Raw genomic sequence first — 57671 nt, 5'->3', positions numbered from 1 at the left:
CGTGGCGAGCTGCGCGGCGACCAACAGGTCGTCGGCCTCGAAGGCGACGCGCTCCGGGCCGCGCAGGAACAGGGCGGCGCCGATCACCCGGCGCCGGCCGCGCAGCGGCGCGAGGATCGCCCGCCGGCCGTCGGGCACGGCGAACTCGCCTCCGTCGCCGAGCAGTTCCGGCAGCGCGGCGCGGGCGGCCGGGGTGTCCGTGAAGACCGGGCGGACCCCGCGCAGCACCTCGGCGAGCGCGCTGCCCGGCCGCACCTCGCACAGCTCGGAGCCGACCGCCTCCAGCTCGGAGGGTTCCGGCTGGGCGGCCGGGATGAAGCCGCCCTCGGTGTCCCGCTCGGCCGGTATCCGGTCGGTGCGCCGCAGCCGCAGCACCAGCGGGCCGGTGGGGCGCTCGTCGCCGACCGGCAGCGGCTCGCGCAGGTAGACGAGGATCGCGTCGGCGAACGTCGGCACGGTGGCCCGGCACAGGCCCATCACGATCTCGTCCAGGTCCATGCCCCGGGCGATCCGCCGGGTCGCGGCTCCCACGAACCGCAGCCGGTCCCCGTCCCGCCGCATCGGCGTGGGCTGCCCGGGCGCGGTGGGCTGCCCGGTCCGCCGCTCCGGCTCCGGCGCGGCCCGGCGGTCCGTACCGGGCGGCGCCGCGGGCGTGGACGGCATGCCGCCCGGCTGCACCGGGACGCCCTCGGCCGCGGGCCGCGGGCGGTGCGTGTCGGGCTCGGCGGCCTGCTCGGCGCCCGGCTGGGCGTGCTCGTAGGCGCCGGGGGAGTCGGTGCCCGCGGTGGGCGGCGTCTCTCCCGCGCGTCCCTGTGCCGGTAACGCGGACCCGGAGGCGCGCGGCTCCACGGGGGTACGCATGAGCGCCCCGCGGGGGTCCGTGGGGTCGGCGCCCGTCATCGGGCGGTCGAAGGAGGTCGGGTGCTCCGTCACGCGTGTCGAATCCATCCGTCCGGGACTGCGCGCGGCGCGTGCAGTTCGTCCCGCAGAAATCCCGATACCCGGAATACGTGCCCGAGGAACGGGGTTCCCGCGTGGTCAGAGGCTGTTGCTGTGTCACCGGCGGGCCGTCGGCGGCCCGTCTCCGTGTTGCCCTCGTACCCCTCGCTCACGTCCTGCCGCCCCTCGGTGACGATCGGTCAAGCACAGCGCACGCTCCGCCGGTTGCCGTTGCCGCGCTCCCTTGCGGAGGACGATCCTACGTTTCTTGCCCGGGGGCACTTCAAGGGTCTCATGAGGACGCGTGCGCGGGCGTGCGATCCCAGTCCCCCGGCAGCGACGGTACCGCCCACGCCGGATCGGGGCGCCAGTCCTCCCAGCCGTCGGCGAACGGCGAGCCCCAGGCGCGGATCTCCGCGACCGCGGCCCGGCCCGCCGCCCGTACCCGCTCGGCCTGCCCGGCGTCCATCAGCCGGTCCCGCAGGGCCTGCGCGAACTCGTCCTCGTCCCGCCAGTACCAGGTGCGGTCCGGGTGGACGGAGATGTCCAGGAAGTGGTCCTCGGAGTCGACACCGCCCTCCCAACGGGTCAGTGGCTCCTCCAGGTTCACGTACCAGTTCTTGAACCGCCAGCCCGGATCCCAGAACAGCCACACCGACCAGGGCTCGCCGGGCCGCGCCAGCTTGAGCACGCCGGTGCCGAACCACCGGTCGCGCTGCACGGCGCGCGGCTTGGTGTAGCGCGAGGCCAGCGGCTCCAGGTGCACGGGCGTACCGTCGGCGAGCACCGGCTTCACGCACTCGGTGCCGGGCGCCAGCCACACCGCGAGCAGGTCGGCGTCGTCCCGTACGACGGTGACGGGGCGCGCGATGTGGAAGCGCGGGCCGCCGTTCTCCCGGTACCGCCACAGGATGTGACTCCCGGGCTCCCAGAACTCCGGGGCCGCCGCACCGCCCGCCTCCGTGGCCTCGCTCACCGCTTCACCGTCTGCCATGCACAGATATTAGGTGCCGTGGCCATCCGGCGCGCCGAAGATCGCGAGAGCGTCCGCCTGCCCGACGGCGGCCGGGCCACGGACGGGCCGTCAGGGCGCGCAGGTCACGGACGGGTCATCCGCAGCACGTCCAGCGCCTCGTCCAGCTGCTCGCCGGTGAGGTCGCCGCGCTCGACGTACCCGCCCTCCAGGACGACCTGGCGGATCGTCTTCCGCTCGGCCAGCGCCTTCTTCGCGACCTTCGCCGCCTCCTCGTACCCGATGTACTTGTTGAGCGGCGTGACCACGGAGGGCGAGGACTCCGCGTACTCGCGCGCCCGGTCCCGGTGGGCGGTGACGCCGTCCACGGTCCGGTCGGCGAGCAGCCGCGAGACGTTGGCGAGCAGCCGCACCGACTCCAGTACGTTCTTGGCGATGACCGGCAGCATGACGTTCAGCTCGAAGTTGCCGGCCGCGCCCGCCGCCGCGACGGTCGCGTCGTTGCCGGTGACCTGGGCGGCGACCATCAGGACGGCCTCGGGGATCACCGGGTTGACCTTGCCGGGCATGATGGACGACCCGGGCTGGAGGTCGGGCAGCGAGATCTCGGCGAGCCCCGTCCGCGGGCCGGACGCCATCCACCGCAGGTCGTTCGCGATCTTCGTCAGCCCGACGCCGATGGTCCGCAGCTGCCCGCTTGTCTCGACGATGCCGTCCCGGGCGCCCTGCGCCTCGAAGTGGTCGCGCGCCTCTGTCAGCGGCAGCCCGGTCGCGCGGGCCACCTCCTCGATGACGGCGGCGGAGAAGCCGGGCGGGGTGTTGATGCCGGTGCCGACGGCGGTGCCGCCCAGCGGCAGCTCGGCGAGGCGGGGGAGCGAGGCGTTGAGCCGCTCGACGCCGTACCGCACCTGCGCCGCGTACCCCCCGAACTCCTGGCCCAGGGTGACCGGCGTCGCGTCCATCAGGTGCGTACGCCCGGACTTCACCACGTCGGCGAATTCCTCCGCCTTGCGCTCCAGGGCGTCCGCGAGGTGGTCGAGGGCCGGGATCAGGTCGCGGGTGACGGCGGCGGTGGCGGCGATGTGGATCGAGGACGGGAAGACGTCGTTGGACGACTGGGAGGCGTTGACGTGGTCGTTGGGGTGCACGTCGCGGCCGAGGCGCTCGGTGGCCAGGGTGGCGAGGACCTCGTTGGTGTTCATGTTGGACGAGGTTCCGGAGCCCGTCTGGAACACGTCGACCGGGAAGTGCTCGTCCCACCTGCCCTCGGCGACCTCGCCGGCCGCCTCCTGGATCGCGGCGGCGACGTCCTTGTCCAGGACCCCCAGTTCGGCGTTGACCTTCGCCGCCGCGCCCTTGATCCGGGCCAGCGCCTCGATGTGGGCGCGCTCGATCCGCTGACCGGAGACCGGGAAGTTCTCGACGGCGCGCTGCGTCTGCGCCCGCCACTTGGCGTCGGCGGGGACGCGGACCTCGCCCATGGAGTCGTGCTCGATGCGGTAGTCGCTCATACCGGGTACAGCGTGCGGGGCGGTGCGGATGTTCCGGCACCGCCCCCCGTTCGTGAGCGCCTAGGCGAGGCCGGGACCCCGCACCGGAATGCTCGTGAACGTCGGCGCGGGCGCCGGGTCCTGGAAGAAGTCGTTGCCCTTGTCGTCCACGACGACGAACGCCGGGAAGTCCTCCACTTCGATCTTCCAGACGGCCTCCATGCCGAGTTCCTCGTACTCGACGACCTCGACCTTCTTGATGCAGTCCTGCGCGAGCCGCGCGGCCGGCCCGCCGATGGAGCCGAGGTAGAAGCCGCCGTGCGCGTCGCACGCGTCGGTGACCTGCTTGCTCCGGTTGCCCTTGGCGAGCATCACCTTGGAGCCGCCCGCCGCCTGGAACTGCTCGACGTAGGAGTCCATCCGCCCGGCGGTGGTCGGACCGAAGGAGCCGGAGGCGTAGCCCTCGGGGGTCTTCGCCGGACCCGCGTAGTACACCGGGTGGTCCTTCAGGTACTGCGGCATCTCCTCGCCCGCGTCCAGCCGCTCCTTGATCTTGGCGTGCGCGATGTCGCGGGCCACGACCAGGGGACCGGTCAGGGAGAGCCGGGTCCTGACCGGGTGCCTGGTCAGCTCGGCGAGGATGTCGTCCATGGGCCGGTTGAGGTCGATCTTGACGACGTCACCGGCCTCGTCGAGGTGCTCGTCCGTCGTCTCCGGCAGGAACCGCGCGGGGTCGGTCTCCAGCTGCTCCAGGAAGACACCCTCGGCGGTGATCTTCGCGACCGCCTGCCGGTCCGCCGAGCACGACACGGCGATGGCGACCGGGCAGGAGGCCCCGTGCCGCGGCAGCCGCACCACGCGCACGTCGTGGCAGAAGTACTTGCCGCCGAACTGCGCGCCGATGCCGATCTTCTGCGTCAGCTCGAAGACCTTCTCCTCCAGGTCCTTGTCCCGGAAGCCGTGCCCGAGCGCCGAACCCTCGGCGGGGATCTCGTCCAGGTAGTGCGCGGAGGCGTACTTCGCGGTCTTCAGCGCGTACTCGGCCGACGTGCCGCCGACGACGATCGCCAGGTGGTACGGCGGGCAGGCGGCCGTACCGAGCGAGCGGATCTTCTCCTCCAGGAACTTCATCATGGAGGACTCGTTGAGGACGGCCTTCGTCTCCTGGTAGAGGAACGACTTGTTGGCCGAGCCGCCGCCCTTCGCCATGAACAGGAACTTGTAGGCGCCGCCGTCGGTGGCGTACAGCTCGATCTGGGCGGGGAGGTTGGAGCCGGTGTTCTTCTCCTCCCACATGGTGAGCGGGGCCATCTGCGAGTAGCGCAGGTTCAGGTTCTTGTAGGCGTCGTAGATGCCGCGGCTCAGGGCGGCCTCGTCGCCGCCCTCGGTGAGCACGTTCTGGCCGCGCTTGCCCATGACGATGGCCGTGCCGGTGTCCTGGCACATGGGCAGCACGCCCGCCGCCGCGATGTTCGCGTTCTTCAGGAGGTCCAGCGCGACGAACTTGTCGTTGCCCGACGCCTCGGGGTCGTCCACGATGCGGCGCAGCTGCGCGAGGTGGGCGGGGCGCAGGTAGTGCTGGATGTCGTGGATGGCCTCCCCGGCCAGCTTGCGCAGCGCCTCCGGCTCCACCTTGAGGAAGGTCCGCCCGTCGGCCTCGAAGGTGGACACGCCCTCGGCGGTCACCAGCCGGTACGGAGTGGTGTCCTCGCCCTGGGGGAGCAGGTCGGTGTACGCGAACTCAGGCATCTCGCCCATTCCTCACTAGACATCGCGCGCGGCTGGATTTCGCTGGATCTCTCAGCAACGACGGCTGGCCTCCATCGGCAGCGCCAACCAGCGTAGAACCTGCGCGCGGCGCCGGGCTTGTGAGGTAAGGCTCAGTAAGGTGCGACAAGGTTGTCCACAGGTCTGGTCGCGATCTATCGCGTTTCGGTACGCTGCTGCCGTGGACCTTCAGAAGCACGCCCAGCCCGCACCGCGCACCTCCGAGCTGCGCGCCTCGGACGCCGACCGCGACCGCGTCGCCGACATGCTCCGCGATGCCCTCGCGGAGGGACGGCTCACCGCCGACGAGCACGCCGAGCGGGTCGAGGGCGTGCTGGCCGCCAAGACCGTCGGCGAGCTGGACGTCTTCGTGCGCGACCTGCCCGCCGCGCACCACGGCGGGCCGTCCGCCGCTCCGGCCCCCAACCGGCCCACGGCCGGCGCCATCCCCCCGGACCCCGACGAGAACGTGGTGGCGGTGTTCAGCAGCGCCGTCCGCAAGGGCCGCTGGCGGGCGAGCCGCCGCATCCACGCGTACGCGGTCTTCGGCAGCGTCGAGATCGACCTGAGCGAGGCCGTCTTCGAGTACCAGCAGGTCGTGATCAAGGCCTTCTCCGTCTTCGGCAGCGTCGAGGTCCGCGTCCCGGAGAACGTGTCGCTGCGCGGCACCGGCGGCGGCGTGCTCGGCAATTTCGAGGTGCACACCCTCGACTCCGACGAGCCCGACGCCCCCGTCGTCTACGTGGACGGCTGGGCGGTCCTGGGCAACGTGGAGGCGCGCCCCAAGCGCGGCAAGGTCGTCGCGGACCTGCTGGACCGGGTGCACCGCCGGGTCGAGAAGGGTTTGCGCAAGCACCTCTAGCGCACTGTCCCCAGCCGTTGGGAACCCAGTGCATAGGCACGCGCACAACGGGTAAGCCTTGACGCATCGTCTCTCGCTCGCGAAGCCGTCGTCAGGAGTAGACCGTGCTGCAACCGCCGCATTCGTCCCTGCAGGTAGCTGCCGTTCCGGCCCAGCGGGGGCCGGTGCGGGACAGGGACCAAGACGCTCCGTGGCACACCGAGGCGGTGTGCCGGCGCGACGAGGCCGGACTGTTCTTCGCCCCCTCCAAGGAACCGACCGCCGCCCGGCTCTCCCGCGAGGAGGCCGCCAAGCGCGTCTGCGCCCGCTGTCCCGTCATGGTCGAGTGCCGAGAGCACGCCCTCCTCCAGCCCGAGCCCTACGGCGTCTGGGGCGGCCTCACCGCCGCCGAACGCCGCGTGGTCCTGGCCAGGCGCCGCCGCCGCGAGGCCGAACTGAAGAAGCCCCCACGCACGTCGGCGGCCCCCATAGCCGCGGCGGGCTAGCAGACACCGACGCGATGAAGGGCGCCCCCTCCGCACAGGGGGCGCCCTTCGTCATGCCGTCGGGGCTGTTGGCTCAGGGGCGCGGGGAACTGCGCGACCAGCCACAGACGACCCGCACTCGCCAGGCGACGGAGAGCCCCACTTCAGAAGGCGCCCCCCGAAGCCGACGGAGTCACTTCGCCCGGTCGAAATCCACCGCGCTGTACGCCCGCAGCTTGCTCAGCCGGTGCTCGGAGTCGATCCTCCGCACCGTCCCGGACTTGGACCGCATCACGATCGAGTCGGTCGTGGCCGTCTCGGACCGGTACCGGACCCCGCGCAGCAGCTCGCCGTCGGTGATGCCGGTCGCGACGAAGAAGACGTTGTCCCCGGAGACCAGGTCGTCCGTGGTCAGGACGCGGTCCAGGTCGTGCCCGGCGTTGATCGCCCGCTGCCGCTCCTCGTCGTCCTTCGGCCACAGCTTGCCCTGGATGGTGCCGCCCAGGCACTTCACCGCGCAGGCCGAGATGATGCCCTCGGGGGTGCCGCCGACGCCGAGGAGCAGGTCGATGCCGGTGCCCTCGCGCAGCGCCAGGATGGAGCCGGCCACGTCGCCGTCGGAGATCAGCTTGATGCGGGCGCCGGTCTCCCGGACCGCCTTGATCAGGCCCTGGTGTCGAGGGCGGTCGAGGATGACGACGGTGACGTCCTCGGGGGTGCGCCGCTTGGCCTTGGCGATCCGGCGGATGTTCACGGACACCGGCGCGTTGATGTCGACGAAGTCCGCGGCCTCCGGGCCGGTGACCAGCTTGTCCATGTAGAAGACGGCGGAGGGGTCGAACATGGAGCCGCGCTCGGCGGCGGCCAGCACCGCGATGGCGTTGGTCATGCCGTTGGCGGTCAGCGTGGTGCCGTCGATCGGGTCGACGGCGATGTCGACCTCGGCGCCGGTCCCGTCGCCGACCCGCTCCCCGTTGAAGAGCATCGGGGCCTCGTCCTTCTCGCCCTCACCGATGACGACGACGCCGTTCATCGAGACGGTGTGGACGAGGGTCCGCATGGCGCGCACGGCGGCACCGTCGGCGCCGTTCTTGTCACCGCGCCCGACCCAGCGGCCGGCGGCCATGGCCGCGGCCTCGGTGACCCGCACCAGTTCCATGGCGAGGTTGCGGTCGGGGGCCTCTGAGGGGACGTCCAGCTCGGACGGCAGATGATGCTCGGTCATCGGAGCGCACCTTTCTGATACGACGACGGCCGGATGAGGGTATGGCCATGACTCTATCGTCAGTCCGACAAAATGAGCAGGGGACCCCACGTTTGAGCGGATCAGGCACCTGCGACGATAGGGGGCGTGGCAGGTATGAAAGGCAAGCAGAAGTCGGCCCGGGACATGATCCTCTCCCTCGGGCTCATCGTCCTCGCGGCGGGCGTGATCTGGATCTTCATCCCGCACGACGACGGCGAACCGGACGTCAAGCGGGTCGACTACCGGGTGGAGCTGCTGACCGCGCAGCGCGCGGCGTCGTACCCGGTGGCGGCGCCCGAGGGTCTGTCCCAGGACTGGAAGCCGACCTCGGTCCGCTTCCAGGGCGACGACTTCGACGCCTGGCACCTGGGTTTCCACGCCCCGGACGGCGAGTACGTGGCGGTCGAGCAGTCCACGCAGAAGCCCGCCTCCTTCATCGAGGACGCCAGCCAGGGCTCGCGGGTCACCGAGCGCACCGAGGAGATCGGCGGCCGCACGTGGACCCGGTACACGGGTGGCCGGTACGACGCGCTGGTGCTGGAGGGCGACTCCGCCATGAAGGGTGCGACGACGGTCGTGGCCGGCACGGGGTCGTTCGAGCAGCTGGGGAAGATGGCGGCGGCGCTGAAGCTGGCGTGAGTCCCCGCACGGACGCATGACGAAGCCCCCGACCCATCGGCCGGGGGCTTCGTCATGCGTCCGTGCGGACCGTGCCGGGGTCAGACCGTCGTGACGACCTGGTCGTAGGTCAGGCGCGGGGAGCGCGGGAACCAGGCGTCCGGGCCCGGACGGCCGATGTTGACGACCATCAGCGGGGTGTGGTCGTCGTCCAGGAACTCCTTGCGGACGCCCTCGAAGTCGAGGCCGGTCATCGGGCCGGCGGCCAGGCCGGCGGCGCGGACGCCGACGATGAAGTACGCGGCCTGGAGCGCGGAGTTCAGCAGGGCGGCGCCCTCGCGCGCCGGGCGCTCGCTGAAGAAGGCGTCCTTGGCCTGCGGGAAGTGCGGGAAGAGCTGAGGCAGCTCGTCGTGGAACTCGTTGTCCGCCGAGAGGATCGCGACCAGCGGGGCGGCGGCGGTCTTGGGCCGGTTGCCCTCGGCCATGTGCTGCACGAGGCGCTCGCGGGCCTCGGGGGAGCGGACCAGCGTGATGCGCAGGGGGGACTGGTTGAAGGCGGTCGGGCCGTACTTGACCAGGTCGTAGATCGCCTGCACCTGCTCGTCGGTCACCGGCTCGTCGGTGAAGGTGTTCGCGGTGCGGGCCTCGCGGAACAGCAGGTCCTGGGCGGCGGGGTCAAGAACGAGAGACATAGGTGATCTTCCTCGGTGGTGCGTCGGCTCCACGCCGGTGGGGCGCCGGGAGCCGTTGACGGGACCGACGGTACGGGAAAGAAGTTCAAGTTTCAACCAAAAAGGGAGTGCGGTGATCCGCTTCACACCACCGCCCGGGTGAAGGGGGTCTGGCGTATTCGGGGGCGGGTGTGTCGGGGGGAAGGTGTTCGCGCCCGGTACGCCTATATGACCGTGTGAAATTTATGTCAAATGGTGATGTAACCGGACTCGCCGTCGCGGTCGTCGGACTCGGCTACGTCGGACTGCCCACCGCGCTCGCCCTCTCGGACGCCGGCGCCACGGTCATCGGCATCGACAGCAGCCCCGCCCGGCTGCGCGCGATCGCCCGCGGCGCCGTGGACCTGCTCCCGCTGCACCACGCGCAACTCGCCTGCGCCTCGGCCGGCGACCGCTTCCGGCTCACCCCGGACGCCACCGCCGTACGCACCGCCGACGCGGTGGTCATCTGCGTCCCCACCCCCGTCGACGCCCGCCGCGAACCCGACCTCACCGCGCTGGCCGCCGCCTGCGCCTCGGTGGTGGAGCACGCCGTCCCCGGCCAGCTGATCGTGCTCACCTCGACCAGTTACGTGGGGACCACCCGGGACCTCCTCGTCGAACCGCTGCGCGCCCGCGGGCTCACCGTCGACGAGGACGTCTACGTGGCCTTCGCCCCCGAGCGGATCGACCCCGGCAACGAGCACCACACCCCCGAACGCACCCCCCGCCTGGTCGGCGGAGCCGGACCGCACAGCACCCGCGCCGCGGCCGCCCTGCTGGCACCGACCGCCTCCCTGGTCCGCACCGTCGCCGACCCCGAGACCGCCGAGATGGCCAAGCTCTGGGAGAACACCTACCGCGCCGTCAACATCGCCCTGGCCAACGAACTGGCCGACGCCTGCCACTCCCTCGGCCTGGCACCGGTCCCGGTGATCGAGGCGGCGGCGACCAAGCCGTACGGCTTCATGCCCTTCTACCCCGGCCCCGGCGTCGGCGGGCACTGCATCCCCTGCGACCCCCACTACCTGCTCTGGCAGCTGGGCAAGGTGCGGCAGCCGGCGCCCTTGGTGGCCACCGCGCTCGCGGCCAACAGCGGCCGGCCCGCGCGGATCACCGAACGCGCCCTGGACCTGCTCGCGGAGCACGCAGTCACCGCCCGGGGGGCCCGGGTGCTCTTGATCGGCGTCGCCTACAAGGAGGGCGTCGCGGACGTCCGGGAGAGCCCCGCGCTGGAGATCCTCGCCGGCCTCGCCGCGGCCGGCGCCGACGTCGCCTACTGCGACCCCCTGGTCCCCTCGCTCCGCACCGGCGCGGGCCCGCTGAACCACGTGCCCGACCCGCACGCCCGCGCCTGGGACCTGGTCGTCCTGAACACCGTGCACGCCGTGCACGACCTGACCTGGCTGCGTGCGCCCGACGCCCCGCCCGTCCTGGACACCCGACAGCGCGGACCCGTCGCGCCCCGTCCCGCCCCCGCCGCCGAGGTCACGGCATGACCGTCCTGCGCACCTCCCGAGTGCGGGCCGCCCCGGCCCGCGGCAGCCTCCGCCACCGCCTCCGCACCCACCTCGACGCCCTCGACCCCGGCGTCCGCCGCGACGTCGTGCGGCTCCTCAGCCTCCTCGCGCTGCTCCCCCTCCTGCTGCTCCTGGCCCGCGCCGCGGTCCGCCTCCCGCACGCCTTCGACCTGCTCACCCTCTACGGCCTCACCGTCCTCGCCGGCACCGTCTGCCTCCTCCACCTCGCCTACAGCCGCTACGACGACCCGGCCGTACGCCCCCTGCGCGCCCGCCCCCGCGACGCCGACGCATTCCCGGCGCTGCCCGCGCGGCCCCGCGTGAGCTTCCTGCTGGCCGTGCGCAACGAGCGCGCCCACATCGAGGACTGCGTACGCTCCATGGCCGCCGTCGACTACCCGGACCTCCAGATCGTCGTGGTCGACGACGCCTCCGACGACGGCACGCCCGAGGTACTGGAACGCCTCGCCGGGGAACTGCCCTTCACGCTGGTGCGGCTGACCGAGAACCTCGGCAAGAAGGGCGCGCTGGTCCGCGCCTGCGCCCTCGCCGACGGGGACGTCCTGCTGTTCACCGACTCGGACTGCGTCGTCGCACCGGACGCCGTACGGACCTGCGTCGACGCGCTGGTCCGCCACCCGGAACTCGGTGCCGTCAGCGGGCACTGCCGCGCGCTCAACACCGACGCCGGGCTGCTGGCCCGGGTCCAGGACATCTGGTACGAGGGCCAGTTCCGCATCAGCAAGGCCGCCGAGGCGTCCTTCGGCTCGGTGTCCTGCGTCTCCGGACCGCTCGCCGCCTTCCGCCGCGAAGCGATCTACAACTACCTGCCCGCCTGGGCCGAGGACCGCTTCCTCGGCGCCCCCTTCCGCTTCGCCACCGACCGCCAGCTCACCGGCTACGTCCTCGGCCAGGCCTGGCGGGGCCGCGCGCTCAAGGAACGGCACGCCGACTCGCCGTTCGTCCGCGACCACGACTACCCCGAGCTGCGCTGGCGGGTGGGCTACACCCGCTCCGCGCGCGTGTGGACCCGGGTGCCGTCCCGGCCGGCCGCCTTCCTGCGCCAGCAGATCCGCTGGAAGAAGAGCTTCATCAGGAACCTCTTCTTCACCGGCGCCTTCATGTGGCGCCGCGGCCCGGCCGCCGCCGCCCTGTACTACGGACACGCCCTCTGGGTGATCGCCGCACCGGTCCTGGTCGTACGCCACCTGGTGTGGGCCCCGCTGCACCTGGCCGGCCTGCTGACCCTGCTGTACCTGGGCGGGGTCGTCCTCAAGGGCTGCGTGTGGGGGATGGCCTACCGGTTCGACCACCCCGGCGACCGCGCCTGGCGCTGCCGCCCCCTGATGAGCCTGCTCTCCTGCTGCGTACTGGCCTGGCTGCTGCCGTACGCGCTGCTCACCCTGCGCCGCAACGTCTGGTCGAGGAGTGCCGCATGAGGAACGCCCTGCACGGCCTGGGCCGTGCGCTCGCCGTCGGCTCGACGGTCGCCGTCATCGCACTGGTGTACCTGTTCGTCATCACCCGCGGACGCCCGCTGTGAAGCGCGCCGAGCCCGGCACCGGACGTCGGCGGCCCCTGCTGCGCGCAGCCCTCGCCGTGCTCACGGTGACCGTGGTGGCGCTGCCGTTCGCCGCCGCCCGGCAGTACGACGCGTTCCGCCGGACGGTCGCCCAGCAGGCCGCGCCGCCCGTGAGCGGGGCCGCCGGGCCGGACGCCGAAGCCGCCCCCGCCCGCGGCGCGCCCGTCGTCCTCGCCTACCACGACGTGGCCCCGGACAGCCGCAGCCGGTACACCGTCTCGCCGGAGGACTTCGACGCCCAGCTCCGCGCCCTGCGCGAGGCCGGTTACCGCACCCTGTCCACCCGGGAGTTCACCGCCTTCCTGCGCACCGGCCGCACCCCCGCGCCGCGCACCGTCTACCTCACCTTCGACGACGGCACGCACGGGCTGTGGGTGCACGCCGACCCGCTCCTGGCCCGGTACGGGATGAAGGCGGCGGCCTACCTGATCACCGGCCAGGTGGGCACCCACCGGCCCTACTACCTCTCGTGGGCCGAGGCCGAGCGGATGGCGGACTCCGGGCGCTGGGACTTCCAGGCGCACACCCACCTCAGCCACGAGCGCGCTCCGGTCGACGCCGCCGGGCACGACCGGTCCGCGTTCACCAACCGGCTGTGGCGGCCCGACGAGGGGCGTGTGGAGACAGGCGAGGAGTACCGCCGCCGGATCGCCGCGGACCTCGACCGCTCGGCCGGCGACCTGACCGGGCACGGCCTGCCCCGGCCCGAGCTGTTCGCCTACCCGTTCTCGGAGCGGCTGGAGGAGTCCAACCTGGGCCGGGACGGTGCCGCCGCCCTGCGGTCGATGCTCCGGGCGCGCTTCACCGCGACCCTCACCAACAACTCCGCGCGCCCCCTTCCCCCGGGGCGGCGTGCGGCCGCCGCCGGGCAGGTGCAGCGCCTGGAGGTCACCCGGGACACCACTCCGGCCGGACTGCTGCGCGCCATGGCCCGCTGGGCGCCGGTGGCACCGTCCGACGCCGGCCGGCCGCTGTCCCACCCCGGGCACTGGCGGATGACCGGTGACCCGGACGGGGCCGGACCCGGCACGCTCACCGGAGCCGCCCGGCCGGCGCCCGGCACGGAGTACGTCTCGGCCGCCTACCGGCCCCTGGCCACCGCCGACTGGACCGCTTACCGGCTGCGGGCCTCCGTGGCCGGGCTGCGCGGCACCTCCAACGGCGCCGGTATCACCCTGCGCGAGGGCAGCGGGCACCCGGTGGCGCTCTCCGTCGGCCGCAACACGGCGAGCCTGACCGGGAGCGGACCGCGGGGCACCCGCGACTCCTGCCGGCCGGCCCCCGCCGCCCGGCACACGGTCACCGTGTCGGTGACGTCCGAGCGGGTGCGGCTGACCGTGGACGGCGACGCCTGCGCGACGGTCCGCGCGGCGGCACGGCCGGCACCGGAGCTTGCCGGTGGCTTCTCCCTCAGCCTGCGCAACGGTGGGCCGCAGCGGCAGTGGCCCCGCTTCACCTCGCTGAAGGTCGAGTGACGCGCGTCACGTGCGTCCGCCGATCACTTTCGCCGCCGGGCGCGGTCATGGAGGGCACACGTCGACACCCGTGGACGTGAGCCTCGTACACAGGGAGCGCATCGACATGACCGCCACCGCGAACGGCCCCGCCTCCTACTTCCCCTCCATCGAGAAGAAGTACGGCCGTCCGGTCGCCGAGTGGAAGGAGCTCATCCGCTCCTCGCCGCTCACCAAGCACATGGAGCTGGTCGCCTGGCTCAAGACCGAGCACGGCCTGGGCCACGGGCACGCCAACGCGCTGGTCGCGCACACGCTCGCGGAGGGCACGGCGAAGGAGGGCTAGAGGGACTCGTCCCCCTCGTCCTCCGTGCCCGCCTCCTCGGCCAGCGCCGCGTCCAGGCGGGCCCGGGCGCCGTCGAGGCGGCGGCGGCACACCTTCGCCAGTTCCTCGCCCCGCTCCCACAGGGCGAGGGACTCCTCCAGCGTCGTACCGCCGGCCTCCAGGCGACGGACGACCTCAATCAGCTCGTCCCGCGCCTGCTCGTACCCGAGCGCCTCGGACATGGCCGTCGGCTGCTCCACCTCGCTGGTCATCCACCCACCCTATGCGTCGACTCGTACGGAGAAATCGCCCTCGGCGACACGCGCCCGCAGCGCCTCGCCCGGCTCCACCTCGCCGGGGTCCCGGACGGCGTGCCCGTCCGCGCGCTGGAGCACGGCGTACCCCCGCTTGAGGGTCGCGGCGGGGGAGAGGGCCACCACGCGCGCGTGCGTGTGCGTCAGCTCGGAGTCGGCCCGGTCGAGGTGGTGCCGCAGCGAACGGCGGCCCCGGTCCAGCAGGGCCGTCACCTGCTCGGCCCGCTCCTCGATCATCCGGTGCGGATCCTGTATCGACGGCCGGGCCAGCGCGTGCGCCAGCCCCCGCTCCTCCCGGTCCACGTAGGCCGCGACGCACCGCCGCGCGCGGTCCCGCAGCTGCCGCACCCGCTCGTACTCCTCGCCGACGTCCGGCACGACCTTCTTCGCCGCGTCGGTCGGGGTGGAGGCGCGCAGGTCGGCGACGTGGTCGAGGAGCGGGTTGTCCGGTTCGTGCCCGATCGCCGAGACGACCGGCGTACGGCACGCGGCGACCGCGCGCACCAGCTGCTCGTCGGAGAACGGCAGCAGGTCCTCGACGCTGCCGCCGCCGCGCGCGACGACGATCACGTCCACGTCCTCCCGCGCGTCCAGCTCCTTCACCGCCTGCACCACCTGCGGCACCGCGTGCACGCCCTGCACGGGGACGTTGCGCACCTCGAAGCGGACGGCGGGCCAGCGGTGCCGGGCGTTCTCCAGGACGTCCCGCTCGGCCGCCGAGGCCCGGCCGCACACGAGGCCGATCAACCGCGGCAGGAACGGCAGCGGCTTCTTCCGCTCCGGCGCGAAGAGCCCCTCCCGCGCGAGGGCCTTCTTCAGCTGCTCCAGCCGCGCCAGCAGCTCCCCGACGCCCACGGGCTTGATCTCGGCGGCCCGCAGCGACAGCTGCCCGCGCGGCGCGTACCACTCCGGCTTGGCGTGCACGACCACCCGGGCGCCCTCGCCGACCACGTCCGCCACCGCGTCGAACACCTGCCGGTAGCAGGTGACGCTCACGGAGATGTCGTACGACGGGTCGCGCAGCGTCAGGAACACGACCCCCGCGCCCGGCCGCCGCGACAGCTGTGTGATCTGCCCCTCGATCCAGACCGCGCCGAGCCGGTCGATCCACCCTCCGATCAGCCGCGACACCTCACCCACGGGCAGCGGGCTTTCGGGAGTGGAGTTAACAGCCATGCGCCCGAGCGTAACGGCCGGGTACGACATCCCCGCGGGGCTTGCGCGGCCGGGCCCCGGCACGCGCGCGTGCCTGCCGGCGGTGGAACCGTGCCCCACGCGCGGCGACCGCCGCCGGCACGCGCGTCCGTGAGCCCGGGCCGGAGTGCGCGGACGCGCGTGCCGGCCGCCCTCGTCGCTGAGCGCACTCTCGTCGCGGGCGTCGCTCACGCCGGCCACGGCGGGTCACATCCCCGCCGCGCGCCTCCCGCGTGCCTGCGCCGCCAGGACCACCAGGCCCACCGCCAGCCAGATCGCCCCCACCACCTGCGCGCTGCCCGACGCCTCCACGATCACCGCGATCGTGATCGCCGCGCCCAGGACCGGCACCACCAGGTGCTTCCACCAGTTGACCGGGGCGTCCCCGCGCCGCCGGACCACGAACCAGCCCACCACGCTCGCGTGCAGCAGCGTGAACGCGGTCAGCGCGCCGACGTCGACCACCGACACCAGGTGGTCCAGGCCGTCGTCCCGGCGGGCCGCCCACACCGCCGCCGCCATGGTGATCACCGCCGAGACCAGGATCGCCACGCGCGGCACCCCGGCGTCGGTCCGCGACAGCACCCCCGGCAGCCGCCGGTCGCGGCCCATCGCGAACAGCAGCCGCCCGGCCGCCGCCTGCCCGGCCAGCGCCGCGAACGCCGCGCCGATCGCCTTGCTGACCGCGACCAGGTCGTGCAGCCACGTGCCCACCGACGCGTCCACGGCGTCGTAGAAGGCCGACCCCTGCCGCTCCGGCTCCGCCGCCAGCTGCGCCGACGACACGGGCTCGAGCAGCGCCACCAGATACGTCTGCGCCACGAACAGCACACCCGCCAGCGCCAGGCAGAACAGCAGGGCCCGCGCGACCTTCGCCGACCCGCCGGTGACCTCCTCCGCGAACGTCGCGATCGCGTCGAAGCCCAGGTACGACAGCACCGCCACCGACACCGCGCCGACCACCGCCGACAGCGCGAAGGCACCCTGCGTGCCGTCCCCGGACAGCGGCGACAGCCAGTCGCGCGCGGCCCCGTCCCGCGCCAGGACCACGATCGCCGCCACCACGAACACCACCAGGACCACGATCTCCATGGCGAGCACCAGGAAGCCCACCCGGGCCGCCGCCCGCACCCCCCACAGGTTCAGCAGCGTCGTCACGATCACCGCGATCGCCGTCCACACCCACCGGGAGACCTCCGGAACCAGCGCCTCCATCGCGATCCCGGAGAACAGGTACGCCACCGCCGGGATCAGGACGTAGTCCAGCATCGCCATCCAGCCCGCGATGAACCCCGCCCCGTTGCCGAGCCCCACGCGCGCGTACGCGAACACCGACCCGGCCTGGGGGACCACCCGCACCATCTGCGCGTAGCTGAACGCGGTGAACGCCATCGCGATCGTGGCGACGACGTACACCAGAGCGACCGCGCCGTGCGACTTCGCGTCCAGCGTGCCGAACACGCCGACCGGCGCCATGGGCGCGATGAACAGCAGGCCGTAGACGACCAGGTCCCTGAAGCCCAGACTGCGCCGCAGCTGGTGTTCCTCACCGGCCCCTGGGGCCGTCGTACCGGTCTCCGACATCGTGCCTCCGCCAGCGCCTCGGACTCCGTCTCGAACTCCGCCTCGGAATGTTCCCGTCAGTCTCCCCGGCAACGCCGTACCCACGCGATCTTTGACCCGCCGAACGCGGCCTTACGATGGGTGCCATGACTGCTTCGCCTGGCCGCCGTGTCCTGCTCGCCGCCCCCCGTGGCTACTGCGCGGGTGTGGACCGCGCCGTGATCGCCGTCGAGAAAGCCCTGGAGCAGTACGGGGCTCCGGTGTACGTCCGGCACGAGATCGTTCACAACAAGTACGTGGTCCAGACCCTGGAGAAGAAGGGCGCGATCTTCGTCGAGCAGACGGAGGAGGTCCCCCCGGGGAACATCGTGATGTTCTCCGCGCACGGGGTGGCGCCCGTCGTCCACGAGGAGGCCGAGCGCGGCCGCCTCGCCACCATCGACGCCACCTGCCCGCTCGTCACCAAGGTCCACAAGGAAGCCGTCCGCTTCGCAAGCGACGACTACGACATCCTCCTGATCGGCCACGAGGGCCACGAGGAGGTCATCGGCACCTCCGGGGAGGCCCCCGACCACATCCAGCTCGTCGACGGCCCCGAGGACGTCGCGAAGGTCGAGGTCCGCGACCCCTCCAAGGTGGTCTGGCTCTCCCAGACGACCCTGTCCGTCGACGAGACCATGGAGACCGTCGACGCGCTCAAGGACAAGTTCCCGCAGCTCATCTCCCCGCCGAGCGACGACATCTGCTACGCCACGCAGAACCGTCAGCTCGCGGTCAAGCAGATGGGCGCCGAGGCCGACCTGGTGATCGTCGTCGGCTCGCGCAACTCCTCGAACTCCAAGCGTCTGGTCGAGGTCGCCAAGCAGGCGGGCGCCCACGAGGCGTACCTCGTGGACTTCGCCGACGAGGCCGACGAGGCCTGGCTTGAGGGCGTGACCACGGTCGGGGTCACCTCCGGCGCGTCCGTCCCGGACATCCTGGTCGAGCAGGTCCTGGAGTGGCTGTCGCAGCGCGGCTTCGAGGACGTGGAGATCGTCAAGGCCGCCGAGGAGTCGATCACCTTCTCGCTGCCCAAGGAGCTCCGCCGCGACCTGCGCGAGGAGGCCGCGAGCCTGGTGGCGGAGCGGGGCGGTTCGGGTACGGCCGGGGCGTGACCGTCAGTCGCAGGCCGTAACGTGGGTGCCATGCAGATCTTCGGCGTGGACATCGGCGGATCCGGGATCAAGGGCGCTCCTGTGGACCTCGACAGGGGCGACCTGGCCCAGGAGCGCTGCAAGGTGCTGACCCCGCAACCGGCCGACCCGGACGGTGTGGCCGACGGCGTCAAGGAGGTCGTCGAGCACTTCGGCTGGACCGGACCGGTCGGGCTCACCTTCCCGGGTGTGGTGACCGGCGGCGCCATGGTCCGCACCGCGGCCAACGTCGACAAGAGCTGGGTGGACACGGACGCGCGGAGCCTGTTCGCGGAGCGCCTCGGCGGCCTGGACGTGACGGTCGTCAACGACGCGGACGCGGCGGGCGTCGCCGAGATGAACTTCGGCGCCGGGCGCGGCCGGCAGGGCACGGTCATCCTGCTCACCTTCGGCACGGGCATCGGCAGTGCCGTCTTCCACGGCGGCGTCCTCGTCCCCAACACCGAGCTGGGGCACCTGGAGCTGGACGGCCACGACGCGGAGAAGCGCGCCTCCAGCAAGGTCAAGGAGGACCACGACATGTCGTGGGAGCAGTGGGCCCACCGGGTGCGCAAGTACCTCGCCCACGTCGAGATGCTGTTCTCGCCGGAGCTGTTCATCGTCGGCGGCGGGGTCAGCCGGAAGGCCCACAAGTTCCTGCACTACATCGAGGGCATCCAGGCGGAGATCGTCCCCGCCCAGCTCCAGAACAACGCGGGGATCGTCGGCGCGGCGATGCACGCGTCCCGCTGACCGCGCACCTCGCACCGTCCGCCGCGGGTCACCCCGGCGGACGGTTCCGGGCGGCGGCCCGCCGTCGGCGCATCAGCCGGATCCTGCGGACGATCACCGTCGACCCCGCGACCAGCGTCCCGCCGTACAGCCACCCGGCCTCGGTGGCCAGCGCGGTCACGATCCCCATCAGCCGCCCCCCGAGGCCGCCGTCCCCGCTCTCGGCCACGGTCACCAGACCCACCGCGAAGGCGATCGGCACGACGACGGGGGCGGTCAGCAGGTCGCCCCGGCGCACCCAGACCGCGGTGAGCAGGCACACCGGCACGAACAGCACGCCGTAGACGGTCAGGGACGCCCCGAGGAGCAGCGCGTCGAGGTAGCCGAGCACGACCATGACGGCGGCGCAGAAGAGACCGCTGCCCAGACCCGTCAGCCGCGGGTTGGGCATCGTGCGCCGGGCATCCGCCTCCCGCGCCGCCGCCGGACCGGGCCGGCCGGTCTGGCGCCCCGTGGCCGCCCGCGCCGGACCGCCGCCCGCCCGCGGACCCGCCGGCCGCCCGACCGGACGGCCGGCAGCGGCGCCGCCCCGCCCCTGTGGGGGCAGCGCCGCCCGGCTCCGCCGCGGTCCGTACTGCGCAGGTCGCGTCCCGTGTTGCTCCACTGGACCAACTTAGGTCGGTTTATGTGTCGAATAGGCCGACAGACACGCCGTCGGCCGGACCTGGCCAAGCGTTCGACACCACGCGGGGGTGGTACCGGCCACCCCGTAGACTGGTGGATCGGCCCCTGTCTGGCCCGCCCCACCTCCTCCGCATCCTCACGTACGGGAAGTCGCAACGTGTCGCTCACGATCGGAATCGTCGGTCTGCCGAATGTCGGCAAGTCGACCCTGTTCAACGCCCTGACCAAGAACGACGTGCTCGCGGCCAACTACCCGTTCGCCACGATCGAGCCCAACGTCGGCGTCGTGGGAGTCCCGGACCCCCGCCTGACGAAGCTGGCCGAGATCTTCTCCTCGGAGAAGGTCCTCCCGGCCACGGTCGACTTCGTGGACATCGCGGGCATCGTGCGCGGCGCGAGCGAGGGCGAGGGCCTGGGCAACAAGTTCCTCGCGAACATCCGCGAGTCCGACGCGATCTGCCAGGTCATCCGCGCCTTCAAGGACGAGAACGTCGTCCACGTCGACGGCAAGGTCTCGCCCAAGGACGACATCGAGACGATCAACACCGAGCTGATCCTCGCCGACCTCCAGACCATCGAGAAGGTCCTCCCGCGCCTCCAGAAGGAGTCCCGGATCAAGAAGGACGTCGCGCCGAAGGTCAAGGCGGTCGAGGAGGCCAAGGAGATCCTGGAGAAGGGCGACACCCTCTTCGCCCACGGCATCGTCCAGGGCACCGAGCGCAACGAGCTCCTCCACGACCTCCACCTCCTCACGACCAAGCCCTTCCTCTACGTCTTCAACGTCGACGAGGACGAGCTGACCGACGAGTCCTTCAAGAACGAGCAGCGCGCCCTGGTCGCCCCCGCAGAGGCGATCTTCCTCAACGCCAAGCTGGAGTCGGACCTCGCCGAGCTGGACGAGGACGAGGCCCTGGAGCTCCTCCAGTCCGTGGGCCAGGAGGAACCCGGCCTCGCCACCCTCGCCCACGTCGGCTTCCGCACCCTCGGCCTCCAGACCTACCTGACGGCCGGCCCCAAGGAATCCCGCGCCTGGACCATCAAGCAGGGCGCCACGGCCCCCGAGGCCGCGGGAGTCATCCACACCGACTTCCAGAAGGGCTTCATCAAGGCCGAGGTCATCTCCTACGACGACCTCGTCGCCACGGGCTCGGTGACGGAGGCCCGCGCCAAGGGCAAGGCGCGGATGGAGGGCAAGGAGTACGTGATGCGGGACGGGGACGTGGTGGAGTTCCGCTTCAACGTGTAGCGGCCGACGTCCCGCCACGTCGCTGATCTGGCAGGCGTGCCGGTCGTATGGGGTCCGGTCCTTCGGGGTCGGGCCCTTCGGCGTGCGGGGCGAACGGCTCTCACCGGCTCTTGGCGGCCTCGCGTTCCTGGTACTCGCGTGGGGAGAGTCCGTGGAAGCGGGAGAAGGCGGCGCTGAACGTGGGGAGGTGGGCGTACCCGATCCGGCGCGCGACGGCGCTGGGCCGGGCGCCCCCGGCGAGCAGGTCGCGGGCGATGCGCATGCGGGCGGCGTAGCGCCAGCGGCCGAGGGTCATGCCCGTCTCGTCGCGGAAGGCGCGGTGGATCTCGGCGCGGATGTCGGCGTCCCGCGTCCCGCCGGGCTCGGCGATGCGCCGCAGGCACTCCATCGCGACAGCACGCGCCCGCGGATCGGTGGGCATCGGCACCGAGAGCGCTCGCTGTGCGGCGACCTGTTCCGCGAACAGGCCGAGGATGTGGCGAGGGTTGTGGTCGCCGGGGCGCAGAGCGGACCGGGCGCTGATCGAGCAGAACATCAGGTAGTCGTCCCACGCCGGCGAGAACCGCACCTGTAGCGGCGCGGTCAGGTGGAGGTCGGCGGTGCTCGCGTTGCCCAGCGGCAGGGAGACGGAGTTCTCGCGGAGGCCGGTGACGTGCTCCAGCTCTGCCGGGATCCAGGTGGCCACCCCGCGCTCCCGCTCGTAGCGCTGGTCGCCGATGTCCAGGTACCCGCTGCCCCGGTACATCCAGCTCAGGACGTGGATGTCGTTGGTGTGCGACGGCGTGCTGGCCGGGGGCAGCATCTCGGGCGGGGCGGGTGTGTCCGTCTCGCGCATCATCCGGATCAGGTCGTCGGTCCGCCGTGCCGCCGCCGCCCGCTGGGTCAGCCCACCGGCGCCGGGCCGGGCGGGGAGCCTGCGTCCGAACTCGTGGGGGGTCAGTCCGAACCGTCCCTTGAACGCCCGCGTGAGGCCGTTGCGGCTGGCGAAGCCCACCAGGGCGGCCACCTGGTCGACGTCGTAGCCGGCGGCGAGGAACTCCGCGGCGGCGCCGAGCCGGCAGTGCAGCCGCCACTGCTCGAAGGTGAGCCCGGTGCCGGCGAGGAAGTCACGGCGGAGCGTGCGTGCGCTGGAGAGCACCCGCGCCGCCCATTGCTCGACCGTGAGGTCGAGCCCGGGGTCGCGCATCAGCTCCTCGGCGACCGCTCTGGCGCCGCGGGCTCGCGGCATCGCCGGCGACGCGAATCCCTCCGGGCCCGGGTCGTGCCCGAGCGCGGCGGGCGTCGGCGGGCGTGCGCCTGGGCGCCGAAGCAGCTCCGTGATCGCCTCGGGGGAGTACCCGTGGCCGCTGAACGGAGTGACCTGAAGGTTGAAGAGCTGGATCAACCAGTCCTGCCAGCCGCTGGGAACGTCGAACCGCGTCAGTTCCGTCAACCCCCGGGCGCCGACGCCGGCGTGGGGACACAGCGGGAAGGCGACCGTGCCCGGCTCGGTGGTGATCGTCCGCTCCGACCGGCCGTCCGCGGGAATCTCCGCCCGGCCGTCCGCCGGAATCCAGACGCCTTCGCCGGCCTCGAGGTGGAGCGCCGGCCCGTCGTCGAGGCGCACGTGCGCCGTGCCGGTGCGCACCCACAGCAGCAGCGGTCGGACGTGCGCGTCCGCCGGACTCCACCGCGCGCCCGGAATCGCCGGAGGGCAGCCCGATCCGGCGGCGAACGATGAGGGCAAGGTCATGCCCCAACCGTATGCCCTAACTGCACGGCAGTCTGCGCACACCTTTCAAGGTAAGGTTCCCCTAACCTTACCGGAGTGCGCCCCCTCGATGCCGGCGTGCGGCTCCCTCCCCCGAAGCGATGAGAAAGCCCGGTTCCCCGCATGCCCAAGACCTCGCGCCGGCTCACCGTGCACCCGCCGACCTTGCGTGAGGTCGAGGTGGTCCGGATCGCCGACCTCACCCCGGGGATGCGGCGGGTCACGCTGAGCGGCGAACAGCTGCGCGCGTTCACCACCCCGGACGGCGTCACGCGGCCTGCCTTCGCGTCCCGAGGCTTCGACGACGACCTCGCGCTCTACTTTCCCCACCCGGGCCTCAGCGACCCGGTGCTCCCGGTCCAGGGCGAGGCGAAGCTGATCGTGCCCAAGGATCCCCGGCCCCTGTCGAGGGCCTACACGGTCCGCCGGTGGGACCCGGAAGCCGGCGAGCTGGACGTGGACTTCGTCAGGCACGGGGTGGGCGTGGGAACGACATGGGCCTACCGTGCCGCGCCGGGTGACCGGATCCACCTCAGCGGCCCGCGCACCTCGAAGACGCTCCCGGCCGGCGCCGACTGGTGGCTCGTGGCGGGCGACGACACCGCACTTCCCGCGATCGGCCGCCTGCTCGACGAGCTTCCCGCCGACGCCCGGGCACAGGTGTTCGTCGAGATCGCCGAGGATGCCCACCGTCAGCAGCTGCGCGAGCTGCCCGGGGTGGACGTGACGTGGCTGGTCCGCCCCGGCGCGACGTCCGGGACCGTGTCGCCGCTCACCGGGGCCGTCCGCGGTACGGGGTGGTGGCCGGGCCAGGCGTTCGTGTGGCTGGCCGGCGAGCACACCGCCGTCCGGGACATCCGCCGCCACCTGGTCGAGGACCGTGGTGTGCCCAAGGAGGACATCGACTTCACCGGATACTGGCGCCACTCCGCGGTCGTCGCCCTGGAGACCGACGGGGCGGTGCCCGATCCCGAGCGGACGGTCACCCCGTTCCAGAGACTCCACGACCTGACCGAGCTCGTCGCGCCTCTCGCGATCCGTACCGCCGTCGAGTTGGGCGTTCCCGATCTGCTCTCCCGCGGCACGACCGGCGTGGCCGAACTGGCCGCCGCGGCGGGCGCCGACGAGCGCGCCCTGGGCAAGCTGCTGCGCTATCTGCACACCCTGGACGTGGTGACCGAGACGGAGCCGGGTCGCTACGCGCTGACTCCGGTCGGCGACGTCCTCACGCTCGACTTCATCGCCGACAGACTGCACTCCGAGGGGGTGGTCGGGCGCGAGCTGCTCGGGCTGTACGGACTTACGGAGTCGGTCCGCACCGGCCGGCCCGCCTACGCCTCGGTCACCGGCCAGACCTTCGCCGAAGTGCGGGCCGAGCAGGACTACGAGGACCGTCACCTGGAGCGCCTGGCGAAGTTCCAGCTCGCGCCGGCCGGATCGATCGCCACGTCCGGTCTGCTCGCCGGAGTCCGGCACCTGGTGATCCACTCCGGTGGCGCGGGCGCGCACGCCCGTGAGTACGTCGCGGTCCACGAGAGCCTGCGCGTGACGATCTGCGCCCTGCCCGCCCAGGCCGACTGGCTGCGCCGCGACCTGCCCGACACGATTCCCGACGAGCGGGAGCGCGCCCGGGTCGGCGTCCTCGAGCAGTCCGTCCACGAGCCCGGCCCGGCAGCCGATGCCGTGCTCATCAGCCGCGCCTTCAAGACCCTGCCCGACGCCGACGCCGCCCGCGCGCTGCGCCGGGCGGCCGAGAACCTCACCCCCGGCGGACGCGTGCTGCTGATCGAGGAGGTCCTCGACACCGACGACCTGGACGAGCACGAGGGCGAGGAAGACCTCATCGGGCTCGCCTGCCACGGCTCCGGCCTGCGTACGGCGGCCGAGCTGGACGCGGTCATCGCACGGGCGGGCCTGACGCGCAGGTCGGCGCGGACCGTCGGCCTGGGCACCACCGTCCACGAACTCGTCCGCTCCACCGCTGACTGATCCCCTCAACTCCCCTCCACCCGGGCACATCCCTCCCCCGGGGCAGAAGAGAAAGAAAGACCACCATGAGCAGCACCCTGACAACGAGGCGCGGCACGGCCGTCGCCGCCGCGCTCCTGAGCGCGGCGCTCCTCCTCACCGCCTGCGGCAGCGACGGGAACGGCACCGGCGACAAGGCCGCCGCCGGGACCAGCGGCGACAAGGCCGCGGGGACCCGCAGCGTCAAGGCCGAGAACGGCACCGTCGAGATTCCCGCCGCCCCCCGGCGGATCGTCACGATCGGCAACACGAACCTCCCCTTCATCGATCTCGGCGGCAAGCCGGTGGGCGTCACCGAGGTGTCCGACTCCGACCTCGCCGTACTGCCGAAGGAACAGAAGGCCGCGTACGAGGCGGCCGAGGTCGTCGGCAGCAGCGGTGGTGACGTGGACCTCGAGAAGCTCGCCGCCCTCAAGCCGGACCTCATCCTGGTCCAGTTCCACTCGAACGACTGGGACAAGGTCGGCAAGCGACTCGAGTCGATCGCCCCGACGGTGCTCTGGGGGCTCGACACCGAGTGGAAGGCCTTCGCCGGCGAGATCGCCACGGCCGGCAACGTCACCGACGAACTCGGCCGACAGAAGGCGGAGTTCGAGAAGAAGATCGTCAAGATCAAGGAGACCTACGGCAAGACCATCGACGACACCAAGTTCGTCGACGTCTCCCGCGGCGACTGGAGCGACCCCGGAACGTTCTACATCGCGGACATCGGCTGCTCCGAGATCGCCCGGGACGACATCGGCCTCGACCTGCCCGAGGCGGCCGAGGGCAAGGACCCACTGGCGTACGAGTCCCTGCCGTTCGAGCAGGTCGCCGAGCTCTCCGAGTACGACGTGATCACCTACCCCGTCGATGCCGAAGGCCGGCCGGCCGAGCCCTTCGTGCCGGTGACCGAGACCAACACGTGGAAGACGCTGCCCACCGTGACCTCCGGTCGCGCGCTCGGAGTCTTCTGCCCCGGCAACAACTCCTACGGGCCCGTGCTGCGGTACCTGGACTCGCTCGACAGCGCACTGGCGACTCTCGCCGGCAAGCTGTGACACCCCTCGCCCTGCGCGGGCGCGGCCGGAGCACCGAGACGGTGCCCCGGCCGCGCCGGCGTCTGCTCGGCACGGCCCTCGCGCTGGCGGTGCTGATGGCCCTGCTGATGCTGAGTGTCATGATCGGGTCCACGGCGATCGCGCCGTCCGTGGTGTGGGACGCGCTGTTCAACCCGTCCGCCCACCCCGACCAGTTCGCCATCCGCGACTTCCGGCTGCCGCGCACGATCGTCGGCCTGGTCGTCGGCGTGGCACTCGGTCTGTCGGGCGCGCTGATCCAGGCGCTCATCCGCAACCCCCTGGCCGATCCGGGTGTCCTCGGCGTCCACGCCGGGTCGTCCTTCGCGGTGACGGTCGCCGTGGGCCTGCTCGGCGTCCGCGAAGCCCGGGGCTACATGTGGTTCGCGTTCGCGGGGGCGCTGATCGTCACGCTCCTGGTGCTCGCCCTCGGGTCGACACGGAAGGGCTCCTCGCCGGTGGTCATGGTGCTCGCGGGGGTCTGTGTCGGCGCGGTGCTCGGCGGCGCCAGGGAGGCGCTCCAGTTGACCAACCCGGACGCCTTCGACGCGATGCGGTACTGGAACGCCGGGTCGATCACGGGCCGCCCACTGGACCTCGTATGGCCGATCGTGCCGTTCCTCGCGGTGGCACTCCTCCTGGCCTTCGCGGTGTCGGGCCCGCTCAACGCGCTGGCTCTGGGCGACGAGCTGGCCCGCGCCCAAGGGGTCCGGCTGGGCCGCACCCGTGTGCTCGCGGTGATCGCGCTCACCTTCCTCGCCGGGGGCGCCACCGCGATCGCCGGACCCATCGGATTCGTCGGACTCATGGTGCCGCACGTGGCCCGCTGGATCGTCGGACCGGACCAACGCTGGATCTTCGCGTACAGCGCTCTGCTCGCCCCGAGCCTGTTGCTGGTCTCCGACATCCTCGGCCGCGTCGTGATGCGACCCGGCGAGATCCCCGTGGGGATCATCACCGCCTTCGTCGGCGCTCCCGTCCTGATCGTGCTGGTGCGGCGGAAGAGGGCGAGCGGGCTGTGAACGCGAACACGCGCCTGTCGCGGGCGGAGGAAGGCGAGCGGACCGTGAAGCCGAACGCGCGCCTGCCACGGGTGGGCCTCGGGCGGCGGGCGCTGGTGCTGCGGCGCGGGCGGATCGCGGTCCGGCTGCGGTGGCGCTCGGTCGTCGTCTGCACGGTGCTCGCGGTCGCGGGCGCCGGTATGGCGCTGCTCGCGCTCATGACCGGCTCGTACGCGCTGAGTCCCGGGCAGGTGCTCTCCGCACTGACCGGCCGGGAGACCGGCTTCGTCCAGGAGCTCGTGGTCGAGTGGCGGCTGCCCCGGGTGGCCGCCGCGCTGGTGTTCGGCGCGGCTCTGGGGGTGAGCGGGGCGGTCTTCCAGTCGCTGCTGCGCAACCCGCTCGCGGACCCCGGCATCATGGGGTTCACCCAGGGCTCCTACACCGGCGCGCTGATCGTGATCCTGGTCGTCAACGGCACCTACGCGCAGCTGGCCGGCGGAGCGCTGCTCGGCGGGATGGCCACCGCCGTGGCCGTGTACGTGCTGGCCCACCGGCGAGGGGTGAAGGGGTTCCGGCTGATCGTCGTCGGCATCGGCGCCTCGGCGATGCTCGATTCGCTCAACACCTGGCTGATCCTCAAGGCCGACCTGGACCAGGCGATGTCCGCGGCCGCGTGGGGTGCCGGGTCGCTCAACGGCGTGTCCTGGAACCAGGTGGCGGTCGGCGGCGCCTGTATCGCCGTACTCCTGCTGGTGGCCGGGATGTTGAGCCGGTCACTGCGGCAGATGCAGCTGGGCGACGAAGTGGCCGCCTCGCAAGGAGTCCGGGTCTCGCCGGTGCGCCTGGGCCTGATCCTGGTGGGAGTGGCGCTGACGGCGACGGTCACGGCCGCGTCCGGGCCGATCCTGTTCGTCTCCCTGGTCGCCCCGCAGATCGCACACCGGCTCGCCCGCGGCGCGGGGGTCGCCCTCGCTCCCGCCGCCTTCGTCGGGGCGCTGCTGTGCCTGGCGTCGGACTACCTCGCCCAGCATGCCGCCCCCACCCCGCTGCCGGTCGGCATCATCACCGTCGTGCTCGGCGGCGGCTACCTCGGACACCTGCTGTTCACCGAAGCAAGGAGACGCCTGTGAGCGCGACCCCGACCGCCACCGCGCGCCTGACGGCGGAGCCGGCGCTCGCCCCGCACACCGACAACACCGACGCAGAGAGCGCGATACATGTCTGATCCGACCGTCGAGAAGCTGTCGACCGGTGAGTGGAGCCCGGAGAGGTTCAGACGACATCTCCAGGAGGCGGGAACACCGCTCGTCGAGCGGGTCTGCGCGGACGAGGTGGAGGTGACGTTCGTCGACGAGCCCGCGGACGGCTCGACGGCCACCCTCTCGGTGGTGATCGGCCCCAGAATCGGTTTCAACCCGATCGAAACGGAGTTCGCCCCGGTGGCGGGGACGCCGTTTCACGTACTCACCCTGCGGATGCGTTCCGACCTGCGTTTCTCGTACGTGTTCACGCGACGTGGGCCGACCGGTACGGGTGAGGGCGAGCAGGTCCCGGACCCGTTCAACCCGCCGCCGAGGTTCTCGGAGTGCGCGGTGGAGCGGTTCTCGGGGGCCTCGGTGGCGGCGCTGCCCGACGCGGAGCCGCTGCCCTGGCTCGACCAGGCCGAAGCCCGCCCGGCCCCGGCGATGGACTCCGCCGTGCTGGCGAGTGAGTTGCTGGGAAACGAGCGCCGCATCTGGGTCTCGATGCCCCCGGGCGAGTTCTCGGACGACAGCGCGCTGCCCTTCGTGATCCACCTGGACGGGACACCGGAGCACAGTGCGCCGGGCGTGCGTGACGCCCTGGTCGAGGCGGGACTGATCCGGCCCTGTGCGGTGGTCCTCGTCGACCAGCTCGGACAGCGGCGCTACCAGGAGCTGCTCTGCGATCCGGCGTTCTCCCGGATGCTGGTCGAAGAACTGCTGCCGTGGCTCCACCACCGGTATCCGCTCGCGCGCGACCCCGCCGACGTGGCACTGGCCGGTGAGAGCTTCGGCGGCCTGTGCGCCGGCTGGACGGCGCTGCATCACCCCGGTGCCTTCGGCAACGCCATCCTCCAGTCCCCGTCGTGCGGGTACCACCCCGACCTCACCTGGGGCACCGGAGCCGGCGAGCTGCTGCGGCGCACCCCCGTGCCGACACTGATCGCCGACTGCCTCGCCGCGGAAGCGGCGCCGGTCCGCGTCTTCCACGACGTCGGTGAGCTGGAGGGATCGAACACCCACAGCCGATGGCTGGACCACGTGCTCACCGCGAAGGGCTACGACACCCGCTACCGGGAATTCGCCGGCGGACACGACTACGCATGGTGGCGGGGACTCCTCGCCGACGCCCTGCTCTGGTGCTTCCCGCGCAAGAGCGGGGACGGGAGCCCCGCGTGAGCGAATCCTCGCGTTCCGCGGACGCCGACACCGCGGGACTGGGGCGCGGACCGCTGACCCGCCGGCTGCCCGTGCTGCTCCAGGCGCCCCCCGAACCGGTCGAGGCTCCCGCGTTCGAGGCCGGGGCGGGGATCACGCCGGGGCGGTTCCTGCTGCGCGCGATCTTCTCGGTGAAGCGGGTCACCGTCCCGGCGATGCTCCTCGCGGTCGTGTGGCAGGTGGGCGAGTCGGCGGTCCCCGTCGTCATGGGTGTCGCCATCGACCGGGCGCTCGCGACCGGGAACGCGTCGCAGCTCGTGCTGTGGCTCGGCGTGCTGACCGCCCTGTACATCGCGCTGACGGTGGCGGCGAAGCTGGCGAACCGGCTGACCTCGTATGCGGTGCAGCTGTTGCAGCACCGGCTGCGGAGCACCCTGTCGACCGCCGTGCTGCACCCGGTCGGCGGCGTGGCCCGGGCGCCGGACGGCGGCGTCGTCTCGGTGATGACCAGCGACGTCGCCCGCCTGGCCAACGCGGTGATCCTGCTGATCATGCCGGTGTCGAGGATCGCCGCCATCGGGTTCATCGCCGTGTCGCTGCTGGCGACGCACTGGCTGCTGGGGCTCGTGGTGCTGCTCGGGGCGCCTGCCGCGGTGTGGCTGATGGGCGTGCTCAGCGAGCGGCTCTCCCGGGACACCCGCGCGTACCAGGAGCTGTTGGCCGCCACCGTCGGGCGGGCCACGGATCTGGTCGCGGGCTACCGGGTGGTCAAGGGGATGCACGCCGAGGCCGAGGCGACCAGGCGGTACCGGCAGGCGAGCCAGGAGACCCTCGTCGGGGCCAGGCGCAACGCGGGGCTCCTCGGGAGGTTCCTCGTGGGCTCCGGTGCGGTCAGCGGCCTGTTCGTCGCCGCCGTGATGGGGCTGGCGGGCTGGTTCGCCGTGGACGGGCGCCTCAGTATCGGCGAGTTGATCGCCGCCGTCGGCCTCACCCAGGCACTGCTGCCGCAGATCCAGTCGATCGCGCGCATCTCCATCCCCAACCTCGCCGGGGCCCGCGCCGCGTCCGCGCGCGTCATCGACGTGCTGCGCGGCAACGGCGGCCGCAAGCCGGGACAGGACGACGCGACACGGGCGGAGGTCGCGCCGGAGCCCGTGCTGGACGTGGCCGCGCCGGCCGCGACGATCCGGGTGGCCCCCGGAGAGCTCGTGGGAGTGCGCGCCGACGACCGGACCGCCGCGCGCATCGCGCGGGCGCTCCTCGACCCGTGCGCCTCCGACGCGGTGGAGGTGCGGCTCGACGGGCGTCCGGCACGAGAGCTGACGCCGCACGCGTACCGCTCGCGGGTCACGGTCGCCCCGCACCGGGCCACTCTCTTCAGCGGAACGATCCGCGACAACCTCGTCGCCGGCTCCGGTGCCGGCGGGTCGGAGCCGGTCGACGCCGCGGTGCGAGCGGCGGCGTGCGACGACTTCGCCGCCGATCTCGACCTCCCGGTCGGCGAGGACGGCAACCGCCTCTCCGGCGGTCAACGCCAGCGGGTCGCCCTCGCCCGCGCACTGGCGAGCAACGCACCGGTACTCGTGCTGCACGACCCGACCACGGCGGTGGACCCGGTCACCGAGCACGCGATCGCGGAGCGTCTGCCCGGCGTCCGCGCGGGCCGTTCGACGCTGCTGATCGCCTCGTCCCCCGTGCTGCTCGGACGCTGCGACCGCGTAGTCGACCTGTTCGAGGACGCACCCCCGCAGGAAGCGGACGCACCCCTGCACGAAAGGACGGTGGGATGAGCGTGGCATCCGCTGCGCACGGGCACGCGCTGCCCGTCGCGGGCGCCCGGGAGACGGCGAGGGAGGTGTGGCGGCTCAGCCGCGGACACCGGCTCCGGCTCACCGCCGTCGGCCTGGCCGGGATCGTCAGCACCGCCGTCGACCTGATCCCGCCGGTGGCGATCGGGTATCTCGTCGACCGGGTGCGGGCGGACACCGCGGACATCGGCACCGTGCTGACCGTCACGGGCGTGATGGCGCTCTCGGCCGTCCTCGGTGCCGCGGGCACCGCGGTGACGATCGCGCACGCCACCCGCGTCTACCACACCGTCCTCGCCGAGCTGCGCGAACGGCTGGTGAGCCGCGCGATGCTGCTCCCGCAGCACCTCGTGGAGCGCGCCGGTACCGGGGACCTGATATCCCGGTCCAGCGACGACGTCACCGCCGTCGCCGATGCCGCCCCCGCGGTGATCCCCGCGCTCACCGTCACCGCGTTCACCATCGCCGTGTCGGTGGCCGGGCTGGCGGCGCTGGAGTGGCCCTACGCGGCCGCGTTCGCCGTCGTACTGCCCGTCTACGCGCTCGCCATGCGGTGGTACCTGCGCATCGGGCCTCTGGTGTACCGGGCCGAGCGTGCGGCGATGAGTGCGCGGGCCCAGCAGATCCTCGAGTCCCAGCGCGGTTACGCCACGGTGCTCGGCTTCGGGCTCGCCGAGCACCGTCATCGCGCCGTGCTGACGGACTCCTGGGGCGTCGCGGTGCAGTCGATCCGGGCGCGCACCGTGCAGAGCATGCTCAACGCCCGGCTCAACCTCGGCGAATGCCTGAGCCTGGCCGCCGTGCTCGTCGTCGGCTTCGTCCTCGTCGACCACGGACTCTCCACTGTCGGCGGCGCCACCACCGCCATGCTGCTCGTGCTGCGCCTGCTGGGGCCGGTCAACCAGTTGCTGTTCGTCATCGACACCCTTCAGTCGGCCCTCGCCTCGCTGAGCCGCATGGTCGGAGTGGTCACGATCCCGACGGTGGAGGCTGCCGGCGCGTCGACGGCGCCGGCGGACCCGGCGGACCCGGCAGTCGCCGGGGAGACACCCACCGCCGTCCGGCTCCGCGGGGTCGCGTTCCGCTACGCCGACGGTCCACCCGTACTCGACGGCATCGACCTCGACATCCCGGCCGGCCGGCACCTCGCGATCGTCGGCCCGTCCGGGGCGGGGAAGACCACCCTCGCGTCCGTGATCGCGGGCGTTCACCGGCCTGACGCCGGGACCGTGACCCGTCCCCGCCGCACCGCGGTGATCACCCAGGAAGTACACGTGTTCGCCGGGACGCTGCGGGAGAACCTCACACTCGCCGCCCCCGACGCCACCGACCGCGAGATCCGCGCCGCGCTCGAAACCACCGGCGCGGCCGATCTGCTGGACCTCTCGGCGGACCCCCTCGACACGGTGCTCGGCACCGGCGGACACCCGCTCACCGAGGCACAGGCGCAACAGCTCGCCCTCGCCCGGCTGCTCCTCGCCGACCCCGAACTGGCGATCCTCGACGAAGCCACCGCCGAGGCCGGTTCCGCCCACGCCGAGCGGCTCGACCGCGCCTCGGAAGCGGTCCTCGCCGGCCGGTCCGGGATCGTGATCGCACACCGGCTCTCCCAAGCCGCTCCGTGCGACCGGATCGTGGTCATGGACGCCGGGCGCGTCATCGAGACCGGTACCCATGACGAACTCCTCACCGCCGGCGGCACATACGCCCGGCTGTGGGCGGTGTGGCAGGCCGGGCAGCACATCAGCGCGGACCGGTGAGGGCGACGCCGGACCCCCTTGCGCGTATCCTGCCGCCGTGTCGCTGCGCTTTGAGACCCGTGGGTCCGACTCGTCGTGGGTCGACGCCGTGTGGACCTGCCGGAGTGAGCGGGTGACGGGGATGACGTCCGTCGCCGGGGTGCGCTGGGGGCTGGTCTTCTGGGAGCAGGGCGGGCGGGCGTTCGCCGGGGTGACCGGGCCCGGGACCCGGGCCGGTACGGCGCCGGTGCCCGAGGGGGCGCGGTTCACCGGGATCGAGTTCGCCGTGGGGACGTCGTTGCGGGCCGTGCCCGTGTCGGGGCTGGTCGACGGGGGTGTCGTGCTGCCCGACACCACGCGGCGGACGTTCCGGCTGGACGGAGGGCGCTGGGAGACACCCGGGGCCGATGACGCCGAGGCGCTGGTCGAGCGTCTGGTCGGGGACGGAGTGCTGGTTCGGGATCCGGTCGTCGCCGAGGTGCTCCGGGGGGCTCGACCGGACGTCTCCGGGCGTACGGTCGAGCGGCGGTTCCGGGCCGCGACCGGGCTGACCAGGGGCGCCGTGCGGCAGATCGAGCGGGCCCGCACGGCGGCGGAGCTGCTGGCGGCCGGGGAGCCGGCCGCCGACGTCGTCGGCAAGCTGGAGTACTTCGACGAGCCGCACCTGGCCCGGGCCCTGCGTGCCTATGTCGGGCGCACCGCCGGGCAGTTGCGCGACGGCGCCGGTGGTGCGATCGCCCTCGACCTGGATCGGCGCGCGGATCAGCGCCTGACGTCGTAGACCAGCTTCAGGATGCCGTTCGAGTAGCTCTGCGACTCCCGCAGCGTCAGCATCTGCTTGTCGCGGTCGGACCGGCCGAACAGGCTCTTCCCGGCACCGAGCAGCGTGGGGAAGACGAGCAGGTTGTACTGGTCGATCAGGCCCGCGTCCGAGAGCCGCCGGGCGAGTTCCGCGCTTCCGTGGATGAAGATCCCGCCTCCCTCGCCCTCCTTGAGCGCGGCGACGTCCTCGGTCGAGCGCAGGATGGTCGTCGGGCCCCACCCGTCGACGAGGGCGTCGTCGGACAGCGTGGTCGAGACGACGTACTTGGGCATGTCCTTGTAGGCGGCGTGGTCCTCCGAGCCGGGCCAGACCGGCGCGAACGCCTCGTAGCTGCGCCGGCCGAACATCAGCGCCGTCGTGTCGGCCAGCTCCTCGGCCTTCAGCGACCAGGCCTCCGGCACGAACTCGAGGTCCTTGAAGACCCAGCCACCGCTGCGGTGCCCCTCGCTCGGCCCGCCGCCGGGTGAGTCCACGACGCCGTCGAGCGACATGAAGCCGGTGTAGACCAAGTCACGCATGGTGGTGTCTCCTCTGGGCGGTCGGCGAGCTGTTGAGGCCACGTTAGAGGGCGGTCCGGGGGCTGGTCTTGGACAGAAACGACACGGGGGAGGTCCGGTCCGCTCTCCTACCGGGTGAGGGTCGTCCCCAGCGCGCTCTCGGCGGCCGCCACGACCGTCCGTGCCTGGAGTTCCACCTGACGGGACACGGGCACCCAGCGCAGCCGCAGCGCCTGCTCGAAGTCGTCGCACCACGCGGTGAACTGGCCGTGCAGCTCCCGGTGCAGTCCCGGGGCGGCCCGGTCGTCCGACGCGTCGAGCAGTCGCAGCAGGAGGCCCGCCGCGCGCAGTGGCTGGCGTCGGGCGACGACGTCGAGGGCACAGACCTCGGCCCTGGTCAGGGGCGCGGGACCGCCGGTGCGGGAGGCGTCGGCCGCCTGCCGGGCCAGCCGGGTCCAGGAGTCGGCGACCAGGTCGTACAGGTCGTCGGCCATCCACTCCAGTACGCGCCGGGGCGGGTCGTCCTCGGCCGGGGGCAGGAATCCGCGGGCCCGGTCGAAGACGGCGGTCACCCGTCGGCCGCTCTCGCGGACCAGCCCGGACAGGTCCCGCAGGACGTGTGCGGCCTCCGGATGCGGGGAGACGTCGTCGGCCAGGTCGGTGGCCCACATGGGCACTTCGACGATGGCCGTGAGCCCGCCGTACCGCTGGGGCGCGCACCAGGTGGACAGCCCGATGTTCTCGGACCCGGCCGCCAGGCGCGCGGCGCTGTCCGGCGGTGGCAGGACGTGGATCCCGGGAGCGGGGTTGTCCCAGTACAGGGCGTCGTACGTGCCGTGCTGGACCGGGATGCCGAGTTCGGCCGCGGAGGTGGTGAAGGGCGCGGCGAGTGCGGGGAGGTCGCGGGTCAGCTGGACCCAGGAGCCGCCCGCGTCGACGTTGTGCAGGGAGCACTGGAGGTGGGGCCGCAGCTCGTCGATGACGTCGAACAGGGCCCGGCTCTCGGGGAGTTGACGCGAGACGATCGGCGCCCACTCCGGCTGCTCCGCGGCCACCGGACGGAAGGCGGCCCGGTAGTAACCGGCCAAGGTGTGGTCGGGGCCGGCGGTCGCCGCCTCGACGCCGTCGCTCAGCGCGGCGCCGTCCGGGTCGAGGCACAGGACGATGTCCCAGGTGACGAGGGAGGGGTCGGTCGCCGCGGACCGCCCGTCCCCCCGCGCCACCCACTCGGCCAGTACCAGAGCGGTCGCGCCGCCCACCGGCTCGTCCGGGTGCGGCCGCGCGACCACCAGGACGTGGCGCGGCCCGTGCCCCACGGACAGCATCTCGATCGCTCGTCCGGCTCGGGACACGCCGATACGGCGCAGGCGGCAGGCCCCGGGGAACCGGGTGACCAGCCGCCGCGCCGACTCGGTGACCTCCGCGACCGTGGGGTAGCGGTTCATCGTGCGGTGCGTCGCCACGTTCGTCGCGGGGTTCATCGCGTACGGCTCCGCGTCGACTCGCGTGCCGGGTCAGGAACCGCCGTTGCCACCGCTGTCGCCGGTGGTCTCCTTCTTGTCCAGCGGACGGATCTCGATCTTGTTCGCCATGCCGTCTCCTCCCCGTGGGATCGTGGCGCACCGTGTCCGGTGTGCTCTTGTCAGCGTTCGCTCACCGGGTCACTGTTGTCAATGTCCGTTGTTGTCGGGGTGGTTGGGGCTGGCGAGATTGGCGCGAAAATGACGGTGCCCGCGATGCGGCGGCCCCGGATCAAGCCGGAGCACCGGGCCTACCGCACGGTGGACGGTCACGTACGGATCGGCAGCGTCGTCCACGGCATCGGCGCCGAGGTCCGCGACCCCGACGGCTGGGTGTGGACGCTGGTCGAGGCCATGGACGGGACGCGCGCCGCCACCGAGGTGGTCGCCGAGGTGGCGCGCCGCCACCCCGGACTCCGGCTGCCGGAACCGGACATCGCCCAGGCCATGGCGGACCTGACCGGGGCGGGGTACGTCGAGGACGCCGGCGCCGACCCGCCCGCGGAGCTGTCCGAGCGGGAACGCGAGCGGTACGGCCGGGGCATGACCCTCATGCGCTGGATGGACCTCACGCCCCGGCCGAGCGCCTGGGAACCGCAGCTGCTGCTGCGGCGGGCCCGGGTCCTGCTGGTCGGCGTCGGCGGCACCGGCGGCGCCGCCGCTCGGGACCTGGTGGCCTCCGGGGTGGGGCGGCTGCACTGCGTGGAACCGGACGTCGTCGAGCTGTCCAACCTCAACCGGCAGACCCTCTTCCGCGAACACGACCTCGGCAGGCCCAAGATCGACGCGGTACTCGCGTCGTTGCGCGCGCTGAACCCGGACACGACGGTCACCGGGGAGCGCCGCGAGGTGCGCGGCCCGGCGGACCTCGCGGACCTGCTGACCGGCCGTCCCACCGCCGGCGCCCGGTACGACGCGCTGCTGCTGGCCGCCGACCGGCCCCCCGCCATCCGCAGATGGGCCAACCGGGTCTGCCTCGCCTCCGGCACCGCGTGGGCCGAGGCGGGCTATCGCGGGCCCCTCGTCAGCGTCGGGGTCTTCACGCCGGGCCGGGGCGCCTGCTGGGAGTGCCTGCGCGATACCGAGATCGAGCGACGCGACCTGCGGCTCGCGCCCGGCCAGGACGAGGACGTCGCCTCACCCCGGATGCCGTGGAATCCGGCCAACGCGGTGACCGCGGGCCTCTCCGGCGGACTGCTGGCGCACGCCGCTCTGATGCTGCTGTGCGGCGTCCCGCGGATCGAGCCCGGATGCCGGTTCGGCCTCAACCTCATGCTGCCCGGCGACCCGGTCGAGCAGCGCGCGGAGCGGCGCCCCGACTGCCCGGCCTGCGGGGCGCGCCAGGCGGACGGCACCCCCACGGACCCCGCGTGACGGACACCGCCGCCGACGACCAGCCCCGGATCGACCCGTCGACCCGGGTCCGGCTGCACGACCTGGCGGTACGGCGGGACCGGGACGAGTGGATCGTCGGCCGCCTGAGCACCCGCACCTTCGTCGCGCTTCCGGCGGCCGGGGCGCGCGCGGTGGAACTCCTCGGCGAAGGATGCAGCGTGGCCCGTACCGCCCGGACCCTGCGTGCCGAGACCGGCGAGGAGTTCGAGGTCACGGAGTTCGTCAGGGATCTGACCGCGCTGGGCTTCGTGGCGCGGATCGGGGACCGTCCGGTGCCGGACGCGACCCCGCCGCGCGCGTCACTGCCGTGGCTGCGCCCGCACCGGGTCCGGCTCGCCCTGCACCCGGCGCTGCCGGTGCTCGTCGGCGTACTGCTGGCGGCGGCCGTCGTCGTCCTGTTCCGCCGGCCCGACCTGGTACCGGGCTACCGCGACCTGCTGTGGAGCCCGCACGGCAGCGTGGTGCTGCTCAGTGGGGCGGCGGCCGGGTGGACGCTGCTGCTCGCCCACGAGCTGGCCCATCTGGTCACCGCCCGTGCCGCGGGTGTGCCGGGACGGATGCGGCTGGGCACCCGGCTCCAGTTCCTCGTCATGCAGACCGACATCAGCGGCATCGAACTCGCCCCGCGCCGCCACCGGCTGACGGCCTACCTGTCCGGCATCGCCCTCAACCTTTCCGTCGCCGCGTCCCTGGTCCTTGCCCTCACCCTGACCGGCACCGGCACGACCGCCCACCGGCTGCTGGCCGCTGCCCTGCTGCTCGCCCTCCTGCCGCTGCCCTTCCAGTGCATGGTCTTCACGCGCACGGACCTCTATTTCGTCCTCCAGGACCTCACCGGCTGCCGGGACCTGTACGGCGACGGTCTCGCGTACGCCCGGTACCGGTGGCGGCGGCTGGTGAGGGCGGTGCGGGTCCGTCCTCGGTCCCCCCGGATCACCCGGGCCGACGATCCGAGCACCCGGCTGCCCCCGCACGAACGCCGGGCCGTGCGGATCTACAGCGTCGTCCTGGTGGCCGGCACGGCCGCCTGCCTGACGTTCATGGCCGTCGTCACGATCCCCCTCGACGTCGCCCTGCTGGTGCGGGCGGCGCGGGGACTGGGGCCGGGGCACGGCCTCGCCCGCAACGCCGACTCGGCCGCGGTGCTGGTGACGCTGGGCGGGATCAACGTCCTGTGGCTGGTCACCTGGTGGCGCAACCGCCGCGCCGCCGACCGCCGTACGCGCCGCTGAGCGCCGTCGCGCTGATCACCGCCCCGTCGCGCCGTCGATCAGCTCGCGCAGGATGTCCGCGTGCCCGGCGTGGCGGCCGGTCTCCTCGATCATGTGGGTGAGGGCCCAGCGGACGCTGGGGGCGGGCTTGCCGGGCGGGTGCCGGGGGAGTGGCGCGGCGAGGTCGGCGCAGGTGTCGAGCACCCCGTTCGCGCGCTCGACGGCTTCCCGGTAGCGGGCGACGACCTCGGTGACGCCGTCCTCAGGCGCGGCCCGGAACGTCGCTTGCCAGTTCCGTACCTCCGCGCCGAGGAAGAGCGCGCGCTCGACGTGGGTCAGGTGGTGGAGCAGGCCGAGCAGATTCGTGCCGGACGGCACGGCGGCGGTACGGACCTGGGGCTCGGGGGTGCCTTCGACCTTGCCGGCGACCGAAGTCCGGAGGTAGTCGAGGAACCCGCGCAGGGTCTCGGCCTCACTGCCTCCGGTCCGGGGCGGCGGGGCGTCCCGGCGACGGGCGCGTCGAGTGGCGGGGGGCATGGTGACCTCCTTCGTCGGGGTGGGGCGACCGACCGTTCCCGGCCGCTCGGTCGGGGCGTCGCCCGGTCGGACCTCTCTCCGTCGGGTGTCGCCCGGTCAGGCGTGGCGTCTCCGCCGTCGCGTCAGGCGGCGCGCCGGACGAGCAGGACGTGGTCGACGACCTCGGCGGTGCGGCCGCCGGGGCCGGTCGCGCGGCGGCGCGGGGAGTCGGCCCGTTCGACCGCGTACGCCGCCGGGTCGAGGCCGATGTCCGCCGCGACCTCGCGCGGGCCCGGGTACCGGGCGTCGGGGTCCTGGTTCCACGACCACGGCGCGGTCGAGCCGTGGTCGACGACCAGCAGCCGCCCGCCCGGACGCAGCGCGTGTGCTGCGGTGCGCAGGAGCGCCGCCCGGTCCAGGTCGAAGGGTGTGTGCAGGTAGTGGGCGCAGACCAGGTCGAACCGGCCCTCGGGGAAGGACGCGCGCAGGTCGTGCCGTTCGGCGGTGACCAGGTGGCCGAGGCCCTGCGCGCGGGCCTGCGCGGCGAGCCGCTCGGTCGCCACCGCCGAGATGTCGACGGCGGTGACCCGCCAGCTCCGCCGGGCCAGCCACAGCGCGTCGCCGCCGTTGCCGCACCCCAGGTCCAGCGCGTCGCCGGGCGGCACCTCGGAGACCGCCTCGACGAGCCGGTGGTTCGGCCGCGCGTCGTTCGCCGCGGACCGGGCCGCGTAGAGCCCATCCCAGAACGTGACCTCGTCGGTGGCGCTCATCGGAACTCCTTCCTCTCGTGACGTGACGCTCGTGCCGTGATGCTCGTGCGGTCACGCTCGTGTCGTCACGCTCGTGCCGTGATGCCGCCAGTCTCGGCGGGCCCCCGGCCGTCTGGCACGAAAACTTGCCGTTGTGGCAAGGTGGCCGGATGGACGCCGGAACGGACGAGGTACTCGACGCGGTGGGCCCGAGGCTGCGCGCGCTGCGCCGGGACCGGGGCATCACCCTGGCCCACCTCGCGACGGCGACCGGGGTGTCGGAGAGCACCCTGTCGCGGCTGGAGAGCGGACAGCGCCGGGCCACCCTGGAGCTGCTGCTGCCGCTCGCGCGGATCTACGACGTCCCGCTGGACGACCTGGTCGGCGCCCCGCGCACGGGTGACCCGCGGATCCACCTGAAGCCCGTCCGGCGCTTCGGCATGGTCTTCGTGCCGCTGTCCCGGCGGCCCGGCGGGACCCAGGCGTTCAAGATGATCATCCCGAGCCGGCCGGCGCCGCTCGAACCGACCCCGCAGACGCACGAGGGCTTCGAGTGGCTGTACGTGCTGAGCGGCCGGCTGCGGCTGCTGGTCGGGGAGCGCGACCTGACGCTGTCCTCCGGTGAGGCCGCCGAGTTCGACACGTCCCTGCCGCACTGGCTGGGCAGCGCCGACGGCGGCGCGGTCGAACTGCTCGTCCTGTTCGGGCTGCAAGGAGTGCGCGCGCATGTGCACAGCGGCTGAACGGCGGGCCGGGGGAACGGCCGGGGAGCGGCCGGGAGGGGGCGCGGTACCGGATGGGGCGCGATGAGCGGGAGGCGGTCGCACGCGGCACCCGGCTGCACGAGGCGGCCCGGTCGCTGGCCGGTGACCACGAGCGGGCCGTCGACGCCGTCCGGGCGGCGCTGAAGCCGCTGCACGCCGAGGCGGTGGAGCAGGCCCTCGACACCATCCCCGTGGCCCGGTTGCAGGACGTCACCGGCGGGCGGCTGCGGCTCGGCGCCGTCGAGAAGAGCGGCCTGGGCACGGTCCGCGCGGTCCTGGACGCGGGCCCCTACCGGTTGCGGCAGATCCCCGGCGTGGGACAGCGCACCGTCGACCAGATCGTCGCCGCCGCACGGCAGTTGGCGGAGGCGGCCGGAGAGGCCGCCGCCGTGCACCTGGACGTGGACCGGCCCGAACCGCGCACGACCGCCCTGGTCGCCGCCCTGCACGTGCTGGTCGGGGCCGGCCCCGAGGCGCGGCGCGCGCTCGACGCGGCGGCCGGGCTGACACGGCGGCTCGGCCCGCTGCTGGCCGACGCCCGTCCGGCCGCCGGGCGGATCGGGCTGCTGCTGGCCGGGCGGGCGAGGAAGGCCCGCGCGCTGGAGGCCGTGGCGGAGATCCGGTCCGTCACCGAGGAGGCCGAGCGGGCGGACATGCCCGGACTGCTGGCCCAGGCCTCGGTGGACCTGCTGCGCGGACCGGCGGGCGACCTCGCGGCCTGGACCGACTTCGAGCTGCGCTCCGCCGAGTACTACGGCGTGCTGGGCGAGATCGCCGGACACGCCTCCGACACCGCCGCTGCCGAGGGGTTCCTGCCCGACGACATCGCCGAGCGGGTCCGCGGACTGCGGCTCGACGACTCCCGGCGCCGGGTCTCCCTGCGCGGCTACCAGGCGTTCGGCGCGCGGTTCGCCCTCGCGCGGCGCCGGGTGATCCTCGGCGACGAGATGGGACTCGGCAAGACCATCCAGGCCATCGCGGCCCTGGCGCACCTCGCGGCCGGCGGGCACACGCACTTCCTGGTGGTCTGCCCGGCGAGCGTCCTGGTCAACTGGACGCGCGAGATCGAGGCCCGCAGCACCCTGCCGGTCCGCCCGCTGCACGGGCCCGACCGGCAGGACGCGTTCGCCGACTGGCGGGAGCGGGGCGGGGTCGCCGTGACCACCTTCGACTCCCTGCGCGGGTTCCCGGACCCGGGCGGCGACGGGCCGGACGGCGCCGGGCCGCTCGCGCCGGCGATGCTCGTCGTGGACGAGGCGCACTCCGTGAAGAACCCGCAGGCCCTGCGGTCGCAGGCGGTCGACCGATGGGCCGGCCGGTGCGAGCACGTCCTGTTCATGACCGGTACGCCGATGGAGAACCGGGTCGCCGAGTTCCGCAACCTGGTCCGGATGCTCGACCCCGCGCTGGCGGACCGGCTGGAGGGCGGCACCGGGCTGACCGGCTCGGTCGCCTTCCGCAAGGCGGTCGCCCCCGTCTACCTGCGCCGCAACCAGGAGGACGTGCTCACCGAACTGCCCAGCCTCCAGCACACGGACGAGTGGGAGGAGCTGAGCGCCGCCGACGAGGACGCCTATCGGGAGGCCGTGCGCGAGGGCAACTTCATGGCGATGCGCAGGGCCGCGTACGCCCGCCCCGAGAAGTCCGCCAAGCTCGGCCGGCTCCGGGAGATCGTGCGGGAGGCAGGGGAGAACGGGCTGAAGGTCGTGGTCTTCTCGAACTTCCGGGACGTCCTGCGCGTGGTCGAGGACGCCCTCGGCGCTCCCGACGGCGCGGAACCCCGTCCGTACGGACCGGTGTTCGGCCCGCTCACCGGCGCGGTGCCGCCCGCCCGCAGGCAGGCGCTCGTCGACGCGTTCACGGCGGTGTCCGGCCCGGCGGTGCTGCTGGCGCAGATCCAGGCGGCCGGGATCGGGCTCAACATGCAGGCCGCCTCGGTCGTGGTCGTGTGCGAGCCCCAGATCAAGCCGACCATCGAGCACCAGGCGGTCGCGCGGGCCCACCGCATGGGCCAGGTCAGGCCGGTGCGCGTGCACCGGCTCCTCGCCACCGGCGGGGTGGACGAGCGGATGGTGCGGCTCCTGGAGAAGAAGACCCGCCTCTTCGACGCCTACGCCCGGCGCAGCGCGGTGGCCGAGGCGACGCCGGACGCCGTGGACGTGTCGGACACCGACCTGGCGCGCAGGATCGTCGAGGAGGAACAGGCCCGCCTGGGCGTGCACGACGAACACAGCGCGACGTCCTGAATACCCGTCACCCTGCCGCGTCGCCGGCCCGCACCCTCCGGTACGCCTCCAGGTAGCCCCGCACCAGGGGCCGCCCCTCGTCCTCCCGGCGCCGGGCCAGGGCGTAACGGCTGGGGCCCAGGCCGCGGACCGGGCGGGTGGTCACGCCCCCGAGGGTGATCAGCGGAGCGTTGCCCGTGGCCACGAGGCAGATGCCGAGGCCGGCGACCAGCGCCTCGTACGTCTCCTCCGTGCCGGCGATCTCCGCGCCGATGCGCGGCGGCCGGGCGGCGGCACCCCCCAGGGCCCGCCGTTCCTCCAGCGCCAGCCAGAAGTCGCGCAGCACGCCCGCCTCCGGCGGCAGGGCGAGGAACGGCTCGTCGGCCAGGTCGGCGAAGTCGAGTACCGGGCGCGCGGCGAGAGGATGGGTCTCGGGGAGGGCGACCAGCCGGGGCTCCTCGGCGACCACCGTCCAGGCGTAGCGGTCGGCGTCGGGCAGCGGCAGCCACACGTACGCGACGTCGGCCGTACCGTCGGCGAGACCCGCCGTCGGGTCCTCCCAGCGCGTCTGCCGCAGCCGTAACAGCGCCTCCGGGTGGGCCGCCGCGAAGCGGGAGCGGACGGACGGCAGCAGACCGTCCCGGCCGGGGCTGGTGCTCATGCCGACCACCAGGGTGCCGCGCCGCGCGGCCCGGACCGCCTCCACCGCGGCCGCGCCCTCGCCCCAGCCGGCCAGCACCCGCCGGGCGTGCGGCAGCAGCGCGGCGCCCGCCTCGGTGAGCGACACGCCCCGCGGCTCACGGCGGAACAGTTCGGCGCCCAGCTGCCGCTCCAGCGCCCGGATCTGCTTGCTCAGCGCCGGCTGGGACACGTACAGCCGCTCCGCGGCCCGCGTGAAGTGCAGTTCCTCGGCCACCGCGGTGAAGTAGCGCAGCTCCCGCACGTGTACGTCCGTCGTCATGCCCGTTGGTTATCAGCGTGGGTCTTGGACGGGCAACCGGGTTTCCCGGCAGGGTGGTTGGCGGTTGCAGGGATGCGACGGACGCGAGTGGCGGACGAGTACGGACGAGTGACGAGGGAGTCGGCATGAACAAGGTGTGGCTGGTGACCGGTGCGAGCAGCGGCTTCGGGCGGGCGATCGCCGAGGCGGCCCTGGCCGACGGCGACGTGGTGGTCGGCGCGGCGCGGCGCCCCGAGGCGCTCGACGACCTCGTCGCCGCGCACCCGGACCAGATGGAGGCGCTGCGCCTGGACGTCGCCGACACGGCCGCCGCCGGGGACGCCGTGCGGGACGTGGTGGCGCGGCACGGACGGATCGACGTCCTCGTCAACAACGCGGGCCGGACCCACGTCGGTGCCTTCGAGGAGACCGGCGAGGAGGAGCTGCGGGCACTGTTCGACGTGCACGTCTTCGGGCCGGCCGCGCTGACCCGGGCCGTGCTGCCGCACATGCGGGAGCGGCGCTCGGGCGCGATCGTGCAGATGAGCAGCATGGGCGGACAGATGTCGGTCGCGGGCTTCTCGGCCTACAGCGGCACGAAGTTCGCGTTGGAGGGGATGTCCGAGGGGCTCGCGGACGAGGTCCGGGAGTTCGGGATCAAGGTGCTGATCGTCGAGCCGGGCGCCTTCCGGACCAGCCTGTTCGCGGCCGACAACGCCGGGACCAGCGCGGACAGCGGTGTGTACGCCAAGGTCGGCGAGACCCGCGGGATGGTGGCCGGCGGCGACGGCAGCCAGCCCGGTGACCCCGCCAGGGCGGCGGCCGTCATCCGCGCCGCCCTGGCGGCCGAGCACACCCCGCTGCGCCTGCCGCTCGGCGACGACGGGGTCGGCGCGGTCCTCGGCCATCTCGACCAGGTGCGGGCGGATGTCGAGGCGTGGGAGAAGCAGACCCGGGCCACGGCGTTCGAAGACTGAGCGCCGACCGAAATCCGACTGTCTGCCGACCGAAAGCCGACTGAGCGCCGGGTGCCCCGGTCGGCGGGTCGGGCGCTCAAACGATTCAGGGGCCCGCACATCCGTGCGGGCCCCTTGTGCAATTCCTCTGGAAGCCTCAATCTTTCGGCTGACGCACCAAAACCGCCCCAGATTGACATGGTCATGACCCAGTGGCCTCCGGGGGGCGGTCTGCTCGGCGTGCACGAACCCCACCACGCACCACCGACTGAGGAGGACCCCTCACATGGCAGTGCTGCGTCACAACCCCCCTCGCACCAACCGGCGAAGACTGTCCGCCGTCGGCGCCGTGGCCACCGCGGCCCTCGCCGCGAGCCTCGTCTCCGCGCTCCCCGCCACCGCGGCGGAGGGCCACGTCCAGTACGCGGACGCGGCGAACGCGGTCGCCGGCAGCTACATCGTGACCCTGAAGGCGGACGAGGCGAAGTCCGGCTCCGCCGAGGGCCGCGCGCTGGCGAAGAAGTACGGCGCCGACATCGAGCGCACCTACACCAAGGCGCTGAACGGCTACGCGGTCGAGGCCTCCGAGACCGAGGCGAAACGTCTCGCCGCCGACCCGGCCGTCGCCTCCGTCGTCCAGAACCGCACCTTCCACGTCACCGGAACCCAGCCCAACCCGCCGTCCTGGGGCCTGGACCGCATCGACCAGCGCAACCTCCCGCTGAACAGCTCGTACACCTATCCGGCGAGCGCCGGTCAGGGCGTGACGGCGTACGTCGTCGACACCGGCGTCCGCATCACCCACAGCGACTTCGGCGGCCGCGCCTCCTACGGCTACGACGCCATCGACAACGACAACACCGCCCAGGACGGCCACGGCCACGGCACCCACGTCGCCGGCACCGTCGCGGGCAGCGCCTACGGCGTGGCCAAGCAGGCCAAGATCGTCGGCGTCCGCGTGCTCGACAACTCGGGGTCCGGCACCACCGCCCAGGTCGTCGCCGGCATCGACTGGGTCGCCCGCAACGCGGTCAAGCCGGCCGTCGCCAACATGTCCCTCGGCGGCGGCGCCGACAGCGCCCTCGACACGGCCGTGCGCAACGCCATCGCGTCCGGCGTCACCTTCGTCGTCGCGGCCGGCAACGAGTCCACCAACGCCTCCACCAAGTCCCCGGCCCGGGTGACCGAGGCGATCACGGTCGGCGCCACCACGTCGAGCGACGCCCGCGCGAGCTACTCCAACTACGGCTCGGTCCTCGACCTGTTCGCGCCGGGCTCGTCCATCACCTCCGCCTGGAACAGCGGCGACTCGGCCACGAACACCATCTCCGGTACGTCGATGGCCAGCCCGCACGTGGCCGGCGCAGCCGCGCTCCACCTGGCCGACCACCCCACGGCCACGCCCGCGCAGGTCGCGACCGCGCTGACGTCCGCCGCCACGACCGGCGTCGTCTCGAACCCGGGCAGCGGCTCGCCCAACCGCCTGCTGTACGTCGGCGACGGCGACACGCCCCCGCCGACCGGGGACCGCTTCGAGAACACCGGCGACTACACCATCCGGGACAACGCCACCGTCGAGTCCCCGGTCACCGTCTCCGGCGTCTCGGGCAACGCCCCCTCGGCGCTCGCCGTAGAGGTGAACATCGTCCACACCTACATCGGTGACCTCCAGGTCCAGCTGGTCGCCCCGGACGGCACGGCGTACACCCTCAAGGGGTACGGCACCGGCGGCAGCGCGGACAACATCAACACCACGTACACCGTGAACGCCTCCGCGGAGTCCGCGAACGGCACGTGGAAGCTCCGCGTCAGCGACAACGCGTCGTTCGACACCGGGCGGATCGACGCCTGGGCCCTTCAGTTCTGACGCGTTCCGACGGAGTTCTGACGGTGCTCTGACGGCAGCTCGGTGCACGAACTCGTCCTCGCGGCGGGGCTTCGGGTCGGCGACCCGGCCCGCCGCGAGGACGAGGTGCGAACGCCGGAGAGCGGCGCGGAGGCCGGGGCGGCGGTCGCTTACCATGCGCTGAGTGATCGGCCGGCCACCGCGTGGGGCCCGGCCGCAGTTCCGCGGCGCCTTCGCGTCACCGTCCGAAACAGGAGCACGGTTCACGTGTCCATACCGCCGCCGCCCGGGCCCCAAGGGCCCCATTCCCAGGGGCCGTACCCGCCGGGACAGCAGCCGCCGCCGGGGCCGTACCCGGCGCCTCCGCATCCGTACCCGGGTGCCTGGGGGCATCCGGGGCATCTTGGGAACCCCTACGGGCCCTACGGGGCGTACCCCGCGCGGCCGTCGGTCAACGGGCTCGCGATCGCCGCCTTCGTTCTCGGTGTCCTGTGCTTCGTGCCGGCGGTCGGGCTCGTGCTGGGTCTGGTCGCGCTGGCGCAGATCAGGAAGCGGGGTGAGCGCGGCAAGGGGTTCGCCGTGGCCGGTTCCGTGCTGTCCTCCGTGGGGCTGGTCCTGTGGGCCGTCTCGCTCGCCACGGGTGGCGCCGCCGACTTCTGGGACGGCTTCCGGGACGCCGCACGCGGCGAGGGCACCGCCTACGGCCTGGCGAAGGGCCAGTGCTTCACCACCCCCAGCGGCTCCCTCCAGGGCGTGACGTACGACGTCGACGAGGTGTCCTGCGACAAGGAGCACGACGGCGAGGTGTTCGCCACCTTCGAGCTGCCGGGCGGCTCGTTCCCCGGCGACGCGGAGATCACACGGGCCGCGGACGACCGGTGCTACGCCCTCCAGGACGCCTACGCGATGGACCGGTGGGCGCTGCCGGCCGACGTCGACGTGTACTACCTGACCCCGACCTCCGAGAGCTGGCGGACCGGCGACCGGGAGATCACCTGCCTGTTCGGGAACTCGGACGAGCAGGCCACGCTGACCGGATCGCTCCGCAACGACGGCGCCGGACTCGACCCGGACCAGCACACGTACCTGCTGGCGGAGGGGTACCTCAACCGGGCGATGGACGAGGTGCCCGACGCGGAGGCCGTCGAGGACGACTTCGCGGGCTACCGGGTCTGGGCGGGGCAGGTGTCGGAGGCGCTCAGGGGCGAGGTCGCGATGCTCGACCGGCACGACTGGCCCGCCGGCGCCGACCGTCCCGTCGCCGAACTGGTCGAGGACCTAGAGGCGGCGCAGAAGGAGTGGGCGCTGGCCGCGAAGGCCCCCGACGCCGACGCCTACTACGAGCACTACGGCAAGGGCTACGACCTCGTCGTCGCCGACACCACGGTCACCGCCCGCAAGGCTCTGGGACTGGCCACCACGTCTCCGGAGTACGGGAGCGGTGGCGACGGCGGCGGGGGCGACTCCGGTCTGGAGGTGTGACCGCTCCTATAACGGGGAGAAAGTGCCTGCGTAAAGCCCTCGGGCGGCACAAGTCATCACATCGAGTGATTCTCTGGCCTTTGCTTGCCTGGCACAACCTACGGTTGCCACGCTGTTGCTGTCTGTACAACCTGATGGGAGCGGCCAGTGACATTCGGTGAGCAGCCGGCGTATCTGCGCGTCGCGGGTGATCTCCGCAAAAAGATCGCCGACGGCCTGCTGCCGCCCCATACCCGCCTGCCGTCGCAGGCGCGGATCCGCGAGGAGTACGGCGTCTCGGACACCGTCGCCCTGGAGGCGCGCAAGGTGCTGATGGCCGAGGGGCTGGTCGAGGGCCGCTCCGGTTCCGGGACGTACGTGCGCGAGCGGCCCGTGCCCCGCCGCGTCGCCCGCTCCGGATACCGGCCGACCGGCGGCGCCACCCCCTTCCGGCAGGAGCAGGCCGACGGCGACGCGCACGGCACGTGGGAGTCGCGCAGCGAACAGGCCGAGGCGAGCGTCGCCGTGGCCGAGCGGCTCGCCATCAAGCCCGGCGACCGCGTGATGTGCACGCGGTACGTCTTCCGGGAGGCGGGCGAGGCCATGATGCTCTCCACTTCCTGGGAGCCGCTCGACCTCACCGGCCGCACGCCCGTGATGCTGCCCGAGGAGGGGCCGCTCGGCGGCATGGGCGTCGTCGAGCGGATGGCCGCGATCGACGTGGTCGTCGACAACGTCACCGAGGAGGTCGGCGCCCGCCCCGGCCTCGCCGAGGAGTTGCTCGCCCTCGGCGGTGTCCCCGGACATGTGGTCCTGGTCGTCCAGCGCACGTTCTACGCCTCGGGCCGCGCGGTGGAAACGGCCGAGGTGGTCGTCCCCGCCGACCGGTACCGGGTCGCCTACCACCTGCCGGTGAGGTAGCGCCCGCTTCCACCGGCAGGCGCCGCCCGCCCGCCCGTCCGGCGCTCGCGGTCCCGGCCGTCAGCCGACGACGGCAGCCCGTAACCCGATGGCGTCCCCCGTCCGCCCCCCCCGGCGGCGCCCCCGTTCGGCAACCAGCAGCGCCGCCGGGCGAGTTGGGGCGCCCCATGGGGGTGTGAGATGGCGCACGCCTCCCGTGCGCCTCCCGCGCCCCTTTCCCGTGCCCTTCGGCCCTTCCGGCCGCCCGGTCCCGCCCTCCGGGCGGCGTATGAATCCGGTCAATCCGGTCGTTCCCGCAGGTGGTCTCCCTTGGCCCCGGCATGCCTCCGACCGGACGCATCGGGGCGCGGAGACGGCGCGTTCCGCATCGTGCGCCCCCTGCGTTCTGGCTGGTTGCGTACCTCTTTGTGCAAAGCCGTATTCGCTCCGTGAAGGTTGGGCGTAGGCTCGGGCATATGCGGATCGGGGTTTCCTTGGCGGGTGGGGCGCGGCGGGAGCCGCGGGCGGGAAGTGGAGGGGCGCGATGAACGACAGCACGGTCACTCTTCCCTGGCTGGTCTTCCGGCAGGACGACAACGGCAATCGCTACCGCGTGGGCAGGTACGCGACCCGGGCCGAGGCCCAGAAGATCGCGGACACCCTCGACGGCCGCGGCCACAAGCAGCTCTACTGGGTCGAGCGGCTCGGGGCGAACGGGAAGGGCGGGGTGGACTGACCGGGCCGACGAGCCCGGCCGGCAGCCCGTAGGCTCCGGCGCATGACGGAACGGATCGTGGTGGGCGCCGCCCTGGTCGACGGCGGACGCCTGCTCGCCGCGCGCCGCAGCGCGCCGGCCGAACTGGCCGGGCGCTGGGAGTTGCCCGGCGGCAAGGTCGAGGCGGGCGAGACGCCCGAGGCCGCCCTCGTGCGGGAACTGCGCGAGGAACTGGGTGTGGCGGCCGAGGCCGGGGAGCGCGTCCCGGGTCAGTGGCCCCTGAGATCGCCCTTCGTCCTGCACGTGTGGACCGCGCGGCTCCTCCCCGGTTCCCCCGGCCCCGAACCCCTTGAGGACCACGACGCCCTGCGCTGGCTGACGCCCGCCCGCATCTGGGACGTGCCCTGGCTCGACCAGGACGTGCCGGCCGTCGAGCGGGCGCTCGCCCACCTGGGGCTGAGCGCGACGGACACGCGGCGTGCGTGAACGGGCCGCCATGAGCGCCCCGCACGCCGTTCGTGACACAGTGCGCCCTCCCGAGCGGTACCGAGCCCGAATCCCGGGTATGTGCCCATTAACCCCATGAAACCGGACATGGGTGGGGATCGCCGGCCAGGAAGTGAGCGGCGTGATCGACAGCGAGGGCGGCCGCGCGGAGTGGGTCTTTCCCGCGGTGCCGGACGCCGTGCGGACCGCCCGGCGGCAGGTCCGCGGCGCCCTGCGCGAGTGGGACCTCGACTGTGTCGGCGACACCGCCATCCTGCTGGTCAGCGAACTGGTGACCAACGCCCTGCGGCACGCCACCGGCCCCATAGGCGTCCGCCTGCTCCGCCGCCCCGCCGCACCGCCCGGGATCCTGCTGGTGGAGGTCTCCGACCCGCTGCCCGACCCGCCGCGCGAGCGCGTCGCCCGTCCCGAGGACGAGGACGGGCGCGGTCTCCAGCTGGTGGCATCCTCCGTGCACCGCTGGGGCACCCGGGCCGGGGACACGGGCAAGACGGTGTGGTTCGAACTCACGCTCCCGGGATGACGGAACGGCTACAACTGGTTCAGGCCAGTGGCAGTTGTGGAACAGCGTGATTCGATGCCGTGTCCGCTGGTTAGAAGACTGGAAGTGTTGGCGCGGTCCGGACCGAAAACCATCGGGACCGTGCTGTGATCGTGAACACCGTGTTGTGCGGCGCCGTAGTGCTGGATACTGCGGGCAGCCGCCTTTGGTGACCGGTGCCGGACGCGGTGAGCTGGAGGGGACGGTTCGCGTGAGCGAGATACCAGCGAGGCCCACGAAGTCGGAGGGCCCGTCGGAAGACGCGCCACTCGGTGACGCGGTGTGGCAGAGCAGCCCGCCCGGCTCCATCTACGACTACATCAAGGTCGCGTCCTTCTCCATCGGCCCCGACGGGCTCGTCGACCAGTGGAGCCTGCGCGCGGAGCAACTGCTCGGCATCCCCGCCGAACACGCCGTCGGTACCGACCCCATCGACGCCTTCATCGACCCCGACCTGCGCGAGCGCGGCCAGCGCAAGATGGCCGAGATCCTCGACGGCCGGGAGTGGACCGGCGTGGTCCCCTTCCGCGCGCCGGACACCGACATCGGCTCCGGGACCCGGACGGGGACCGGTCGCGGAACACGCGGCCTCGCCGAGGTGTACGTCATGCCGACGCGGACGGAGGACGGCGAGAAGGCCGCCGTCTGCATCGTCGTCGACGTGCGCGTCCTGCGCAGCATCGAGACCGACCTCGCCGCCTCGCAGGCCATATTCGGCCAGTCTCCGTTCGGCTTCCTGCTGATCGACCCCGACCTCCGGGTGCGCCGCGCCAACCAGCGGTTCGCCTCCACCTTCGGCGGCACGCCCGACGACCACCGCGGCAAGGGCGTCCACGACTATCTGTCGCGCGCCGAGGCCGACCGGGTCTCCGCGACCCTGCGCCGGGTGCTGGAGAGCGGCGACTCCATCACGGACATGCACGTCACGGGATTCGTGCCGGGTTCGGAGGAACGCCGCCACTGGTCGGTCAACCTCTACCGCGTCCACAGCGGTTCGGGCCGCCCCATCGGCGTCGCCTGGCTGGGAACCGACATCACCGCCCGCCGCGCCGCCGCCCGCGAGGCCGCCGCCGCCCGCCGCAACCTCGCCCTGCTCAACGAGGCCGGCGCCCGCATCGGCAACTCCCTCGACCTGGAGACCACCGCCCGCGAACTCCTCGACGTCGTCGTCCCCGGCTTCTGCGACCTCGCCACCGTCGACCTCTACCAGGGCCTCCTGGTAGGCGACGAGACCCCGGCCGGCCTCGCCGACGGCTCCGCGGAGCTGCGCCGCGTGGCCTACTCCAGCGCCGTCTCCGACGCGCCCCTGCACGGCGCCGGCGAGCGCGTCCAGCTCGGCGCCGTCCACCACTACCCCTTCAACTCGCCCTGCGCGGACGCCCTGCGCACGGGCCGCCCGCGCACCGTCCCCGCCGAGGACGGCAGCCTCGTACAGTCCACGCTCGCGGTGCCGATGGTCGCCCACGACACGGTCGTCGGACTCGCCCAGTTCGCCCGCACCAAGGGCAGCGAACCCTTCGGCGACCGGGACCGCGACCTCGCCGTGGAGCTGGCCGCGCGCGCCGCCGTCTGCATCGACAACGCCCGCCTCTACCGGCGCGAGCACGAACGCGCGCTGATACTGCAACGCTCACTCCTCCCGCCCGGCGACCCGGAGGCCTCCGGGCTCGACATCGCCTGCCGCTACCTGCCTGGCGAGGCGGCCACCGGCCGGGCCAGCGAGGTCGGCGGCGACTGGTTCGACGTCATCGAACTCCCCGGCCACCGCACCGCGCTGGTCGTCGGCGACGTCATGGGCCGCGGTCTGCGCGCCGCGGTCGCGATGGGCGAACTCCGCACCGCCGTACGCACCCTGGCCCAGCTCGACCTCGAACCGGCCGAGGTGCTCTCCCAACTGGACGAGATCGCGCGCGGCCTCGGCGCACCCGGAGGCGTCCAGCAGGCCACCCGGGCCGCCCGCCGCCCCCGCGAGGCCGACCTCTCCGAGGTCTACCTGGCGACCTGCGTGTACGCCGTCTACGACTCCGTGACCCGGCGCTGCACCTTCGCCAACGCCGGCCACCTGCCGCCCGTCCTGGTCGAGCCCGGCGAGCCCGCGCTGATGCTGGACGTGCCGCCCGGCCTGCCGCTCGGCGTCGGCGGGGAGCCCTTCGAGGAGGTGGAGGTCGAACTGCCCGAGGGCGCCCTCCTCGCCCTCTACACCGACGGCCTGGTCGAGAGCCGCGACCACCCCCTCGACGAGGGACTCCAGGCCTTCGTGGGGGCCCTCACCGACCCCACCCAGCCGTTGGAGGACGTGTGCGACCAGGTCCTCAACACCCTCGACAGCCACCACGGCGAGGACGACATCGCCCTGCTGATGGCCCGCGTCCAGGGCCTGCCCACGGAGTCCGTCGGCGACTGGACCCTGCCGCGCGAGCCGCGCAGCGTCGGCCGGGCCCGCGAGCTGGCCCGCGCCAAGCTGCTCGAATGGGACATGGAACCGCTGGTCGACACGACGGAGCTGCTGGTCAGCGAACTCGTCACCAACGCGCTCCGGTACGGCGAGGGCGAGATCAGGCTCCGCCTGCTGCTCGACCGCACCCTGGTCTGCGAGGTCTGGGACTCCGGCCTGGTCCAGCCCCGCAGGCGCCGCGCCCGCGACACCGACGAGGGCGGCCGGGGCCTGCAACTGGTCGGGCTGCTCAGCGCGGCCTGGGGCTCCCGCCGTACGCCACGCGGCAAGACGGTGTGGTTCGAACTGCCCCTGCCGGGCGGCGACACCCAGCTCACGGACCCGGCGGAGGCCCTGCTCAGCCTGTTCTGACCCACCACGCCCCCTGGCCGCAACCGGAACACCGGTTCGACTCGTCCCCGCAGGCAACACGCGGGGCGCGTCGGCGCTCCGCAGGGAGGGGACCCGGTGGGACACACGGAAGCGAAGGCCGACGGCGAGAGCGAGAGCACGAGCGAGGGTCAGAGCCAGAGTGAGAGCAAGGGCAGGAGACGGAGACGGCTCCGCCGCATCACCCTCGCCGTCCTCCTCGTCCTGCTCCTCCCCCTCCTCACCGCCGAGACCGCCCTCCGCGTCAACTACATGGGCGACCCCGCCGACGGCACGTACACCAGGAACCGCGACGCGATCTGGCTCGGTCACGCCTGGGTCGACGGCCGCAAGGACGACGCCGACCTCGCCGCCTTCGCCCGCCGCGTCAAGGCCACCGGCATCCGCGACCTGTACGTCCACACCGGCCCGATGGAGCACGACGGCACCCTGCCGAAGTCGCTGTACCCCCAGGCCCGCTGGCTGATCGACGGCGTGCACCGCGAACTCCCCGGCGTGCGCGTCCAGGCGTTCCTCGGCGACGTCCTCGCCACCGAGGGCCCCGACGGCATGCGACTGGAGAAGGCCGCCACCCGCGCCGCCGTCGTCGACTCGGCCCGCCAGGTCCTCGACGCGGGCTACGAGGGCGTCCATCTCGACCTGGAGCCGCTGCACTCCGAAGACCGGGACTACCTCTCCCTCCTGGACGACGTCCGCGCCGTCACCCGGGACCGGGACGCGCAGCTCTCCGTCGCCGCCCACCAGATCGACCCGCTCCCCGCCCTGCACTCCGTCTTCGGCCTCTTCACCAAGCACCCCAAGTGGTGGTCGCAGGAGTTCTTCGGCCAGGTCGCCCGGCGCGTCGACCAGATCGCCGTGATGTCGTACGACACCGCGCAGCCCCTGGAGGGCACCTACGGCGGCTACGTGGCCCAGCAGACCTCCCTCGCCCTGGAGGTCACGCCGCCCACCACCCACCTGCTGATGGGCCTGCCCTTCTACCACGAGAGCAACTTCGACCACTGGGGTCACGCCGAGACCGTCGCCGCCGCCGTCCGCGGTGTCCGCCTCGGGCTGTCGCGGACGGACGCCGACCGGGAGCTGTTCGGAGTCGCCCCGTACATCGACTTCGCGGCGACCGAGAAGAACTGGGACGAGTACCGCGAGGGCTGGGTCCGTCAGGAGCCGTGATCTAGGAGCGGCGCCGGATCTTCGAACCCAGCCAGACCAGCGGGTCGTACTTGCGGTCCACGGCCCGTTCCTTGAGGGGGATCAGCGCGTTATCCGTGATCTTGATGCCCTCGGGGCAGACCTCCGTGCAGCACTTGGTGATGTTGCAGTAGCCGAGGCCGTGCTCGTCCTGGGCCGTGCGCCCGCGGTCCAGGCCGGTGTCGTCGGCCGCGTCCAGCGGGTGCATGTCCAGTTCGGCGACGCGCATGAGGAAGCGCGGACCCGCGAAGGCCGGCTTGTTCTCCTCGTGGTCACGCACGACATGGCAGGTGTCCTGGCACAGGAAGCACTCGATGCACTTGCGGAACTCCTGCGAGCGGTCCACGTCCTCCTGCGCCATCCGGTACTCGCCCGGCCCGAGGTCGGCGGGCGGGACGAAGGACGGGATCTCGCGGGCCTTGGTGTAGTTGAAGCCGACGTCCGTCACCAGGTCGCGGACGACGGGGAAGGCCCGCAGGGGCGTGACGGTGATGGTCTCCTCGCGGGTGAAGACGGACATCCGGGTCATGCACAGCAGCCGTGGCCGCCCGTTGACCTCCGCGGAGCACGAACCGCACTTGCCCGCCTTGCAGTTCCAGCGCACGGCGAGGTCGGGGGCCTGGGTGGCCTGGAGGCGGTGGATGATGTCGAGGACCACCTCGCCGTCGTTCACCTCGACCTCGAAGTCCTCCAGTCCGCCGCCCCCGACGTCACCGCGCCACACCTTGAAGCGGGCCTGGTAGCCGCTCATTCGGACCGTCCCTCCAGTTCCTCGTCGGCGAGGTACTTCACCAGCTCCTCCTTCTCGAAGAGGGCGAGCAGGTCGGGCCGGATCGGCTCGGTGGTCTGCCGTTCCAGGGTGATCTGGCCGCGCTCCGGGTCCGTCGCGCCCAGGCCGCCGCCCGCCGGGTCGGCGAGCGAGCACAGCAGGTTGGCCGGGCGCCACCGGCGGTCCATCGACGGATGGTCCTCGCGGGTGTGCCCGCCGCGGGACTCGGTGCGTTCCAGCGCGGCCCGGGCCACGCACTCGCTGACCAGCAGCATGTTCCTGAGGTCCAGGGCGAGGTGCCAGCCGGGGTTGAACTGGCGGTGCCCCTCGACGCCGGCCCGGCGGGCCCGTACCCGCAGCTCGGCCAGTTTCTCCAGGGCCTGCTTCATCTCCGGCTCCCGCCGGATGATGCCCACCAGGTCGTTCATCGTCTGCTGGAGTTCCTGGTGGAGGGTGTACGGGTTCTCCGGCGGGCCGTCGTCGGGAGTCCGGGTCTCGGCCGAGAACGGCCTGAGCGCCTCCGCGGCGGCCGCGTCGACCTGGGGGTCGTCCACCCGCGGACGCGTGCCGGACGCGCTGCCCGCCGCGTACTCGGCGGCGTGCCGGCCCGCCCGGCGCCCGAAGACCAGCAGGTCGGAGAGGGAGTTGCCGCCAAGCCGGTTGGAGCCGTGCATGCCGCCGGCCACCTCCCCGGCCGCGTACAGCCCCGGCACCCCGCGCGCGGCGGCCGTGTCGGAGTCGACGGCGACGCCGCCCATCACGTAGTGGCAGGTGGGCCCGACCTCCATCGCCTCGGCCGTGATGTCGACGTCGGCCAGCTCCTTGAACTGGTGGTACATGGAGGGCAGCCGGCGCCTGATCACCTCGGCGGGCATCCGGGTCGACACGTCCAGGAAGACCCCGCCGTGCGGGGAGCCCCGGCCCTCCTTGACCTCGGCGTTGATCGCGCGGGCGACCTCGTCGCGGGGGAGCAGCTCGGGCGGACGCCGGTTGTGGTCGGGGTCGTCGTACCAGCGGTCGCCCTCCTCCTCGGACTCGGCGTACTTCTCCTTGAAGACGTCCGGGATGTAGTCGAACATGAACCGCTCGCCGTCCGAGTTCCTGAGCACCCCGCCGTCGCCCCGCACCGACTCGGTGACGAGGATGCCCTTCACCGAGGGTGGCCAGACCATGCCCGTCGGGTGGAACTGCACGAACTCCATGTTCAGCAGGGGCGCTCCGGCGAGCAGCGCCAGGGAGTGGCCGTCCCCGGTGTACTCCCACGAGTTCGACGTCACCTTGAAGGACTTGCCGATCCCGCCGGTGGCGATCACCACCGAGGGCGCCTCCAGCACGAAGAAGCGGCCGGTCTCCCGCTCGTAGCCGAAGACGCCGGACACCTGGCGGCCGTCCTTGAGCACGCGGGTGACCGTGCATTCCTGGAAGACCCGGAGCCGGGACTCGTGGTCGCCGGTCTCCCGGAAGTCCTCCTGCTGGAGGGAGACGATCTTCTGCTGGAGGGTGCGGATCAGCTCCAGGCCGGTGCGGTCGCCGACGTGGGCGAGGCGCGGGTACTCGTGGCCGCCGAAGTTCCGCTGGGAGATCCGGCCGTCCTCGGTCCGGTCGAACAGCGCGCCCCAGGTCTCCAGCTCCCACACCCGCTGCGGCGCCTCCTGGGCGTGCAGCTCGGCCATCCGCCACTGGTTGAGGAACTTGCCGCCGCGCATGGTGTCGCGGAAGTGGACCTGCCAGCTGTCCCCGGAGTTGACGTTGCCCATGGCGGCCGCGATGCCGCCCTCGGCCATCACGGTGTGCGCCTTGCCGAACAGCGACTTGCAGATCACGGCCGTACGGGCGCCCCGCTCGCGGGCCTCGACGGCGGCGCGCAGCCCGGCGCCGCCCGCGCCCACCACGACGACGTCCCATTGCTGCCGGTCGACCACGGACATCAGAAGGCCTCACTCATCTGAACTCATCTGAACTCGTCGGCTGTCGTCGGAACTCATCAGAAGAAGCGCGGATCGTCGAAGGCACCGGACGCGACGAGATACACGTAGAGGTCGGCGACCCCCACGCTCACCAGCGACGCCCACGCGAGCTGCATGTGCCGGGCGTTGAGCTTCCCGACCCACTGCCACATCCGGTAGCGCACGGGATGCCGGGAGAAGTGCTTGAGCTTGCCGCCGACGATGTGCCGGCAGGAGTGGCAGGAGAGGGTGTACGCCCAGATCAGCACGATGTTGGCGAGGAAGACCAGGGTGCCCAGGCCCATGTGGCCCCACGCGTAGTCCTCGTCGCGGAAGGCGAGCACGGTGTCGTAGGTGAGGATCAGGGCGACCAGCAGCGCCGCGTAGAAGAAGTACCGGTGGACGTTCTGGAGGATGAGCGGGAAGCGGGTCTCGCCGGTGTACTGCTTGTGCGGCTCGGCCACGGCGCAGGCGGGCGGCGAGGCCCAGAAGCCCCGGTAGTAGGCCTTGCGGTAGTAGTAGCAGGTCAGGCGGAAGCCGAGCGGGAAGACCAGGATGATGATCGCGGGGGAGATGCCCCACCACCCGCCGAACAGCTCCCAGTTGGGCCCGCCGCGCATCGGCTCGCAGTTCTCCGCCAGGCACGGGGAGTAGAAGGGCGAGACGTAGGGGGCCGCGTAGTAGTCCGCGTTGGCGAAGGCCCGCCAGGTCGAGTAGACGACGAAGGCCAGCAGGCCCGC

At 72.9% G+C, this 57671-nt stretch carries 50 protein-coding genes (2 of these 50 running past the window's edge); 31 read left to right on the top strand and 19 right to left on the bottom strand.

The features are described 5' to 3' along the window. The 4 genes from ACZ67M_RS13385 to ACZ67M_RS13370 all read right to left on the bottom strand — a co-directional run. Positions 1–948 carry the 5' end (the start) of a SpoIIE family protein phosphatase gene (locus tag ACZ67M_RS13385; protein ID WP_392234653.1) on the bottom strand. The gene continues 1146 nt to the left of window position 1, outside the view, so the window shows 948 of its 2094 coding nt (coding positions 1–948); the start codon lies at positions 946–948; the stop codon falls past the left edge of the window. Positions 949–1231: 283 nt separating this feature from the next. Next, entirely contained in the window at positions 1232–1933 is a 702-nt protein-coding gene (gene fomD, locus ACZ67M_RS13380) for a cytidylyl-2-hydroxypropylphosphonate hydrolase (RefSeq protein ID WP_392010346.1), read from the bottom strand. A 104-nt stretch (positions 1934–2037) separates the two neighbouring features. Then, entirely contained in the window at positions 2038–3423 is a 1386-nt protein-coding gene (locus ACZ67M_RS13375) for a class II fumarate hydratase (RefSeq protein ID WP_161325875.1), read from the bottom strand. 60 nt (positions 3424–3483) lie between these two features. Beyond that, positions 3484–5151, bottom strand: a complete 1668-nt coding sequence (locus tag ACZ67M_RS13370) for a fumarate hydratase (RefSeq protein ID WP_469850921.1) — start codon at positions 5149–5151, stop codon at positions 3484–3486. A gap of 199 nt (positions 5152–5350) precedes the next feature. Here ACZ67M_RS13370 and ACZ67M_RS13365 point away from each other — a divergent pair, with 199 nt between their 5' ends. Further along, the gene (locus ACZ67M_RS13365; protein ID WP_382809882.1) at positions 5351–6031 is read left to right on the top strand and encodes a DUF1707 SHOCT-like domain-containing protein; all 681 of its coding nucleotides are present in this window, start codon (positions 5351–5353) and stop codon (positions 6029–6031) included. A 104-nt stretch (positions 6032–6135) separates the two neighbouring features. Then, positions 6136–6516, top strand: a complete 381-nt coding sequence (locus ACZ67M_RS13360; RefSeq protein ID WP_161325872.1) for a WhiB family transcriptional regulator — start codon at positions 6136–6138, stop codon at positions 6514–6516. A 172-nt stretch (positions 6517–6688) separates the two neighbouring features. Here ACZ67M_RS13360 and glpX read toward each other — a convergent pair whose 3' ends face one another. Beyond that, entirely contained in the window at positions 6689–7720 is a 1032-nt protein-coding gene (gene glpX / locus ACZ67M_RS13355) for a class II fructose-bisphosphatase (RefSeq protein WP_122616021.1), read from the bottom strand. A gap of 126 nt (positions 7721–7846) precedes the next feature. On the opposite strand from glpX, the gene ACZ67M_RS13350 reads away from it, so the two are divergent. After that, complete coding sequence (locus ACZ67M_RS13350; protein WP_469850918.1) at positions 7847–8380, top strand: DUF4245 domain-containing protein; 534 nt, start codon at positions 7847–7849, stop codon at positions 8378–8380. An 80-nt stretch (positions 8381–8460) separates the two neighbouring features. Here ACZ67M_RS13350 and ACZ67M_RS13345 read toward each other — a convergent pair whose 3' ends face one another. Further along, on the bottom strand, positions 8461–9051 hold the full coding sequence (locus tag ACZ67M_RS13345) for a malonic semialdehyde reductase (RefSeq protein WP_361352216.1): 591 nt from the start codon (positions 9049–9051) through the stop codon (positions 8461–8463). Between the two features lie 224 nt (positions 9052–9275). On the opposite strand from ACZ67M_RS13345, the gene ACZ67M_RS13340 reads away from it, so the two are divergent. From ACZ67M_RS13340 to ACZ67M_RS13325, 4 genes are all read left to right on the top strand, one after another. After that, the gene (locus ACZ67M_RS13340; RefSeq protein ID WP_469850915.1) at positions 9276–10568 is read left to right on the top strand and encodes a nucleotide sugar dehydrogenase; all 1293 of its coding nucleotides are present in this window, start codon (positions 9276–9278) and stop codon (positions 10566–10568) included. Then, positions 10565–12028 carry a glycosyltransferase family 2 protein gene (locus ACZ67M_RS13335; RefSeq protein WP_469850914.1) on the top strand — a complete coding sequence of 488 codons (1464 nt, stop codon included), beginning with the start codon at positions 10565–10567 and terminating at the stop codon, positions 12026–12028. The genes ACZ67M_RS13340 and ACZ67M_RS13335 overlap by 4 nt, the downstream gene beginning before the upstream one ends. 100 nt (positions 12029–12128) lie before the next feature. Next, positions 12129–13646 (top strand): polysaccharide deacetylase family protein, encoded by a 1518-nt coding sequence (locus ACZ67M_RS13330; RefSeq protein WP_467319520.1) that lies wholly within the window; start codon positions 12129–12131, stop codon positions 13644–13646. Between the two features lie 106 nt (positions 13647–13752). After that, a complete protein-coding gene (locus ACZ67M_RS13325; RefSeq protein WP_392099388.1) occupies positions 13753–13971 on the top strand; it encodes a DUF4287 domain-containing protein in 219 nt (72 codons plus the stop codon). Here ACZ67M_RS13325 and ACZ67M_RS13320 read toward each other — a convergent pair. The 3 genes from ACZ67M_RS13320 to ACZ67M_RS13310 form a co-directional block, all read right to left on the bottom strand. Further along, positions 13968–14222 carry an exodeoxyribonuclease VII small subunit gene (locus tag ACZ67M_RS13320; RefSeq protein ID WP_469850911.1) on the bottom strand — a complete coding sequence of 85 codons (255 nt, stop codon included), beginning with the start codon at positions 14220–14222 and terminating at the stop codon, positions 13968–13970. The genes ACZ67M_RS13325 and ACZ67M_RS13320 overlap by 4 nt on opposite strands. A gap of 9 nt (positions 14223–14231) precedes the next feature. Further along, positions 14232–15440 (bottom strand): exodeoxyribonuclease VII large subunit, encoded by a 1209-nt coding sequence (gene xseA, locus ACZ67M_RS13315; RefSeq protein WP_392010363.1) that lies wholly within the window; start codon positions 15438–15440, stop codon positions 14232–14234. A gap of 225 nt (positions 15441–15665) precedes the next feature. Beyond that, positions 15666–17042 carry an APC family permease gene (locus tag ACZ67M_RS13310; RefSeq protein WP_392099390.1) on the bottom strand — a complete coding sequence of 459 codons (1377 nt, stop codon included), beginning with the start codon at positions 17040–17042 and terminating at the stop codon, positions 15666–15668. A 116-nt stretch (positions 17043–17158) separates the two neighbouring features. On the opposite strand from ACZ67M_RS13310, the gene ACZ67M_RS13305 reads away from it, so the two are divergent. Further along, on the top strand, positions 17159–18175 hold the full coding sequence (locus ACZ67M_RS13305; RefSeq protein ID WP_469850909.1) for a 4-hydroxy-3-methylbut-2-enyl diphosphate reductase: 1017 nt from the start codon (positions 17159–17161) through the stop codon (positions 18173–18175). A gap of 30 nt (positions 18176–18205) precedes the next feature. Further along, a complete protein-coding gene (gene ppgK / locus ACZ67M_RS13300; RefSeq protein ID WP_361352194.1) occupies positions 18206–18946 on the top strand; it encodes a polyphosphate--glucose phosphotransferase in 741 nt (246 codons plus the stop codon). A 28-nt stretch (positions 18947–18974) separates the two neighbouring features. On the opposite strand, the gene ACZ67M_RS13295 is transcribed toward ppgK, so the two are convergent. Next, entirely contained in the window at positions 18975–19589 is a 615-nt protein-coding gene (locus ACZ67M_RS13295; RefSeq protein ID WP_469850906.1) for a DUF6542 domain-containing protein, read from the bottom strand. A 177-nt stretch (positions 19590–19766) separates the two neighbouring features. On the opposite strand from ACZ67M_RS13295, the gene ychF reads away from it, so the two are divergent. Next, positions 19767–20855: a redox-regulated ATPase YchF gene (gene ychF / locus ACZ67M_RS13290; RefSeq protein WP_122616031.1), complete on the top strand. Its 1089-nt coding sequence runs from the start codon at positions 19767–19769 to the stop codon at positions 20853–20855. Between the two features lie 100 nt (positions 20856–20955). On the opposite strand, the gene ACZ67M_RS13285 is transcribed toward ychF, so the two are convergent. Beyond that, a complete protein-coding gene (locus tag ACZ67M_RS13285; protein ID WP_469850904.1) occupies positions 20956–22587 on the bottom strand; it encodes a helix-turn-helix domain-containing protein in 1632 nt (543 codons plus the stop codon). Between the two features lie 141 nt (positions 22588–22728). Between ACZ67M_RS13285 and ACZ67M_RS13280 the strand changes: the two genes are divergently transcribed. The 8 genes from ACZ67M_RS13280 (at position 22729) to ACZ67M_RS13245 (ending at position 33419) form a co-directional block, all read left to right on the top strand. Further along, positions 22729–24594 carry an SIP domain-containing protein gene (locus tag ACZ67M_RS13280; protein ID WP_469850903.1) on the top strand — a complete coding sequence of 622 codons (1866 nt, stop codon included), beginning with the start codon at positions 22729–22731 and terminating at the stop codon, positions 24592–24594. 65 nt (positions 24595–24659) lie between these two features. After that, positions 24660–25673, top strand: a complete 1014-nt coding sequence (locus tag ACZ67M_RS13275) for an ABC transporter substrate-binding protein (protein WP_385800847.1) — start codon at positions 24660–24662, stop codon at positions 25671–25673. Beyond that, on the top strand, positions 25670–26713 hold the full coding sequence (locus tag ACZ67M_RS13270; RefSeq protein ID WP_469850901.1) for a FecCD family ABC transporter permease: 1044 nt from the start codon (positions 25670–25672) through the stop codon (positions 26711–26713). The genes ACZ67M_RS13275 and ACZ67M_RS13270 overlap by 4 nt, the downstream gene beginning before the upstream one ends. Further along, a complete protein-coding gene (locus ACZ67M_RS13265; protein ID WP_469850900.1) occupies positions 26710–27822 on the top strand; it encodes a FecCD family ABC transporter permease in 1113 nt (370 codons plus the stop codon). Before ACZ67M_RS13270 ends, ACZ67M_RS13265 begins: the two co-directional genes overlap by 4 nt. 87 nt (positions 27823–27909) lie before the next feature. Continuing rightward, on the top strand, positions 27910–29112 hold the full coding sequence (locus ACZ67M_RS13260) for an alpha/beta hydrolase (protein ID WP_469850898.1): 1203 nt from the start codon (positions 27910–27912) through the stop codon (positions 29110–29112). Further along, positions 29109–30881, top strand: coding sequence for an ABC transporter transmembrane domain-containing protein (locus ACZ67M_RS13255; RefSeq protein ID WP_469850897.1), 1773 nt, complete (start codon positions 29109–29111; stop codon positions 30879–30881). The genes ACZ67M_RS13260 and ACZ67M_RS13255 overlap by 4 nt, the downstream gene beginning before the upstream one ends. Continuing rightward, entirely contained in the window at positions 30878–32659 is a 1782-nt protein-coding gene (locus tag ACZ67M_RS13250) for an ABC transporter ATP-binding protein (protein ID WP_469850895.1), read from the top strand. The genes ACZ67M_RS13255 and ACZ67M_RS13250 overlap by 4 nt, the downstream gene beginning before the upstream one ends. Positions 32660–32696: 37 nt before the next feature. Continuing rightward, positions 32697–33419 carry a helix-turn-helix domain-containing protein gene (locus tag ACZ67M_RS13245; RefSeq protein ID WP_469850893.1) on the top strand — a complete coding sequence of 241 codons (723 nt, stop codon included), beginning with the start codon at positions 32697–32699 and terminating at the stop codon, positions 33417–33419. On the opposite strand, the gene ACZ67M_RS13240 is transcribed toward ACZ67M_RS13245, so the two are convergent. Together ACZ67M_RS13240 and ACZ67M_RS13235 are read right to left on the bottom strand one after the other, a co-directional pair. Beyond that, entirely contained in the window at positions 33401–33979 is a 579-nt protein-coding gene (locus tag ACZ67M_RS13240) for a dihydrofolate reductase family protein (RefSeq protein ID WP_382814552.1), read from the bottom strand. The genes ACZ67M_RS13245 and ACZ67M_RS13240 overlap by 19 nt on opposite strands. A gap of 107 nt (positions 33980–34086) precedes the next feature. Next, complete coding sequence (locus ACZ67M_RS13235) at positions 34087–35403, bottom strand: M14 family zinc carboxypeptidase (RefSeq protein WP_469851339.1); 1317 nt, start codon at positions 35401–35403, stop codon at positions 34087–34089. 276 nt (positions 35404–35679) lie between these two features. Here ACZ67M_RS13235 and ACZ67M_RS13230 point away from each other — a divergent pair, with 276 nt between their 5' ends. Continuing rightward, positions 35680–36852, top strand: coding sequence for a HesA/MoeB/ThiF family protein (locus tag ACZ67M_RS13230; protein WP_392234683.1), 1173 nt, complete (start codon positions 35680–35682; stop codon positions 36850–36852). Beyond that, a complete protein-coding gene (locus tag ACZ67M_RS13225) occupies positions 36849–38105 on the top strand; it encodes a hypothetical protein (RefSeq protein WP_467319495.1) in 1257 nt (418 codons plus the stop codon). The genes ACZ67M_RS13230 and ACZ67M_RS13225 overlap by 4 nt, the downstream gene beginning before the upstream one ends. Positions 38106–38120: 15 nt before the next feature. Here the strand turns inward: ACZ67M_RS13225 and ACZ67M_RS13220 are convergent, their stop codons facing one another. Beyond that, a complete protein-coding gene (locus ACZ67M_RS13220; protein WP_469850891.1) occupies positions 38121–38621 on the bottom strand; it encodes a DinB family protein in 501 nt (166 codons plus the stop codon). A 122-nt stretch (positions 38622–38743) separates the two neighbouring features. Further along, positions 38744–39370 carry an SAM-dependent methyltransferase gene (locus ACZ67M_RS13215; protein ID WP_385800866.1) on the bottom strand — a complete coding sequence of 209 codons (627 nt, stop codon included), beginning with the start codon at positions 39368–39370 and terminating at the stop codon, positions 38744–38746. 149 nt (positions 39371–39519) lie between these two features. Between ACZ67M_RS13215 and ACZ67M_RS13210 the strand changes: the two genes are divergently transcribed. After that, complete coding sequence (locus ACZ67M_RS13210) at positions 39520–40092, top strand: helix-turn-helix domain-containing protein (RefSeq protein WP_125492664.1); 573 nt, start codon at positions 39520–39522, stop codon at positions 40090–40092. A gap of 53 nt (positions 40093–40145) precedes the next feature. After that, complete coding sequence (locus ACZ67M_RS13205; protein ID WP_469850889.1) at positions 40146–42359, top strand: DEAD/DEAH box helicase; 2214 nt, start codon at positions 40146–40148, stop codon at positions 42357–42359. 7 nt (positions 42360–42366) lie between these two features. On the opposite strand, the gene ACZ67M_RS13200 is transcribed toward ACZ67M_RS13205, so the two are convergent. After that, a complete protein-coding gene (locus ACZ67M_RS13200; protein ID WP_385800870.1) occupies positions 42367–43299 on the bottom strand; it encodes a LysR family transcriptional regulator in 933 nt (310 codons plus the stop codon). 125 nt (positions 43300–43424) lie between these two features. On the opposite strand from ACZ67M_RS13200, the gene ACZ67M_RS13195 reads away from it, so the two are divergent. The 9 genes from ACZ67M_RS13195 (at position 43425) to ACZ67M_RS13155 (ending at position 54198) form a co-directional block, all read left to right on the top strand. Continuing rightward, positions 43425–44255 carry an oxidoreductase gene (locus ACZ67M_RS13195; protein WP_469850887.1) on the top strand — a complete coding sequence of 277 codons (831 nt, stop codon included), beginning with the start codon at positions 43425–43427 and terminating at the stop codon, positions 44253–44255. A 265-nt stretch (positions 44256–44520) separates the two neighbouring features. Beyond that, positions 44521–46101, top strand: a complete 1581-nt coding sequence (locus ACZ67M_RS13190; protein ID WP_361352139.1) for a S8 family peptidase — start codon at positions 44521–44523, stop codon at positions 46099–46101. Between the two features lie 246 nt (positions 46102–46347). Next, on the top strand, positions 46348–47562 hold the full coding sequence (locus tag ACZ67M_RS13185) for a DUF4190 domain-containing protein (RefSeq protein ID WP_469850885.1): 1215 nt from the start codon (positions 46348–46350) through the stop codon (positions 47560–47562). A gap of 147 nt (positions 47563–47709) precedes the next feature. After that, positions 47710–48462, top strand: coding sequence for a GntR family transcriptional regulator (locus ACZ67M_RS13180; RefSeq protein ID WP_122616044.1), 753 nt, complete (start codon positions 47710–47712; stop codon positions 48460–48462). Between the two features lie 523 nt (positions 48463–48985). Further along, complete coding sequence (locus ACZ67M_RS13175) at positions 48986–49177, top strand: SPOR domain-containing protein (protein ID WP_361352133.1); 192 nt, start codon at positions 48986–48988, stop codon at positions 49175–49177. Between the two features lie 42 nt (positions 49178–49219). Then, on the top strand, positions 49220–49642 hold the full coding sequence (locus ACZ67M_RS13170; RefSeq protein ID WP_361352130.1) for a (deoxy)nucleoside triphosphate pyrophosphohydrolase: 423 nt from the start codon (positions 49220–49222) through the stop codon (positions 49640–49642). Between the two features lie 133 nt (positions 49643–49775). After that, positions 49776–50186: an ATP-binding protein gene (locus tag ACZ67M_RS13165; protein ID WP_392099433.1), complete on the top strand. Its 411-nt coding sequence runs from the start codon at positions 49776–49778 to the stop codon at positions 50184–50186. Between the two features lie 229 nt (positions 50187–50415). Further along, positions 50416–53010, top strand: a complete 2595-nt coding sequence (locus tag ACZ67M_RS13160) for a SpoIIE family protein phosphatase (RefSeq protein ID WP_469850883.1) — start codon at positions 50416–50418, stop codon at positions 53008–53010. A gap of 96 nt (positions 53011–53106) precedes the next feature. Further along, entirely contained in the window at positions 53107–54198 is a 1092-nt protein-coding gene (locus tag ACZ67M_RS13155; RefSeq protein ID WP_469850882.1) for a glycoside hydrolase family 18 protein, read from the top strand. A 1-nt stretch (position 54199) separates the two neighbouring features. Here the strand turns inward: ACZ67M_RS13155 and ACZ67M_RS13150 are convergent, their stop codons facing one another. The 3 genes in view from ACZ67M_RS13150 to ACZ67M_RS13140 are tightly spaced (at most 56 nt apart) and all read right to left on the bottom strand, a layout consistent with a single transcriptional unit that may run on beyond the window. Further along, positions 54200–54967: a succinate dehydrogenase/fumarate reductase iron-sulfur subunit gene (locus ACZ67M_RS13150; protein WP_125492365.1), complete on the bottom strand. Its 768-nt coding sequence runs from the start codon at positions 54965–54967 to the stop codon at positions 54200–54202. Then, on the bottom strand, positions 54964–56913 hold the full coding sequence (locus tag ACZ67M_RS13145; RefSeq protein ID WP_469850881.1) for a fumarate reductase/succinate dehydrogenase flavoprotein subunit: 1950 nt from the start codon (positions 56911–56913) through the stop codon (positions 54964–54966). Before ACZ67M_RS13145 ends, ACZ67M_RS13150 begins: the two co-directional genes overlap by 4 nt. A 56-nt stretch (positions 56914–56969) precedes the next feature. Then, positions 56970–57671, bottom strand: partial view of a hypothetical protein gene (locus ACZ67M_RS13140; protein WP_392099444.1) — the 3' portion only. It continues 135 nt past the right edge of the window; 702 of the gene's 837 nt are visible here — the last part of the coding sequence; its start codon lies beyond the right edge, outside the window — the gene reads right to left on this strand; its stop codon occupies positions 56970–56972.

Source organism: Streptomyces sp. NPDC107500, assembly GCF_055582785.1.
The sequence above is the reverse complement of the archived record's forward strand: the minus strand, read 5'-3'. Positions and strand labels throughout refer to the sequence as shown.

Bases quoted from the DNA above. Each gene is read 5' to 3' on its own strand.
- ACZ67M_RS13280 (WP_469850903.1), top strand. From the start codon at position 22,729: ATGCCCAAGACCTCGCGCCGGCTCACCGTGCACCCGCCGACCTTGCGT.
- ACZ67M_RS13190 (WP_361352139.1), top strand. From the start codon at position 44,521: ATGGCAGTGCTGCGTCACAACCCCCCTCGCACCAACCGGCGAAGACTG.
- ppgK (WP_361352194.1), top strand. From the start codon at position 18,206: ATGCAGATCTTCGGCGTGGACATCGGCGGATCCGGGATCAAGGGCGCT.
- ACZ67M_RS13275 (WP_385800847.1), top strand. From the start codon at position 24,660: ATGAGCAGCACCCTGACAACGAGGCGCGGCACGGCCGTCGCCGCCGCG.
- ACZ67M_RS13345 (WP_361352216.1), bottom strand. From the start codon at position 9,051: ATGTCTCTCGTTCTTGACCCCGCCGCCCAGGACCTGCTGTTCCGCGAG.
- ACZ67M_RS13215 (WP_385800866.1), bottom strand. From the start codon at position 39,370: ATGAGCGCCACCGACGAGGTCACGTTCTGGGATGGGCTCTACGCGGCC.
- ACZ67M_RS13200 (WP_385800870.1), bottom strand. From the start codon at position 43,299: ATGACGACGGACGTACACGTGCGGGAGCTGCGCTACTTCACCGCGGTG.
- ACZ67M_RS13260 (WP_469850898.1), top strand. From the start codon at position 27,910: ATGTCTGATCCGACCGTCGAGAAGCTGTCGACCGGTGAGTGGAGCCCG.
- glpX (WP_122616021.1), bottom strand. From the start codon at position 7,720: ATGACCGAGCATCATCTGCCGTCCGAGCTGGACGTCCCCTCAGAGGCC.
- ACZ67M_RS13230 (WP_392234683.1), top strand. From the start codon at position 35,680: ATGACGGTGCCCGCGATGCGGCGGCCCCGGATCAAGCCGGAGCACCGG.
- ACZ67M_RS13320 (WP_469850911.1), bottom strand. From the start codon at position 14,222: ATGACCAGCGAGGTGGAGCAGCCGACGGCCATGTCCGAGGCGCTCGGG.
- ACZ67M_RS13250 (WP_469850895.1), top strand. From the start codon at position 30,878: ATGAGCGTGGCATCCGCTGCGCACGGGCACGCGCTGCCCGTCGCGGGC.
- ACZ67M_RS13370 (WP_469850921.1), bottom strand. From the start codon at position 5,151: ATGCCTGAGTTCGCGTACACCGACCTGCTCCCCCAGGGCGAGGACACC.
- ACZ67M_RS13340 (WP_469850915.1), top strand. From the start codon at position 9,276: ATGTCAAATGGTGATGTAACCGGACTCGCCGTCGCGGTCGTCGGACTC.
- ACZ67M_RS13335 (WP_469850914.1), top strand. From the start codon at position 10,565: ATGACCGTCCTGCGCACCTCCCGAGTGCGGGCCGCCCCGGCCCGCGGC.
- xseA (WP_392010363.1), bottom strand. From the start codon at position 15,440: ATGGCTGTTAACTCCACTCCCGAAAGCCCGCTGCCCGTGGGTGAGGTG.
- ACZ67M_RS13285 (WP_469850904.1), bottom strand. From the start codon at position 22,587: ATGACCTTGCCCTCATCGTTCGCCGCCGGATCGGGCTGCCCTCCGGCG.
- ACZ67M_RS13195 (WP_469850887.1), top strand. From the start codon at position 43,425: ATGAACAAGGTGTGGCTGGTGACCGGTGCGAGCAGCGGCTTCGGGCGG.
- ACZ67M_RS13325 (WP_392099388.1), top strand. From the start codon at position 13,753: ATGACCGCCACCGCGAACGGCCCCGCCTCCTACTTCCCCTCCATCGAG.
- ACZ67M_RS13175 (WP_361352133.1), top strand. From the start codon at position 48,986: ATGAACGACAGCACGGTCACTCTTCCCTGGCTGGTCTTCCGGCAGGAC.
- ACZ67M_RS13240 (WP_382814552.1), bottom strand. From the start codon at position 33,979: ATGCGTGACTTGGTCTACACCGGCTTCATGTCGCTCGACGGCGTCGTG.
- ACZ67M_RS13150 (WP_125492365.1), bottom strand. From the start codon at position 54,967: ATGAGCGGCTACCAGGCCCGCTTCAAGGTGTGGCGCGGTGACGTCGGG.
- ACZ67M_RS13220 (WP_469850891.1), bottom strand. From the start codon at position 38,621: ATGCCCCCCGCCACTCGACGCGCCCGTCGCCGGGACGCCCCGCCGCCC.
- ACZ67M_RS13170 (WP_361352130.1), top strand. From the start codon at position 49,220: ATGACGGAACGGATCGTGGTGGGCGCCGCCCTGGTCGACGGCGGACGC.
- ACZ67M_RS13210 (WP_125492664.1), top strand. From the start codon at position 39,520: ATGGACGCCGGAACGGACGAGGTACTCGACGCGGTGGGCCCGAGGCTG.
- ACZ67M_RS13310 (WP_392099390.1), bottom strand. From the start codon at position 17,042: ATGTCGGAGACCGGTACGACGGCCCCAGGGGCCGGTGAGGAACACCAG.
- ACZ67M_RS13305 (WP_469850909.1), top strand. From the start codon at position 17,159: ATGGGTGCCATGACTGCTTCGCCTGGCCGCCGTGTCCTGCTCGCCGCC.
- fomD (WP_392010346.1), bottom strand. From the start codon at position 1,933: ATGGCAGACGGTGAAGCGGTGAGCGAGGCCACGGAGGCGGGCGGTGCG.
- ACZ67M_RS13235 (WP_469851339.1), bottom strand. From the start codon at position 35,403: ATGAACCGCTACCCCACGGTCGCGGAGGTCACCGAGTCGGCGCGGCGG.
- ACZ67M_RS13145 (WP_469850881.1), bottom strand. From the start codon at position 56,913: ATGTCCGTGGTCGACCGGCAGCAATGGGACGTCGTCGTGGTGGGCGCG.
- ACZ67M_RS13375 (WP_161325875.1), bottom strand. From the start codon at position 3,423: ATGAGCGACTACCGCATCGAGCACGACTCCATGGGCGAGGTCCGCGTC.
- ACZ67M_RS13205 (WP_469850889.1), top strand. From the start codon at position 40,146: ATGGGGCGCGATGAGCGGGAGGCGGTCGCACGCGGCACCCGGCTGCAC.